This is a genomic window from Stenotrophomonas sp. 21LCFQ19 (assembly GCF_056861425.1).
The window spans coordinates 144,337-191,088 of sequence record NZ_JBSPUF010000010.1 but is presented as its reverse complement, the minus strand read 5'-3'; the positions used below and the strand labels follow the sequence as shown (position 1 = coordinate 191,088).

Annotated in this window: 40 protein-coding genes; 12 read left to right on the top strand and 28 right to left on the bottom strand. The window is 64.1% G+C overall.

The features are described from left to right. The first annotated feature begins 84 nt into the window (after window positions 1-84). Both pdxY and AC13FW_RS12945 read left to right on the top strand, forming a co-directional pair. On the top strand, window positions 85-993 hold the full coding sequence (gene pdxY / locus AC13FW_RS12950; RefSeq protein WP_482989319.1) for a pyridoxal kinase: 909 nt from the start codon (window positions 85-87) through the stop codon (window positions 991-993). Continuing rightward, entirely contained in the window at window positions 990-2,105 is a 1,116-nt protein-coding gene (locus tag AC13FW_RS12945; RefSeq protein ID WP_482989318.1) for a prephenate dehydrogenase, read from the top strand. The genes pdxY and AC13FW_RS12945 overlap by 4 nt, the downstream gene beginning before the upstream one ends. Before the next feature lie 520 nt (window positions 2,106-2,625). Here AC13FW_RS12945 and AC13FW_RS12940 read toward each other — a convergent pair. From AC13FW_RS12940 to AC13FW_RS12920, 5 genes are all read right to left on the bottom strand, one after another. Then, window positions 2,626-2,841, bottom strand: coding sequence for a hypothetical protein (locus tag AC13FW_RS12940; protein ID WP_482989317.1), 216 nt, complete (start codon window positions 2,839-2,841; stop codon window positions 2,626-2,628). A gap of 99 nt (window positions 2,842-2,940) precedes the next feature. Next, complete coding sequence (locus tag AC13FW_RS12935) at window positions 2,941-4,710, bottom strand: ABC transporter transmembrane domain-containing protein (RefSeq protein ID WP_482989316.1); 1,770 nt, start codon at window positions 4,708-4,710, stop codon at window positions 2,941-2,943. Then, the gene (locus AC13FW_RS12930; RefSeq protein WP_296246224.1) at window positions 4,703-5,299 is read right to left on the bottom strand and encodes an IMPACT family protein; all 597 of its coding nucleotides are present in this window, start codon (window positions 5,297-5,299) and stop codon (window positions 4,703-4,705) included. Before AC13FW_RS12930 ends, AC13FW_RS12935 begins: the two co-directional genes overlap by 8 nt. Window positions 5,300-5,345: 46 nt before the next feature. Continuing rightward, a complete protein-coding gene (locus AC13FW_RS12925) occupies window positions 5,346-6,401 on the bottom strand; it encodes a hypothetical protein (RefSeq protein ID WP_482989315.1) in 1,056 nt (351 codons plus the stop codon). Beyond that, window positions 6,398-6,955, bottom strand: coding sequence for an RNA polymerase sigma factor (locus tag AC13FW_RS12920; RefSeq protein ID WP_481513849.1), 558 nt, complete (start codon window positions 6,953-6,955; stop codon window positions 6,398-6,400). Before AC13FW_RS12920 ends, AC13FW_RS12925 begins: the two co-directional genes overlap by 4 nt. A 181-nt stretch (window positions 6,956-7,136) precedes the next feature. Between AC13FW_RS12920 and AC13FW_RS12915 the strand changes: the two genes are divergently transcribed. After that, entirely contained in the window at window positions 7,137-10,034 is a 2,898-nt protein-coding gene (locus AC13FW_RS12915; RefSeq protein WP_482989314.1) for a bifunctional diguanylate cyclase/phosphodiesterase, read from the top strand. 334 nt (window positions 10,035-10,368) lie between these two features. On the opposite strand, the gene AC13FW_RS12910 is transcribed toward AC13FW_RS12915, so the two are convergent. The 7 genes from AC13FW_RS12910 to purB all read right to left on the bottom strand — a co-directional run bounded on the left by AC13FW_RS12910 (window position 10,369) and on the right by purB (window position 21,020). Beyond that, window positions 10,369-10,962 (bottom strand): LOG family protein, encoded by a 594-nt coding sequence (locus AC13FW_RS12910; RefSeq protein ID WP_282272078.1) that lies wholly within the window; start codon window positions 10,960-10,962, stop codon window positions 10,369-10,371. 125 nt (window positions 10,963-11,087) lie between these two features. Next, the gene (lpdA, locus tag AC13FW_RS12905) at window positions 11,088-12,512 is read right to left on the bottom strand and encodes a dihydrolipoyl dehydrogenase (RefSeq protein WP_482989313.1); all 1,425 of its coding nucleotides are present in this window, start codon (window positions 12,510-12,512) and stop codon (window positions 11,088-11,090) included. A gap of 129 nt (window positions 12,513-12,641) precedes the next feature. Beyond that, window positions 12,642-13,838 (bottom strand): dihydrolipoyllysine-residue succinyltransferase, encoded by a 1,197-nt coding sequence (gene sucB, locus AC13FW_RS12900; RefSeq protein ID WP_482989312.1) that lies wholly within the window; start codon window positions 13,836-13,838, stop codon window positions 12,642-12,644. A 42-nt stretch (window positions 13,839-13,880) separates the two neighbouring features. Then, entirely contained in the window at window positions 13,881-16,712 is a 2,832-nt protein-coding gene (locus AC13FW_RS12895; RefSeq protein ID WP_482989311.1) for a 2-oxoglutarate dehydrogenase E1 component, read from the bottom strand. Between the two features lie 174 nt (window positions 16,713-16,886). Beyond that, entirely contained in the window at window positions 16,887-17,792 is a 906-nt protein-coding gene (locus AC13FW_RS12890; protein WP_482989310.1) for a GNAT family N-acetyltransferase, read from the bottom strand. Beyond that, window positions 17,789-19,282 carry a ribosomal protein uL16 3-hydroxylase gene (locus AC13FW_RS12885; RefSeq protein ID WP_482989309.1) on the bottom strand — a complete coding sequence of 498 codons (1,494 nt, stop codon included), beginning with the start codon at window positions 19,280-19,282 and terminating at the stop codon, window positions 17,789-17,791. The genes AC13FW_RS12890 and AC13FW_RS12885 overlap by 4 nt, the downstream gene beginning before the upstream one ends. A 355-nt stretch (window positions 19,283-19,637) precedes the next feature. After that, window positions 19,638-21,020 carry an adenylosuccinate lyase gene (purB, locus tag AC13FW_RS12880; RefSeq protein ID WP_482989308.1) on the bottom strand — a complete coding sequence of 461 codons (1,383 nt, stop codon included), beginning with the start codon at window positions 21,018-21,020 and terminating at the stop codon, window positions 19,638-19,640. Between the two features lie 204 nt (window positions 21,021-21,224). Between purB and AC13FW_RS12875 the strand changes: the two genes are divergently transcribed. Next, complete coding sequence (locus AC13FW_RS12875; protein WP_482989307.1) at window positions 21,225-22,634, top strand: class II fumarate hydratase; 1,410 nt, start codon at window positions 21,225-21,227, stop codon at window positions 22,632-22,634. Window positions 22,635-22,834: 200 nt separating this feature from the next. On the opposite strand, the gene AC13FW_RS12870 is transcribed toward AC13FW_RS12875, so the two are convergent. The 7 genes from AC13FW_RS12870 to AC13FW_RS12840 all read right to left on the bottom strand — a co-directional run bounded on the left by AC13FW_RS12870 (window position 22,835) and on the right by AC13FW_RS12840 (window position 27,250). Continuing rightward, window positions 22,835-23,263, bottom strand: a complete 429-nt coding sequence (locus tag AC13FW_RS12870; RefSeq protein ID WP_482989306.1) for a hypothetical protein — start codon at window positions 23,261-23,263, stop codon at window positions 22,835-22,837. A 69-nt stretch (window positions 23,264-23,332) separates the two neighbouring features. After that, entirely contained in the window at window positions 23,333-23,923 is a 591-nt protein-coding gene (locus AC13FW_RS12865) for a DUF2884 family protein (RefSeq protein ID WP_296246200.1), read from the bottom strand. Between the two features lie 29 nt (window positions 23,924-23,952). Then, a complete protein-coding gene (locus AC13FW_RS12860; RefSeq protein ID WP_482989305.1) occupies window positions 23,953-24,777 on the bottom strand; it encodes a DUF4097 family beta strand repeat-containing protein in 825 nt (274 codons plus the stop codon). Window positions 24,778-24,798: 21 nt separating this feature from the next. Next, the gene (locus AC13FW_RS12855) at window positions 24,799-25,779 is read right to left on the bottom strand and encodes an ABC transporter permease (protein ID WP_482989304.1); all 981 of its coding nucleotides are present in this window, start codon (window positions 25,777-25,779) and stop codon (window positions 24,799-24,801) included. After that, window positions 25,776-26,645 (bottom strand): ABC transporter ATP-binding protein, encoded by an 870-nt coding sequence (locus AC13FW_RS12850; RefSeq protein WP_482989303.1) that lies wholly within the window; start codon window positions 26,643-26,645, stop codon window positions 25,776-25,778. Before AC13FW_RS12850 ends, AC13FW_RS12855 begins: the two co-directional genes overlap by 4 nt. After that, window positions 26,642-27,004 carry a GntR family transcriptional regulator gene (locus tag AC13FW_RS12845; protein ID WP_282269510.1) on the bottom strand — a complete coding sequence of 121 codons (363 nt, stop codon included), beginning with the start codon at window positions 27,002-27,004 and terminating at the stop codon, window positions 26,642-26,644. The genes AC13FW_RS12850 and AC13FW_RS12845 overlap by 4 nt, the downstream gene beginning before the upstream one ends. 3 nt (window positions 27,005-27,007) lie before the next feature. Beyond that, window positions 27,008-27,250, bottom strand: coding sequence for a hypothetical protein (locus AC13FW_RS12840; RefSeq protein WP_282269508.1), 243 nt, complete (start codon window positions 27,248-27,250; stop codon window positions 27,008-27,010). A gap of 134 nt (window positions 27,251-27,384) precedes the next feature. On the opposite strand from AC13FW_RS12840, the gene AC13FW_RS12835 reads away from it, so the two are divergent. The 6 genes from AC13FW_RS12835 (at window position 27,385) to AC13FW_RS12810 (ending at window position 33,403) form a co-directional block, all read left to right on the top strand. Continuing rightward, window positions 27,385-27,945 (top strand): glutathione peroxidase, encoded by a 561-nt coding sequence (locus AC13FW_RS12835; protein ID WP_482989323.1) that lies wholly within the window; start codon window positions 27,385-27,387, stop codon window positions 27,943-27,945. Window positions 27,946-28,030: 85 nt separating this feature from the next. Continuing rightward, window positions 28,031-29,011 (top strand): FKBP-type peptidyl-prolyl cis-trans isomerase N-terminal domain-containing protein, encoded by a 981-nt coding sequence (locus AC13FW_RS12830; protein WP_296246189.1) that lies wholly within the window; start codon window positions 28,031-28,033, stop codon window positions 29,009-29,011. A 26-nt stretch (window positions 29,012-29,037) separates the two neighbouring features. Then, the gene (locus AC13FW_RS12825; RefSeq protein ID WP_482989302.1) at window positions 29,038-30,387 is read left to right on the top strand and encodes a UDP-glucose dehydrogenase family protein; all 1,350 of its coding nucleotides are present in this window, start codon (window positions 29,038-29,040) and stop codon (window positions 30,385-30,387) included. Beyond that, the gene (locus tag AC13FW_RS12820) at window positions 30,380-30,619 is read left to right on the top strand and encodes a SlyX family protein (protein ID WP_282269502.1); all 240 of its coding nucleotides are present in this window, start codon (window positions 30,380-30,382) and stop codon (window positions 30,617-30,619) included. The genes AC13FW_RS12825 and AC13FW_RS12820 overlap by 8 nt, the downstream gene beginning before the upstream one ends. Before the next feature lie 8 nt (window positions 30,620-30,627). After that, the gene (locus tag AC13FW_RS12815) at window positions 30,628-31,275 is read left to right on the top strand and encodes a DUF2058 domain-containing protein (protein WP_482989301.1); all 648 of its coding nucleotides are present in this window, start codon (window positions 30,628-30,630) and stop codon (window positions 31,273-31,275) included. 61 nt (window positions 31,276-31,336) lie between these two features. Then, window positions 31,337-33,403, top strand: a complete 2,067-nt coding sequence (locus AC13FW_RS12810) for an acyltransferase family protein (RefSeq protein ID WP_482989300.1) — start codon at window positions 31,337-31,339, stop codon at window positions 33,401-33,403. Between the two features lie 150 nt (window positions 33,404-33,553). Here the strand turns inward: AC13FW_RS12810 and AC13FW_RS12805 are convergent, their stop codons facing one another. The 4 genes from AC13FW_RS12805 to AC13FW_RS12790 form a co-directional block, all read right to left on the bottom strand. Beyond that, entirely contained in the window at window positions 33,554-34,096 is a 543-nt protein-coding gene (locus tag AC13FW_RS12805) for an NMCC_0638 family (lipo)protein (protein WP_482989299.1), read from the bottom strand. Window positions 34,097-34,159: 63 nt separating this feature from the next. Further along, entirely contained in the window at window positions 34,160-35,344 is a 1,185-nt protein-coding gene (locus AC13FW_RS12800) for an MFS transporter (RefSeq protein ID WP_482989298.1), read from the bottom strand. Window positions 35,345-35,762: 418 nt separating this feature from the next. Next, window positions 35,763-37,214 carry an amidohydrolase family protein gene (locus AC13FW_RS12795; RefSeq protein ID WP_482989297.1) on the bottom strand — a complete coding sequence of 484 codons (1,452 nt, stop codon included), beginning with the start codon at window positions 37,212-37,214 and terminating at the stop codon, window positions 35,763-35,765. A 52-nt stretch (window positions 37,215-37,266) separates the two neighbouring features. Further along, window positions 37,267-37,938, bottom strand: a complete 672-nt coding sequence (locus AC13FW_RS12790; protein ID WP_303746627.1) for an ankyrin repeat domain-containing protein — start codon at window positions 37,936-37,938, stop codon at window positions 37,267-37,269. A gap of 91 nt (window positions 37,939-38,029) precedes the next feature. On the opposite strand from AC13FW_RS12790, the gene AC13FW_RS12785 reads away from it, so the two are divergent. Next, on the top strand, window positions 38,030-38,929 hold the full coding sequence (locus tag AC13FW_RS12785) for a LysR substrate-binding domain-containing protein (RefSeq protein ID WP_482989296.1): 900 nt from the start codon (window positions 38,030-38,032) through the stop codon (window positions 38,927-38,929). A 46-nt stretch (window positions 38,930-38,975) separates the two neighbouring features. On the opposite strand, the gene AC13FW_RS12780 is transcribed toward AC13FW_RS12785, so the two are convergent. From AC13FW_RS12780 to AC13FW_RS12760, 5 genes are all read right to left on the bottom strand, one after another. Next, entirely contained in the window at window positions 38,976-39,659 is a 684-nt protein-coding gene (locus tag AC13FW_RS12780) for a hypothetical protein (protein WP_296246169.1), read from the bottom strand. Window positions 39,660-39,730: 71 nt separating this feature from the next. Beyond that, window positions 39,731-42,550: a methionine synthase gene (gene metH / locus AC13FW_RS12775; RefSeq protein ID WP_482989295.1), complete on the bottom strand. Its 2,820-nt coding sequence runs from the start codon at window positions 42,548-42,550 to the stop codon at window positions 39,731-39,733. Continuing rightward, entirely contained in the window at window positions 42,550-43,152 is a 603-nt protein-coding gene (locus AC13FW_RS12770; RefSeq protein WP_482989294.1) for a short chain dehydrogenase, read from the bottom strand. The genes metH and AC13FW_RS12770 overlap by 1 nt, the downstream gene beginning before the upstream one ends. A 10-nt stretch (window positions 43,153-43,162) precedes the next feature. Beyond that, complete coding sequence (locus AC13FW_RS12765) at window positions 43,163-44,242, bottom strand: homocysteine S-methyltransferase family protein (RefSeq protein WP_482989293.1); 1,080 nt, start codon at window positions 44,240-44,242, stop codon at window positions 43,163-43,165. A 21-nt stretch (window positions 44,243-44,263) separates the two neighbouring features. Next, window positions 44,264-45,193, bottom strand: coding sequence for an ArsR/SmtB family transcription factor (locus tag AC13FW_RS12760; RefSeq protein WP_296246162.1), 930 nt, complete (start codon window positions 45,191-45,193; stop codon window positions 44,264-44,266). Window positions 45,194-45,320: 127 nt separating this feature from the next. Between AC13FW_RS12760 and AC13FW_RS12755 the strand changes: the two genes are divergently transcribed. Further along, complete coding sequence (locus tag AC13FW_RS12755; RefSeq protein WP_482989292.1) at window positions 45,321-46,469, top strand: acyl-CoA dehydrogenase family protein; 1,149 nt, start codon at window positions 45,321-45,323, stop codon at window positions 46,467-46,469. Window positions 46,470-46,752 lie beyond the last annotated feature (283 nt).

Below are 46,752 nucleotides of genomic sequence, written 5' to 3'. Positions count from 1 at the left end.
CACTACCTCGTTATGCCATCTGCTATTGGTTGCGCGCGCAAGCGTATGCAGTCGCGCCTTGTCCTGCGGACGTAGAATAGGGCGATGAACGAAGTCGACCATAGCCATCTCGTGCACGGTCGTCGGCAACGCCCGGACGGGCCGTCGCCGGTGGACGTGATTTCCGTGCAATCCCAATTGGTCTACGGCCATGCCGGCAACAGCGCGGCCGTACCGCCGTTGCGTGCCCTGGGCCTGCGCGTCGCCGAAATTCCCACCACGCTGCTCAGTAACGCACCGTTCTACGCGACGCTGCGCGGCCGCGTGCTGCCTGCAGACTGGTTTGCGGAGCTGCTGCAGGGCGCAACCGAGCGTGGCTTGCCGCAGCGGGCCGGAGCCCTGGTATCCGGCTACTTCGGCAGCGTCGCCAACGGCGCCGCCTTTGCCGATTGGCTGGACGTAGTGCTGCCGCAGTCGCCGCAGCTGCGTTACTGCCTGGACCCGGTGATCGGCGACACCCATACCGGGCCCTACGTTGAGCCGGGGCTGGAAAAGATCTTCATCGAGCGCCTGCTGCCAAATGCCTGGTTGGTCACGCCGAACGCCTTCGAGCTGGGCCGATTGACCGGCATGCCCGCACTGGAACAGGACGATGCCATCGCTGCATCGCGCAAGCTGCTGGAGCGCGGGCCGGAATGGGTGATCGCGCATTCGGTGTCCGGTGATCCGGGCGAACTGGTGACCTTGGCTATCGGCCGCGAACAGATATGGCGCTGGACCTCACCGCATCTGCCGGTGGATGTGGCCGGCACCGGTGACGTGTTGATGTCGCTGCTGGTCGCCTTCCTGCTCAAGGGTCATAGCTTCGAGGACGGCGTGAGCCGCGCTATAGCTGGTGTGCACGCGGCGCTGGAGGCGACGCTGGCCACTGGCGTGGAAGAGTTCGACGTGTTGGCGGCTGCACCAGCTGCCTTGGGGACCCCGTACCGCTTCCGCGCCGAGCGTCTGGCGTGAGTCTGCGTCCGGTCATCGGCATCGTCGGCAGCGGCGGTGCCTTTGGACGTTGGCTGCGTGGCTTCTTCGAATCGCGCATGGGTTTGCAGGTGATCGGCCACGATCCTGTCGATGCGGACTCGCAGACCCCGGAGCAGTTGCTGGGACAGGCCGATGTGCTGCTGTTCTCGGCGCCGATCCGGCACACGCCCGCATTGATCCGCGACTACATCCGCCAATCGGCCGGACGTGAGCGCGGCAAACTGTGGCTGGACGTTACCTCGATCAAGGCTGAGCCGGTGGCGGCGATGCTGGAGTCGCAGGCGTCGGTCGCTGGCCTGCACCCGATGACCGCACCACCCAAGGCGCCGACCTTGAAGGGCAGGGTCATGGTGGTCTGCGAAGCGCGGCTGGATGCGCAGTGGCAGGCGTGGCTGGATGAACTGTGCATCGCCCTGCAGGCCGAATGCGTGCGCGGCACTGCCGAGCACCACGACCGGGTGATGGCGCTGGTGCAGGCGATGGTGCATGCCACGCATCTGGCCCAGGCCGGCGTGCTGCGCGAATACGCACCGATGCTGGGCACGCTGAGCGAATTGATGCCGTATCGCTCGGCTGCTTTTGAACTGGATGCAGCGGTGATCTCGCGCATCCTGTCGTTGAACCCGGCGATCTACGAAGACATCCAGTTCGGCAATCCGCATGCCGGTGAAGTACTGGATCACCTGTTGCAGCAGCTGCAGCAGCTGCGTGGTCTGGTCGGGCAGGGCGACGATGCCGCGCGAGCGCAGTTCCGTAGCCAATACCTCGCCGAGAACAAGGCCGCGGTGGATGAGCAGACTTTGCGCGATGGCAATTACAGCTTCGAGCGGGTCGGTTACCTGCTGGCGGACCTGACTGACCAGCGTGCGATGAGCGTGCATCTGCCGGAGGACCGCGCCGGATCGCTGCGCGAGTTGCTGCATGTGTTCGAACGCCATGGCATCAGCCTGGCCTCGATTCATTCCTCGCGTACACCGAGTGGTGAAGTGCATTTCCGGATGGGCTTCGTGCAGGCGTATGCACCCGAAGTGATTTCAGCCGCCAGCGACGAGATCAATAGCAGTGGCATAGGCCGGGTGCTGGAGCGGTAAGCGCGTCGGTTGTGGGAGCGGCGTGAGCCGCGCAGCTTGCGAGCTAACAGCTGCAACAGCGTAAGGACACCCCTCTCCGACTACGCAAAAGGGGAGGGGGACGAGCTGTGGGAGCGGCGTGAGCCGCGAAGCTCACAACATCAGCCGAAGCCGATAGCGCATTGCAGTTGCCAAGGTGGCGTAGTTGTCGAGGACCACCAGCCTCGCGGCTGACGCCGCTCCCACAAAAGCCAAGGCAATCAAAGCAACCCTCGCCAGTGCTCCCCTTTGCTGCGCAAAAGGGAGGGGCTCAACCTCATCGGCGTCTCACCAGCTGCGACTTAATCCACAGTGACGTGTGTGCAAGCATGTGGATAATCGCTGACATCCCTTGCGGCACAAGGTTGTCAAGATGGTTGGTGAAAATTTGACCAGTCGCGGACTGCATCCGCAAAGCGTATTCATAATTTCCCGGCCGGCTGGCAGCGGACTGTCCCCAGTGCGCGCCGGCAGTGATCACGGCGCGCTGTAGAAGCAGGAATCAGGCCCGGTAGGGCTGGTTCATCGACAGGCTGACTTCGCCGTCGGCACTGAACAGGTTGCTGCCGCGACGCAGCAAGGGCCGGCCATCGGCAAGCTCGTAACGCGGTGGACGGTTTGTGCTGCTGGCTTGAGTGTTGCTGGGCTCATCAAGAAACTCGATGACGATGCAGCTCTCGCCATCGCGTGTGGTTGCTGGAAACTGTCTGAACGCCATGGTTCGCCTCCAAAGCTGGGAAGGTGGTCGCAGTGCATCGATGCGACCACCCTGCGAGCTTGCCGCCGGCGTTGTTAGCGATGCGTTACCGCAGCGTTCTCAATCTATGAATTGCAGCCGTGCCAGCTCGGCATACAAGCCATCCTGTGCCAACAGTTCAGCATGCGTGCCCTGGGCGACGATGCGGCCGTGGTCCATCACCACGATGCGGTCCGCCTTCAATACCGTTGCCAGCCGATGGGCGATGACCAGCGTGGTGCGGCCTGCCATCAGGCGCTCAAGCGCCTGTTGCACGGCACGTTCACTTTGCGCATCCAGTGCGCTGGTCGCTTCGTCCAGCAGCAGCACCGGTGCGTCCTTGAGCAGGGCGCGGGCAATGGCCACGCGCTGCTGCTGGCCGCCGGACAGGCGCGCGCCACGTTCGCCCAGGTCGCTGGCATAGCCTTCCGGCAACTGCATCAGGAAATCGTCGGCCTCGGCCGAGCGCGCGGCGGCGCGAACTTCCTCGTCGCTGGCTTCGAGCCGGCCATAGCGGATGTTGTCGGCAGCGCTGGCGGCAAACAGGGCAGGCTGTTGCGGCACCAGGGCAATGCTCTGGCGCAGCTGTGCCGGGTCCAGCTCGCGCAGGTCGACGCCGTCCAGACGCAGATCACCGCTGTCCGGATCATGGAAGCGCAGCAGCAGCGACAGCACGGTGCTTTTGCCGGCGCCGGACGGGCCGACCAGGGCCACGGTTTCGCCCGGCGACACCGTCAGGCTGAAATCATCCAGTGCCGGCTGATCCGGGCGTTGCGGGTAATGGAACGACACATGCTCGAAGCGGATTTCGCCGCGAACCGGCGAGGGCAGCGATTGCGGCTTTGCGGGAGCGGTGATCTGCGGACTCTCCGCCAGCAGCTCACCAATGCGGCCCATGCCGCCGGAGGCGCGCTGCAGTTCGTTCCAGACTTCGGCCAAAGCGCCGACTGAGCCGCCGCCGATCAAGGCGTACAGCACGAACTGGCCAAGCGTACCTGCCGTCATGCGACCGTCGACGACGTCGTGCGCGCCCGACCACAGCACCGCAACGATGGCGCCGAACACCAGCACGATTGCGATGGCGGTGACGAAGGACTGGGTGCGGATGCGGCGCTTCGCGGTGGCCACGGAGATGTCCAGCGCGGCCTCGAAGCGGCCACGCTCGTAGGGTTCGCGGGCATGCGCCTGCACCGTACGCACCGCGCCGAGCGTTTCCGAGGCCAGCGCATTGGCGTCGGCGACGCGGTCCTGGCTGGCGCGGGAGATTTTCTGCAACTGGCGCGCGCCCAACACGATCGGCAGTACCGCCAGCGGGATACCGATCAGCGAGTACACCGCCAGGTGTGGGCTGGTGACGAACAGCATCACCATCGCGCCGATCACGGTAACGCTGCTGCGCAGTGCCACCGACATGGTCGAGCCGATCACGCTGCGCAGCAGTTCGCTGTCGGCGGTCAGCCGCGATACCAGCTCGCCGCTGCGGGTGCGGTCGTGGAAGCCGGCATCCAGCCCGATCAGGTGCGCATAGAGTTTTCCGCGCAGGTCGGCGACGACTTTTTCGCCCAGCAGGGAGACGAAGAAAAAGCGTGCGGCGGTGGCCAAGGCAAGCACCACCGCGACGATGAACAGCAGCAGGAAGGCACGGTTGATCTCGCCGCCACCGGAGAAGCCGTGGTCGATCATCTGCTTGACCGCCATCGGCAGGCTCAAGGTCGCCGTCGAGGACACTGCCAGTGCGACCAGCCACGCGGTGAACAGGCCGGCGTGACGGCGCACGAATGGCCACAGGGTTTTCAGGCTGCCGAGCTTCTGCAGCTTGCGTTGCGGCGGTGTGGAAGGGGCTTCAGTCATTGTCGACAGGTTCGCTCAGGCGTAGGCGGTCGCGGGTGGCGTCGCGCAGGCGCAGTGCCAGCGCTTCGATCTGGTCTGCCGGCAGGCGCACATGCAGGCGCAGGCCTTCGGGCAGGAAGTGTTCTTCAAGCTTCTCGGCGCCGGCGGTGCCGAGCAGGGTGTGCACGATGCCCATGTCTTCGAAGCCGCATTGCAGGATGCGCTCGGTCATCGGCACCAAGGGGCTGCGCTGGGCCAGCCGCAGGCATTCGGCGGCGGTACCGCCGTAGGCACGGACCAGGCCGCCAGCACCGAGCTTGATGCCGCCGTACCAGCGCGTCACCACTACAGCGATGCGGTCGTAACCCTGACCATCTATCGCTGCGAGAATCGGGCGTCCCGCGGTACCTGCCGGCTCGCCGTCGTCACTGGAGCGATAGTCATTGCCGTGCCGGTAGGCCCAGCAGTTGTGGGTGGCGTCGACATCCGACACCGACTGGATGAATGCCAGCGCTGCGGCGGCATCGCTGATCGGCGCTGCCTGCGCGAGGAAGCGGCTGTGTTTGATCTCCAGCTCGTGGCTGGCGGGTGCGGCGAGAGTGTCGAGCATTGCCGTCATTCTAGTGGCAGCGCGGCAAAGCGGTAGCCGATGCAGCTCAATCCTTGAGCAGCGGGCGCAGATCGCGCGGAATGCGCGCTTCCGGGTAGTCGTGTGCAAAGCGCCGCAGGCTGGCCTTTGCACCGTCCAGGTCACCGGCTTCGTGGCGTTCGCGGATGCGCTTTATCCATTGGTGACGCGACAGCGTGGCGTCGGCCTCGATGTCGGGTGTGCTGTCGGCGGCGATCGCTTCCGCACGTTGGCGACGTGCCTCGGCTGCCTTGCTGACTGTCTTGGCGCCAGCATGTGGAATCGGGGTGGAGCCGGTGGATGTCAGCCGGGGCGGTGCAGCACGTGCGGGAGTGGGTGCCGTTTCGCTCAGATAGAAACCGTCCTGCCCGGCGTCGGCGGAGCCGGCCTGTTCGGCTTGAACCGGTGTAGCCATCGGTGCCGGAGCCATCATGGGCGCTGGAGGGGCAGGCGGGGCGGGCGGGACAATGACCGGTGCGGCGGAGAAGGCGCGCGGCGATTGCCCTGCATTGCTGGTAGCGGGCTGCTCGATGGCGCTGGCCTTGTCCTTGTGCGCAGCATCTGGCTGTGCGGCGCCAGCGCTGGACGCCTTCGCGTTGACGATGGATCGGGCCTGCGGCACAGCAGCTGCGGCGGCATCCTCGGCAACCTGGGTCGGGGCTGCGGGTGCCGCAGCGACCTCGGCGGCTGCGATGTCAGTGGTCATTGGCGCTGCCGCGGGCGCGGACATCTCGGCGTGTTGCATCGCCGGTTGCGGCGGTGTCAGCGGGCGCAATTGCCAGGCCAGGCCAACCACCAATACCAGTGACGCGGCCACGGCCAGTGAAGACACCAGACCGCGCCGGCGACCCCAGCCGCGGCGCTGCGATGCGGATGGCTGTCTGGCGGATGCCGTGGTGCGTTGCCGGGTCTGGGTGTCTGCTTGGTTTTGTCCTGACTGAGGCTGCGTCTCCGTCTTGGCGCGGGCCAAGTCCATGATCCGGGCGTCCAGCTGTGCGCTGGGGGGGGCTGTGCCGGCGCCGGGACGGCCCAGCAGCCTGGCCAGCTCGCGCTCTTCAGGGGTCAGCATGTCTGGAGTGTTCATTCGCTCAACCTCGCGCGCAGCTTGTCCATCGCATAGCGCAGCCGCGACTTGACGGTTTCCCGGCCAACGCCGGTGATCTGCCCGATCTCCTCCAGGCTGAGTTCCTGTTCCAGTCGCAGGATCACGACTTCCTGTTGTTCCGGCGGCAACTCGGCCAAGGCCTGGCGCAGTTGCAGGCGCTGGGCCTGTTCGTCAGCCAGCAGCTCCGGTGTGCAGTTGTCGGCCAGGCGCGCGGTTCGCTCGTCGGCGTCTTCCGGTGCTGCCGGGCGATGGCGGGCGGCCCGCCAATGATCGTTGAGTCGGTTGTGGGCGATGCGGAACAGCCAGGTGGCGAAGGCGGCGTCGGGTTTCCAGCCAGCGCGGGCATTGATCATCTTCTGCCAGACGTCCTGGAACAGTTCCTCGGCCAAGGGCCGGTCACGCAGCTGGCCCAGCAGATAGTGGAACAGCCGCGCGCGATGCCGGGCATAGAGCTCGGAGAACGCATCGCTGTCGCCGTCGGCATAGGCCAACATCAGCACTTCGTCGGTAGGGGTTTGGACAGCGGTATCCACCCGCCAAGCGTAGTGGTTGGGCTTGGTTCTGCCTAGCTCGATGAGCTGTCGGAAAGTCGCTCATTCATAATCGTGAAAGACAATCTTTTTTTTGCGACACACTGCTCTTGACCGCTGCTGAAGGTATGCTGGGGAATCAGGGGGGAGTTCCGGGCGACCGGAACCCAGAGAGAACGGATACATGTCGTATAGCGAGCTTGACGCGAAGGCCGAAACCCAGCGCGCCGATACAATTTCGCCGGTCACCAACGTGGTAGGGACATTGCAGAGCTTGTTGCCTCCCGTCAGCACGGTTGCGCTGGCGTGGCGCGATGGTTCGCTTGGCGAGGGTAGCTGCAGTTCCCCGGTTTCGGGCGATGGCCTGCGCCAGCTCGCTCGTGATTGCCTGGCGGGCAACAAGGAGGGCCTTCCTGCCTCCGTACACCTGCTGGAATGGAGTCACGATGGCGACGCGGATTATGTGCTGCTGATCGATCCCGAACAGGCGCTGCCGGCGGCGCGCCGTGAAGCATGGGAGGGCACGGCGCGGGTGTTGATCTGCTCGGCCATGGAGCTGATGCGCCAGCGCATCCAGATTGAAGAACTGCAGCGCTCCAAGCAACTGCAGAAAGCCTTGTTCGAAATTGCCGATCTGGCCGGCGCCGACCTGGCAATGACCGAGATGATGGCGCATTTCCATCGCATCCTCGGTTCGCTGATGTATGCGGAGAACTGCTACATCGTCGAGTGTGACGAAAACCAGCAGAGCCTGGAATTCCTGTATTTCGTTGATACCCATGACAGCTATCTGCCTGATCCCGGGCGTCGCTACAGCTACGAGGAAATGCCGGCCAGTTTGACCTTTGCGGTGTTGCGCAATGGCCGCGCACTGAGCGGGCCGTCGCGTGAGCTGGCCAAGTACCTGGAACAGCCGTACGAGGTGTCGGAGGGCGAGGAGAGCACCGACTGGCTGGGTGTGCCGATGTGGCGGGACAACCGGGTCTGCGGTGCGATCGTGGTGCAGAGTTATGTCGCCGATGCCTGCTATGGCGAGGAAGAGCTGGCACTGCTGAACTTTGTCGCCAAGCACATCCTTACCGCGATGGATCGTCATCAGGCGCACGCGCAGCTGGAACAGCGGGTCTGGCAGCGCACGCAGGATCTGGAGCGTATCAACGACCACCTGCAGGGCGAGATCATCGAGCGCCGACGCGCGGAACTGCTGCAGGCGGCGTTGTTCAACATCTCCGAGCTGGCGATGAGCAAGGCCACCGGCGATTTCTACGCACAGGTACATGAGATCATCGGCCGGTTGCTGGATGCCAGTAATTTCTACGTGGCGATGGTGACCCCCGATGCGACCGGCATCGAGTTCGTCTATTCCGTCGATCGCTACAACCGTGAACGCGCGACCCGGATTTTCAGTGACGGCTTGACCGAGTACGCGCTGCAACGCCGCGAGCCGGTATTGCTGACGCGGGCGGGTATCGACCAGTTGATCGTGGCTGGCACCTTGAAGGAATTCGGGGCCAAGTCGCAATGCTGGTTGGGCGTGCCCTTGTTCAGTGATGAGGAAGTGGTAGGCGTCATCGCGGTGCAGAGCTACAACCCGGAGGTCGTATTCACCGCCGATGATCAACGCCTGTTGGTATTTGTTGCACGCGCGATCGGCAACAGCCTTGCCCGCCAGCGCGATCAACAGCGCCTGGTGCAGGCCCATGCCGACCTGGAGCTGCGGGTCACCGAGCGTACCCGTGAGCTCGGCGAGGTGAACCAGAAGCTGCTGGGGCAGATTGGCGAACGCATGCGTGCCGAGCAGCGCCTGACCCACCTTGCGATGCATGACGTGCTGACCGGGTTGCCGAATCGCCTGCACCTGCAGGATCGACTGGAACGTGCGATCGAGAACGCGGAGCTGGGCATCGCCCCGAACTTCGCCCTGCTGTTCCTGGACCTGGATCGCTTCAAGTGGGTCAACGACAGTATTGGCCATGCCGCCGGCGACCAGATGCTGGTTGAGGTCGCGCGCCGACTGGTGGGGCTGGTCCGTGGTGATGACGTGGTGGCGCGGCTGGGTGGCGACGAATTCGCGCTGCTAGTGCACTCTGATCGCGGTTCGAACGCGGCGATGGACCTGGGGCGCCGTCTGCTCAGGGCGCTGGAAGCGCCGATGTGGGTGGACGGGCGCGAGTTGTTCCCCTCCGGCAGTATCGGAATCGCGGTATGGGATGCGCGCTATACCTCTGGCGCGGACCTGCTGCGCGACGCGGATGCGGCCATGTACCGGGCCAAGCTCAAGGGCCAGGACCGTTGCGTGATGTTCGACGGTGCGATGCACGACGAGGCCATGCGCAGCCTGGAGCTGGAGGCGGACCTGCGAAGGGCGATCAAGAAACGTGATTTCCTGCCGTATTACCAGCCCATCGTGTCCTTGCTTGATGGCAAGGTGGTCGGTCACGAAGCGCTGTTGCGCTGGCAACACGAGCGGCGCGGTGTGCTGGTACCGGGGGAGTTTCTATCGTTGGGCGAAGAGAGCGGCCTGATCGAGCAGGTGGATTGGCAGATCTACGAGCAGGTCATGCAGGACATGGCGGCGTCGGTGGTGGGCTACATTTCGGTGAACGTGTCGCCGCGGCATTTCCGTTCGGCTGAGTTCGCACCGCGTTTGCTGGGAATGCTGGATGCTGCGGGCGCTGATCCGGAGCGGCTGCGGGTGGAGATCACCGAGATGGCCCTGCTCGACGACGAGCCGCGCACCCTGCGCGCTTTGCACCAGCTGCGTGAGCGCGGCGTGGTGGTGCAGCTGGATGACTTCGGTACCGGCTATTCGGCGCTGTCCTATCTGCATCGCTTCCCGATCAGCGCGCTGAAGGTGGACCGCAGCTTTGTTGCCGGCCTGCACGATGAAAGTGGCAACAGCACCCTTACCCTGGTGGAAGGCGTGCTGTCGCTTGCGCGCACGCTGGGCATCGAGACGATAGGCGAGGGCATCGAGAACGAGCGGCAGCTGCAGACGCTGAAGGAACTGGGCTGCAACTTCGGCCAGGGTTACCTGTTGGGTTACCCGGCCGCGCGCGAACAGACCCTGCAGCACGCCTAAGCACACTGCTGTTGTAGGAGCGGCGTTAGCCGCGAAGCCACCTATGCCTCCGCGCCGCATAGGCTGCAATTGCAGGATGCACGCAGGGGTTTGTTGTTGCCTGCTTCAATGGCCTTTGGCCTGTGCAGGATACGAACTTCGCGGCTGACGCCGCTCCCACAAAGCCCCAACCGAATGCGGGGGCGGCGTCAGCCGCGACGCTGGGAATGCTTCTGCTACGTATCGATTGCGATTGCAGGAATTGCGTTGACTGTTGTCCGGGCGCAGGCTGGCGATCTGTGTGGACCGCCAGCCTCTCGGCTCACGCCGCTGCTGCAAAAAGACCGCCGATGCCTCAACGCAGCGCGTTGCGCTTCTTCTCGTCGAACCACTTGTCGGCCTGGGCCGGCGAGTAATTGCGCATCCACTCCAGCATCTGCGTGGCGTCGTCGCCGTACCACAGGTCTTCGCGCTGCTCCGGGTGCAGGAAGCGCTCGCTGACCATGGTATCGATCATGCCGATCAGCGGCTGGTAGAAGCCGTCGATGTCGAGGAAGGCGCAGGGCTTGTGGCCGATGCCGAGCTGGCGCCAGGTCAGCATCTCGAAGATCTCCTCGGCGGTGCCGAAGCCGCCGGGCAGGGCGACGAAGGCATCGGACAGGTCGAACATGCGCGACTTGCGCTCATGCATCGAGCCGACGATCTCCAGCGAGGTCACGCCCTTGTGCGCCACTTCCATGTCCACCAGATGCTGCGGGATCACGCCGGTGACTTCGCCACCAGCAGCGAGCACACCGTCTGCCACCGCGCCCATCAGGCCGGTACGGCCGCCGCCATAGACCAGACGCAGGCCTTCGTTGGCGATGCGCGTGCCCAGTTCGGTGGCGCGTTCGACGTAGATGGGCTTGGCGCCGGGGTTGGAGCCGCAATAGACGCAGATGGACTTCATGTGTTGTTCCTGATGGATGGGAAGAGGTGGTCGTTCTGCCGCCGATGAATGCGCACGCAGACCGTGGACTACAAAAGCAAGAAGGCTCCGCCTTGGCGGAGCCTTCAGGTCACAGGCCGTGGAGCTTAGTTGGCCTTGTGGATGGCGCGCTTGGTCACTGCCATCGCCGCATCGTGCACTGCTTCGGACAGCGACGGGTGGGCGTGGCAGATGCGGGCCAGGTCATCGGACGAGCCGCTGAACTCCATGGTCAGCACACCTTCGTGCACCAGCTCGGAGACATTGGCGCCGACCAGGTGCATGCCCAGCACGCGGTCGGTTTCGGCGTGAGCCAGCACCTTGACGAAGCCAGCCGGCTCCACCATGGCGACGGCGCGGCCGTTGGCGGCGAACGGGAAGCTGCCGGCCTTGTACGGGATGCCCTCGGCCTTGAGCTGGGCTTCGGTCTTGCCGACCCATGCCAGTTCCGGCTCGGTGTAGATGACCCACGGGATGGTGTCGAAGTTGACGTGGCCCGGCAGGCCAGCGATCAGCTCAGCCACGGCGACGCCTTCTTCAAAGCCCTTGTGGGCCAGCATCGGGCCGCGCACGCAGTCACCCACCGCCCAGACGCCATCGACGCCGGTGTGGCAATGGTCGTCGACCACGATCTGGCCGCGCTCGTTGATCTGTACGCCGGTGCCTTCGGCCAACAGGCCCTTGCTGGCAGCGCGACGGCCAACGGCCACCAGCAGCTTGTCGACGGTCAGGCTCTTCTCGCCTTCGGCATCGGTGTAGCTGACGATGACTTCTTCGCCCTTGATCTCGGTCTTGGAGACCTTGGCGTTGAGCAGGATGTTCAGGCCCTGCTTCTTGAATTCCTTGGCGGCAACCTTGGCGACTTCCGCATCGGCAGCAGCCAGGAAGTCCGGCAGTGCTTCCAGGATGGTGACGTCCGAACCCAGGCGCTTCCACACGCTGCCCAGTTCCAGGCCGATCACACCGGCGCCGATCACGGCCAGGCGCTTCGGCACTTCGGTGAAGTCCAGCGCGCCGACGTTGTCGACGATGTGCTTGCCGTCAAACTTGGCGAACGGCAGTTCGATCGAATCCGAACCGGCGGCGATGATGACGTTGGTGCCCTTGAGCTCGACTTCCGAACCGTCGTGCTGCTTGACCTTGACCACGTTGCCGGCCTGCAGCTGGCCGAAGCCGTAGTAGGTGGCGACCTTGTTGGCCTTGAACAACTGGGCGATGCCGCCGGTGAACTGCTTCACGATGGCGTCCTTGCGGCCGACCATCTTGTTCACGTCGATCTTGGCGTCGTTGAAGCTGATGCCGTGCTGATCGAAGATGTGGCCCATGTTCCAGTACTGGCGCGAGGAGTCCAGCAGCGCCTTGGACGGGATGCAGCCCACGCGCAGGCAGGTGCCGCCAAGGGCCGGCTTGCCGTCCTTGCCCAGCGCTGCGTCGATGCAGGCGGTCTTCAGGCCCAGCTGTGCGGCGCGGATGGCAGCGTGGTAGCCGGCCGGACCAGCACCGATGACGACGACGTCGAATTGTTCAGCCATTTGAGATTCCTTGGTACCAATCCCTTCTCCCTGCGGGAGAAGGTGGCGCGTAGCGCCGGATGAGGGTGCGGGAGGGCCGAGGCCCTCACCCCAACCCCTCTCCCGGGGGGAGAGGGGCTTCGAGCGGAATTACAGACCGAACAGCATGCGGCCCGGGTTTTCCAGCTGGTTCTTGATGTCCACCAGGAACTGCACCGAATCCTTGCCGTCGATGATGCGGTGGTCATAGGACATGGCCAGGTACATCATCGGGGCGATCACGATCTGGCCGTTTTCGGCGATCGGACGGTCCTTGATGGCGTGCATGCCGAGGATGGCGCTCTGCGGCGGGTTGACGATCGGGGTCGACATCAGCGAGCCGAAGGTGCCGCCGTTGGTCACGGTGAAGGTGCCGCCCTGCAGTTCTTCCAGCGACAGCTTGCCGTCACGGGCCTTCTTGGCGTAGTCGGCAATGGCCTTCTCGATGTCGGCGAACGACATGCGCTCGACGTTGCGCAGCACCGGGGTGACCAGACCCTTGTCGGTGGACACGGCGATCGAGATGTCCGAGTAGCCGTGATAGATGATGTCGTCACCATCGATCGAGGCATTGACCAGCGGGAAGCGCTGCAGCGCGTTGGCGGCAGCCTTCACGAAGAAGCTCATGAAGCCAAGCTTGATGCCGTGGGCCTTGACGAACTCTTCCTGCAGTTCCTTGCGCGCAGCCGAGACCTTGGACAGGTTGACTTCGTTGAAGGTCGTCAGCATGGCGGTCGAGTTCTTCGACTGCATCAGACGCTCGGCGATGCGCTTGCGCATGCGGGTCATCGGCACGCGTTCTTCCGGACGTGCACCGCCGGCCTTGCCGACGCCGCCGTTGCGGGCGAAGTTGACGATGTCTTCCTTGGTCACGGCGCCATGACGGCCGGTGCCGGACACGTCAGCCGGGTTCACGCCTTCGGTGATGGCCGAGAAGCGAGCGCCCGGGGGCAGGGCGTCGGCAGCCGACTTGGCAGCCGGGGCCGGTGCAGCGGCAGCAGCCGGAGCGGCGGCCGGGGCAGCAGCCTTCGGTGCCTCGGCAGCAGCGGCCGGGGCGGCAGCGGCAACCGCGCCTTCCTCGATGATCGCCAGGATCTGGCTCGAGGTGACGGTGTCGCCTTCCTGGAACTTGATTTCCTTCAGCACGCCATCAACCGGCGCCGGTACTTCCAACACGACCTTGTCGGTTTCCAGGTCGAGCAGGTTCTCATCACGCTTGACGGCCTCGCCAGCCTTCTTGTGCCAGGTGGCGATGGTGGCGTCGGAGACGGATTCGGGCAGTACCGGTACTTTGACTTCGGTGGCCATTTGGCTGATTTCCTGGTTTCGTTTTCTTGTGGAAAAGGGGGCTTATTCGGCGTAGTTGTCGTCGATCTTGTTGACCAGCGCGTCGGCGAGCAGCTGTGCGAGTTCGCGCAGGTGATCGGACATGTGGCCAACAGCAGGCGACGGAGAACGCGGGCGACCGGCATAGTGCAGGGCCTGGCCATCGGCCACGCATGCCTGCAGGTGGTGCTTGATCTGGTACCACGCACCCTGGTTCATCGGCTCTTCCTGGCACCACACGACGTCGGTTGCCTTGCCGTACTTCTTCAGTTCGGCAGCCAGCGCCGGGCGCGGGAACGGGTAGAGCTGTTCCACGCGAACCAGTGCAACGTCATTCTGGCCGCGCTTGGTCACGTCTTCCAGCAGGTCGTAGTAGACCTTGCCCGAGCAGACGACCACGCGCTTGACCTTCTTGGCGTCCGCGGTGGCGTCGCCGATCAGGTGCTGGAACTCGCCGTTGGCCATGTCGTCCAGGCTGGACACGGCCAGCTTGTGACGCAGCAGCGACTTGGGCGACATGACGACCAGCGGCTTGCGGGTGTCCATGCGCATCTGGCGACGCAGCATGTGGAATGCCTGCGCCGGGGTCGACGGCACGCAGACCAGCATGTTCTCCAGTGCGCACAGCTGCAGGAAGCGCTCAAGACGCGCCGAGCTGTGCTCCGGGCCCTGGCCTTCATAGCCGTGCGGCAGCAGCAGGGTCAGGCCGGAGATGCGGCCCCACTTTGCTTCGCCGGAGGCGATGAACTGGTCGATCACGACCTGGGCACCGTTGGCGAAGTCGCCGAACTGGCCTTCCCAGATGCACAGGGTGTTCGGGTCGGTGGTGGAGAAGCCGTATTCAAATGCCATCACCGCTTCTTCGCTGAGCAGCGAATCGATGATGGTGGCCTGTTCCGGCGACTCGACCAGCTGACGCAGCGGCAGGTAGTAGTTGTCGGTCTTCTGGTCGTGCAGGATCGCGTGGCGGTGGGTGAAGGTGCCGCGGCCCACGTCTTGGCCGACCAGGCGCAGTCCATTGCCTTCGTCCAGCAGCGTTGCGTAGGCCAGGTTCTCGGCAAAGCCCCAGTCGCCCAGGATTTCACCAGCGGCCATCTTGCGACGGTCGTCGTACACCTTGGCGACACGCGAATGCACTTCCACGCCTTCCGGAATGGTGTTGATCATGGTGGCCAGCTGGGTCAGCTTGCCCATGTCGACCTTGGTGCTGACCGGGTCGGACAGCTTGCCCGACAGGTACTTCGGCCAGTTGACGAACATCTTGCTGGTGGCCGGGGTCTTTTCGACCGTGGCCAGCTCGGTGGTGACTTCACCGGAATCGAGCTTGTTGCGGTAGGTGTCGACCATTTCCTTGCCGGCACCGGCAGCGATCACGCCTGCGGCTTCCAGCTGCTCAGCGTAGAGCTCGCGGGTGGTCTTGTGCTTGCGGATCACCTGGTACATCAGCGGCTGGGTGATCGCCGGTTCGTCGGCTTCGTTATGGCCCCAGCGGCGGTAGCAGACCAGGTCGATCACGACGTCCTTGTTGAACTGCTGGCGGAAGTCATAGGCCAGCTTGGCCGCGAACACCACGGCTTCGGGATCGTCGCCGTTCACGTGCAGGACCGGTGCCGCGACCATCTTGGCGATGTCGGTGCAGTACAGGGTCGAGCGCGAGTCGTCGCGGTTGGAGGTGGTGAAGCCCACCTGGTTGTTGATGACGATGTGCACGGTGCCGCCAACCGCGAAACCGCGGGCCTGCGACATCTGGAACAGCTCCATCACCACGCCCTGGCCGGCGAATGCAGCGTCGCCGTGGATCAGGACCGGCATCACCTGCTTGCGCGCGGTGTCGTTGCGGCGTTCCTGGCGCGAGCGCACCGAGCCGACAACCACCGGATCGGCGATTTCCAGGTGCGACGGGTTGAACGCCAGGGCCAGGTGCACCGGGCCGCCATCGCTGGCGACGTCGGCCGAGAAGCCCATGTGGTACTTCACGTCACCGGCAACGGCGCGGTCGTCGTGCTCGAACTTGCCTTCGAATTCGTCGAACAGCTTGCGCGGGTTCTTGCCGAGGGTGTTGACCAGCACGTTCAGGCGGCCGCGGTGGGCCATGCCGATGATCACGTCCTTGACGCCTTCCTTGCCGGCGTCGCGGATGATGGTGTCCATCATCGGGATCAGCGAGTCGCCGCCTTCCAGCGAGAAGCGCTTCTGGCCGACGTACTTGGTGTGCAGGTAACGCTCGAGGCCTTCGGCCGCGGTCAGGCGCTCCAAGGTGCGACGCTTGGTGTCGGCATCCAGGTTGTAGTTGCCACCGGCAGCCTCAAGGCGCTGGTAAAGCCACTGGCGCTGTTCGACTTCGGCGATATACATGAACTCTGCGCCGATCGAGCCGGTATACGTCGCCTTCAGGCGCGCAAACAGGTCACGCAGCTTCATCCGCGGCTGGCCGCCGACACCACCGGTGCTGAACTCGTCGTTGAGGTCGGCATCGCTGAGGTGGTGGAAGGGCAGGCCCAGGTCCGGCGGGTTGACCGGCGGGGTCAGGCCCAGCGGATCAAGATTGGCGCCGAGGTGGCCGCGTGAACGGTAGGCGGTGATCAGACGGCCGACATTGCGCTCGCGCTCGTCGCCGGAACCGGCGTTGGCGCCGACCTTGCCAGCGTTCTTCGCGGCTTCGGTGATGTGTGCGATGGCGGCAGAGTGCGGCACATCGCCAGCTTCGCGGCCTTTGAAGCCGTCAAAGTAGGACTTCCACTTGGGGTCCACACTGTCCGGGGAGACGAGGTACTGTTCGTACAGGTCCTCGACATAGGAGGCGTTGCCGCCGGCGAGCTGCGATGATTGCGCAAACTGCTTCAGTAGATTGTCCACGATGGAGAGTCGGATTCACTTGTGGGGTAGTTCTGGGAACCGGCGGACCTGCTACAGCGTCCCGCGCGGGCGTGTTCTAACCACGAAATTATACCCCTCACTGGACAGGAAGGGGCACCTACACTGTCCCGCGCATTAATACCTGACTGCGGCTTGTCCTGTCCCGGTCAATGCTCAGACACCTAGTACGCGAAGCCCGTTGCAATCACGTGAACGCTCCCAGATACGCTTGAACAGCGCTTCCTGCTGCTGCGCGCGGGCGGGGCTGTCCAGCGACAGCTCGCCTTCGACGCGGGCGCCCATTGGACGAAAGTAGCAGTCGCCCCGATCGTTGCTGATAGCGGCCGAGCTGACCTCGCAGTCCATCGGGTCTACCGGCTCACGTAGCTTGAACACACTGGGCAGGCGCTGCACCAGGGCGATGAAGGCTGCGGGCAGGGCTGGCAGGTCGGCTTCGTGCAGCAGCACCAGTACCTGCTTGTCGTGGCGGGCGGTCGCAAAGCCGCGCAGCGCATCCAGGACCAGCGCTTGGCCGAGCAGGGCGTCGTTGCCGCGCAGCTGCAGGTGCAGGTGGCGACGTGCGCCGTGGATGACCGCGGCCATGGCAGCGCGGGCCTGGTCCGGGTCCTGTACCCGCATTGCCCCGTCCAGGCGCCGGCGCATGGTCTGGTGACCGATGCCGGCTTCTTCAAATTCAACACCTTCCGGCAGAAACCCGTTACTGGCATAGAAGTCGCGGGCATGCAGCTGGGCATGCAGGCTGACTTCGCCCCAGCCGCGCTTGCGGGCGGCGCTCAATAGCGCATTCAGCAAGGTTTGGCCGACGCCCTTGCCGCGCCAGGCGGCGAGCACGGCCATGCGGCCGATGCGCTGATCCGGGGTCAAGCGGGCGGCGCCGATGGCTTGGCCGTGTTCATCCAAGGCCAGCGCGTGGTCGCTGAGCGGGTCCAGCTCGTCTATTTCCAGCTCGGCCGGGACGTTCTGCTCACTGACGAATACGGTATGACGCACGCCGTGCAGCAGTGCCTGCTGCACGGCGTAGTCGGCGATCTCTACATGGAAGATCGCGGTTTGACTCATGCCGACGGGGTTTCCGCGTCGTCTTCGTCTTCTTCCTCGCCGTCGTCACAGATGACCACGACCTCGACGCCCTCATCATTGACCAGCACGGTCTCGATGCTGGCGCTGGACGGCTCGCCTTCACCGGCTTCGCTGTATTCGATCACTTCGATCTCGACTTCCGGAGCATCGGCCTCGTCGTCGAAGTCTTCGTCGTCGAAATCTTCCTCGACCTGGTCTTCTTCGGCCACCTCGTCCATGGCTTCCAACGCGTCCTGCTCGGCGAGCATGGCGGCAATGGTTTCCACGTCCAGCAGCTGGTAATGGCCGCCGACAATCAGTTCCATCAACGCATCACGGCCCTTGTTGCCGAGCTTGTTGAACAGCGTGATGTCGATCTGCTCCGCGCCAGCAAGGGTCTGCGCGTCCTTGATTGACAGCTGGAAGGCCAGGCCCGAGCAATACAGCGAGGCACCACGGGTGGCGCGACGCCAGGCCAGGCGGGCCCAGGGGTGGCGCTCGAGCACGCCGCCATTTTCCAGCTCGACGACCACTTCTTCCGGCGATGGCGGCGCCTGCGAGGGCAGGATGTCGCCGGCGGCGCGGTAGGTGGTGATGAAACGGCCGAACCAGTTGCCGAGGCGATCCGGGTCGTTCATGCGCAGCGCATTGAGCGCGGCGACCACGCGCTTCATGGCGGCCTCGTCGATCTCGTTCGGGTCTTCCGGCAGCTTCAGGTCCGGGTCCTGGAAGCGGATGGATTCGTCGGCGTCGGCGACCAGGTCGTCCAGATAATCGCTGATCAGCTCGGCCGAGGACGGCGCGCGCATGCCGAACGAGAAGGTCAGGCAGGGGTTCACGGCAACGCCGTTGTGCGGCACGTTCGGCGGCAGGTACAGCATGTCACCCGGGCCCAGCACCCAATCGTGGGTCGCCTTGAACTTCTTCAGCAGCTTCAGTTCAACGTCGGGACGGAACTCAAGTGACGGGCGCTTGCCCTTGGTCGATTCGCTGGCGTCGATCTGCCAGCGGCGCTGGCCATGGGCCTGCAGCAGGAACACGTCGTATTGGTCGACATGGGCACCAACCGAACCGCCGGTGGCGGCAAAGCTGATCATCACGTCGTCCATGCGCCAGCGCGGCAGGAAGTTGAAATAGGAGGTCAGCGCGCGCACTTCCGGGTCCCACTTGTCCACGTCCTGCACCAGCAGGGTCCAGTCGTGGTCGGGCATGCCGGGGAAGTCTTCTTCCTGGAACGGGCCGGTACGCAGGGTCCAGCCGTCGGTGGCGCGGTCATGGCTGACGATGCGCGCCAGCGCGCCTTCTTCACAGGCCAGGCCGGCCAGGTCTTCTGGCATTACCGGGGTCTCGAAGTCCGGGAAGGCGGCGCGGATCAACAGCGGGCGCTTCTGCCAGTAATCGCGCAGGAAGGTGGCCGGGCTCATGCCCAGCGGCAGGCCGGGCTTGGCCTGGACTTCGATCGGATAGGTCTTTTGCTTGCGTGCAGCCATGGGGGAAATCCTTTGCAACGGAGGTCGAACAGGGGCGCGCCGGGCGCGCAGACCTCCATTGTCCCCTTGTTCGCGGCAATGCGCACCGTAGGCGACTGATCTGGATCAAATTCAGCGAAAAGAATGCACCCGTAGTGCCGAGCCATGCTCGGCAAGAGGCTTCACCGGGAAAGCTTCTGCCGAGCGTGGCTCGGCACTACATCCAGAAGCTTGCCCTCATCCCAACCCCCGCTGCGCGCCCCGGCCCTTGCGCTGGCGCAAGGGCGTTCGAGCAGCAGCGAACCAATGGTTCGCAGCCTGCTGCTCTCACCCCGTGAACGGGAGAATGGCTTTAAGCACTCAGCATTTCTGCTGCTCAGATCGCCTTGGCCAACTCAGCCGCCAGACCCGCATACCCACCCGGGGTCAGCTCGCGCAGGCGCTGCTTGGCGTCGGCCGGCAGCTCCAGGGTCTCGATGAATTCGCGCATCGAATCGGCGGTGATGCCGTGGCCGCGGGTCAGGGCCTTGAGCTGCTCGTAGGGATTCGGCAGGCCGTGGCGGCGCATTACCGTCTGCACGGCTTCAGCCAGCACTTCCCAGGCAGCGTCCAGATCGGCGTCCAGGCGCTCCGGGTTCACGGTCAGCTTGCCCAGGCCCTTGGCCAGCGACTCCAGGCCCACCTGGCTGTGGCCGAAGGCGGTGCCGACGGCGCGCAGCACGGTGGAATCGGTCAGGTCGCGCTGCCAGCGACTGATCGGCAGCTTGGCACTGAAGTGCTCGAACAAGGCATTGCCGATACCGAAGTTGCCTTCGGCATTCTCGAAATCGATCGGATTGACCTTGTGCGGCATGGTCGAGGAGCCGACTTCGCCTTCCTTGAGCTTCTGCTTGAAGTAACCCAGCGAGATATAGCCCCAGATGTCGCGGGCCAGGTCGATCAGGATGGTGTTGGCGCGGCGCGCGGCGTCACCGATCTCGGCGACGTTGTCATGCGGCTCGATCTGGGTGGTGTAGGGGTTGAACACCAAGCCCAGCGAGGTCACGAAACGCTCAGCGAAGGCCGGCCAGTCGATGTTCGGGTAGGAGACGACGTGGGCGTTGTAGTTGCCGACGGCGCCGTTGATCTTGCCGGTCAGCTCGACCGCGCCGATCTGGCGGATCTGCCGTTCCAGACGGGCGACGACGTTGGCCAGCTCCTTGCCCAGGGTGGTCGGCGAGGCGGTCTGGCCGTGGGTGCGCGACAGCATCGGCTGTTCGGCCTGGGCGTGGGCGAGCTGGCGCAGCGAGGCGGCGATGCCGCTGTAACCGGGCACGATCACCTTGTCGCGGGCTTCAGCCAGCATCAGGCCGTAGGACAGGTTGTTGATGTCCTCGCTGGTGCAGGCGAAATGCACGAACTCCAGCGCCGGTGCCAGCTCCGCGTCGTCCTTGAGCTGCTCCTTGATGAAGTACTCCACGGCCTTGACGTCGTGGTTGGTGGTGCGCTCGATCTCCTTGACGCGGGCAGCATTCTCGACGGAAAAGCCGTCGGCGAGCGCGCGCAGCTTGGCCTTGCCGGCTGCCGAGAAGTCGGCCAGCTCGGTGATGCCCGGTTCGGCGCCCAGCGCCAGCAGCCATTCGATCTCGACCTTGACGCGGGCCTTGATCAGGCCGTACTCGGAGAAGATCGGGCGCAGGGCGTCGACCTTGCCGGCATAACGGCCATCAAGCGGGGACAGGGCGAGCAGGGCGGCTTCTTGGCGGGACGTATCCGTCATGGCGGCAGGCGTTGGGCAGTAGCGGGGGCGCATATTCTACGCTGCCGGGACAACGACCGCTGGCGGGCCATTGAATTCCGTCGGCCGCAGGTGCCATCGCCGCACATGACGGGTATGGTGTGCGCAGCCGCCAGCCAGGGAAGCCTGCCCATTGCCAGCCGCAGCAGCTTCCTTTTACCCCAACGAAGATGTGCGGAGTTGATGATGAGCAAGGTTTCCAAGAGTGGTTTCCGGACCGAACACGACAGCATGGGCGAGCTGCAGGTGCCCGCCGAGGCCCTGTGGGGCGCGCAGACGCAGCGTGCGGTCGAGAATTTCCCGATTTCCGGGCAGCGCATGCCACGCGCCTTCATTCGTGCGCTGGGCCTGATCAAGGGCGCCGCGGCCGAGGTCAACACCGGCCTGGGGCTGCTGCCCAAGGGTATTGGCAAGGCGATCCAGTCGGCGGCCACCGAAGTGGCCATCGGTGCGCATGACAGCCAGTTCCCGATCGATGTCTACCAGACCGGCTCGGGCACTTCGTCGAACATGAATGCCAACGAGGTCATCGCCACGCTGGCCAACCACGGTGGCAAGGCCGGCAAGACCGCGGTGCATCCCAACGATCACGTCAATCTGGGGCAGAGCTCCAATGACGTGATCCCGACCGCCATCCGCGTCTCGGCCCAGCTCGAGGTGGTGGAATCGCTGCTGCCGGCGCTGAAGCACCTGCGCAAGACCATCGACAAGCGCGCCCGCACCCTGGGCAAGATCGTCAAGACCGGTCGCACCCACCTGATGGACGCGATGCCGCTGACCTTCGCCCAGGAATTCGGCGCATGGTCGGCCCAGCTGGCCTCGGCCGAAGGGCGCATCGAGGATGCCTTGAAGCGCCTGCGCCGCTTGCCGCTGGGCGGCACCGCGATCGGCACCGGCATCAACGCCGATCCGCGCTTTGGCGGCAAGGTGGCGCGGGCGTTGTCGCTCAGCACCGGGGTCAAGTTCGAGAGTGCGGCCAACAAGTTTGAAGGACTGGCTGCGCAGGACGACGCGGTGGAACTGTCAGGCCAGCTCAATGCGCTGGCAGTGGCCTTGATCAAGATCGCCAATGACCTGCGCTGGATGAACTCCGGTCCGCTGGCCGGCCTGGGCGAAGTGGAGCTGCCGGCCTTGCAGCCGGGCAGCTCGATCATGCCGGGCAAGGTCAATCCGGTGATCCCGGAGGCAACGGTGATGGTGGCTGCGCAGGTGATTGGCCACCATGCGGCGATCACCGTGGCCGGGCAGACCGGCAACTTCCAGTTGAACGTGGCGCTGCCGCTGATCGCGGCCAACCTGCTGGATTCGATCCAGTTGCTGTCCAATGTGATGAACCTGCTGGCCGACAAGGTCTTCGTGGGCCTGGTGGTCAAGCAGGAGCGGGTGCGTGAGGCCTTGGCCCGCAATCCCATCCTGGTCACTGCGCTGAACCCGATCATCGGCTACGAGAAGGCCGCGGCGATTGCCAAGCGCGCCTACAAGGAGCAGCGTCCGGTGCTGGAAGTGGCGCTGGAGGACAGCGGTTTGTCCGAGGCCGAGCTGAAACGCCTGCTCGATCCGGCGGCGCTGACCCTGGGTGGCATCCACGACCATTGATGGGTTTGCCCCCTCCCTTTCGCGTAGCGAAGGGGAGGGCTGGGGAGGGGTTGGCTTTCGGACCTTCGGGTGGTGTTGGCGTCGCGGTTTACGCGGCTCCTGCGGGAGAGGTTGCTGGGCAGGCCCCTGCCGAGCATGGCTCGGCACTACATTGACCTTGCAGGTGCAGCCATTGCCGACCATGGGTCGGCACTACAGGCTCAGCGCACAGCGCGCAGGTTGGCTAGGGCTTCGTCGTACTTCTCGAACTCGGGAATGTGCTTGGCCAGGTCCGGCGGGAACGGCGACTGGCCTTCGGGGACCTGCAGCGGCAGCGTGCGCTCCTGTGCGGATGCCGGATCGGCGTCCACCAAAGTGTTCTGGCGCAGGATCTGCAGCTTGACGAAGCTGGTCTGCAGCATTGCCTGCTGCTCGGCGTTCAAGGGGATGACGATGTCATCAACGCGCAGGCGGCCATCCGGCAGGATGTCGAGGTTGGGGTAGGGCGCGCGGCGGATGGCGATGCGCTCGAGGGTGACCTCGGCCTTGGGCTTGCTGCGCTCGCTGCGGTGCTCGGCGTACTTCTCGCGGTCACAGCCGGTGGCCAGGGTGGCGAAGGCAACGAGGATCAGCAACAACAGTCTATTCATGGCATCGGGGCAGCAACGGCGGGGGCGGTCATTCTACCGCCCCCGCCAGAGTGCAGGTCAGGCTCCCCATCAGGGGATCTGGACGTTGCCGTTGCCGTTGCGGCAATCGTCGATGTCGCTCTGGTCCATCTTTGCGTACGGCTTGAACTCGGGCACCGCCGCAGCCAGTTGCTGCTGGGTGGCCATCAGTGCAGGCAGCTGGTCGCAGATCTTGGCGGCGCTGGCCTTGATCTTGTCCGCCTCGGCATTGATGCGTGCTTCGATCTGCTCGGAGTTGCCAGAGAAGATGCCCTTGATCGCTTCGCCCGCAGCCTGCGCACCGAGGTTGGCCCCCTGCACGCCGATGTCGATGCCAGCCTCGGCAATGCCGATCACCTGCGTGCGGTAGCGCAGGGTAATCGCGCGTTGGCTGTCATTGAGCGGGATGGAGGTGCTGTTGATCAGCAGGTCGCCGGTCGGGGTGACCTCCACCTTGGCGCCATCGGAGCCGATGCTGATGTTGCCCTCCGCCATTTCCTTGCGGGCTTTGTCGGTGGCTTCGCGGACCTTGGCGCCGATGGTGGTGTCGGTCGCAGGTGCATTGGCTGCTGGCTTCTCGCCGCAGGCGGCCAAGGGGAGTGTCAGCGCCAAGGCGAGCAGGGATGCGTTGAGGATCTTCATGGTCTGCGTTCCGTTGCGATAAGAAGGAATTAGCGTTTTTTCGGCAGCTCGACGCTGCCGCTGATGCCGGAATGATTCACCGAGCCACTGCCGAGACTATCCACCTTGAGGCTGGCGGCGCCACGGACATCCAGGTCGCCCGAACCCAGTGAGCCCAACTGCACGGCGCCGCGGCTATCGCGAATGTCGACGTCACCGGAGCCGATGCTTTCGATGCTTACGGCACCCTGTACACCGCGCAGCTCGACGTCACCGGAGCCGACAGTGCCGATCCGGGCGTCGCCGCGGACGCCGTCGATCCTGGCATCGCCCGATCCAACAGAGAGCACGTGAAGCGAGCCGATGTTGTGGAACTCGACATCGCCTGAACCCACTGCCGCCGTTGCCAGGCCCTTGATGTCACGCGCACTGACATCGCCAGAGCCCACGTCGGCGCTCATGCTCTTGGCGCCGACCAGCGAGGCATCACCGGAACCGACCTTGAGCTGTACCAGGATGTCGTCCGGCAGGCTGCCGGTCAGGTCCAGGTAGGCGTAGGTGTGGCCCATGTTGATGTTCAGCCCCTGGTTGCGGCGTTCCAGCGTCACCACCAGCTTGTCGCCAACCTTGCGCTGGCTCAGCGTGAGCTGGTCCAGCAGTTCCTGACTGGAAGCACAGCCGCGTCCGCTGACGGCCGCTTTTGCGCCCGGGCTGGCCTGCAGGCGCAGGTCATGGCTGTTCACTTCAAACATCACGGTCTTGCTGCTTCCCAGGTCCAGGTTCAGCGACTGGGGTGCGGTAAACGCGCAGGGCTGGCTGGCGAAGGCTGCGCCCGGCGCAGCCAGCAATGCGGCCAGTACAAACGTCTTGTGCATGAACATTCTCCTGATCAGAACTCAGATGTCGTCGCGACGGCGGCGCAGGTAGATGGCGGCGACGATCAAGGCGATACCGACCACGGCGCCGATCCAGATATCCGGGTTGGAGAGTACCTTGCCCAGGCTATGGTGCTGCAGCAACCACTGCACCAGGTCGGCCGGGGTCTGCAGGTCTTCGCCACGGATGTTGGTGTCGGTCAGGCCGCGCGGCAGCCAGGAAGACGGGAACACGCTGAGCAGGCCGCGGTAGGCAACGGTGTACCAGATCCAGCCCAGCGGCAGCTTCACGCCCGGCATCGCGCCGAGGATGCTGATCATGGTGCAGGCCAGTAGCGGGATCAGCACCGCCCACAGGAACGGCTTGGTCCGCACCAGCGCCGAGCAGAACATCAGCCAGCCGACGGTTGGCAACGCCCAGAGCAGGCTGACCGGAAGCGTGCTCAGGATCAGACCCAGGATGCGGAACGGGTGCGAGTGGGTGGCAATCGCCCAGGGGCTGGTGGCGCCGGCACCGGCTGCGCCCAACATGGCCACTACCCATAGCACCAGGCCGACAGCCAGGCCGATGGCCATCGCGATCAGCGGTGCCAATACCAGTGCCCACAGGGCCTTGGACAGCACGGTCTGGGTGTCCGAGACCGGCAATGACTTCCAGAACAGCACGCTGCGGTCGCGGCGATCGTCGTAGAGGCTGCCAAGTGCGTAGAAGAACACCACGAAGGCCAGGATCAACGATGCCAGGAAGATGCCTGCCAGCAGCAGCCCATCGCCGAATGCGCCCATGACCTTGAGGTATTCGCTGACATCGCCGGTGTGGTTGATGCCATCGGAATTGCGGGCGGCGAACACGCCAATCAGCGCGCCGATGATGGCGAACAGGATGGCGATGCCGCCGGTGATGACCTGGGCCCAGACGAAGCCGCCCCGGTTTTCCCAGTACTCACGCTTGAGCAGCCATTTGAACTTGCCGAGCGGGGTGATGTGGTGAGCGGCGTTCATGCGTAGGTTCCCTTCATGGTGGCCACGAACAGGTCGGCCAGGCCGGGGGTGCGGATTTCGCCCATGGCGGCGAGTTGGTTGCGGTTGGCGCCATCAAAGAGCAGCACGGTCTTGCCGAATGGCAGGGCGCGTTCTTCGATCGGACCCAGTGCACGCGCTGCCTGCAGTGTGTCGGCCGAGGCCAATAGCTCGGTGTAGCGCTCGGCCAGTGCCTCCATGTCGGAGGACAGCACGATCGAACCGTCGCGGATGAACAGCACGTCGGTCAGGATGTGCTCGATCTCTTCCACCTGGTGGGTGGTGATGATGATGGTCTTCTGCTCGTCGAAGTAATCCTCCAGCAGGCGCTGGTAGAACTCCTTGCGGTACATGATGTCCAGGCCCAGGGTGGGCTCGTCCAGCACCAGGATCCTGGCGTCGATGGCCATCACCAGGGCGAGGTGCAGCTGTACCACCATGCCCTTGGACATCTCGCGCACGCGCTGTTTGGGGCTGAGCTTGGTGTTGGCCAGGAAGCGCTCGCAGCGGGCGCGGTCAAAACGCGGGTGCACGCCGGCAACGAAGTCGATGGCTTCCTTGACCCGCAACCAGCGTGGCAGCACCGCCACGTCGGCGATGAAGCAGACATCATTCATCAGGTCGTCGCGCTGGCTGCGCGGGTCCATGCCCAGTACCTGCAGGTCGCCGTCAAACGAGGTCAGGCCGAGCAGGGCCTTGAGCGCCGTGGTCTTGCCGGCGCCGTTGGGGCCGATCAGGCCGACGATGCGGCCCGGTTCGATGGTGAAGCTGGTGTTGTCCAGCGCTGGCTTCTGCTTGTAGGCCTTGCGCAGGCCCTTGGCGGAAACGACGGCTTCGACGGCGTTCATAGAGTGGTCCCCGGTGGCAGCAAATCTTCCATGGTCAGGCCCAGGCGCTGGATGCGCTCCAGCACGGCCGGCCATTCGTCATTGAGAAAACGATCACGCTCGTTGCCGCGCAGCTTCTGGGCGGCCTCCTCGGTCATGAACATACCAAGGCCACGGCGTTTCTCGACCAGGTTCTCGTCGGCCAACTCCTGATAGGCGCGCGAGACGGTGATCGGATTCAATTGGTACTCGGCCGCTACCTGGCGAACCGAGGGCAGGGCATCGCCCGGCTTCAGGATTCCGTCCAGCATCATCGCTATCACGCGATCCTTCAGCTGGCGGTAAATGGGAGCGCCATCGCTCCACTGGATATCGCTCATGGGTCAGCTCCGCGAATTCAGCTGTGCGAAAGAAAAATAAGGCATCGAAAGACTGGTCCGCATACGCCGGGCCGGTCGTTTCGTTTTGGGGCTTTCGTCGGCATCCTGCCCATCACCGCCCACCTGGGCTGCATAATCCCTGGCATCGGCAAGGCCGTTGCCGAGGGAGGTTGAGCAGCCCAGCAACAGCAAGGTGCCTGTGACCATCAGTGCGTGGAGAGCGTGTCTGCCGTGCTTGGTGTTCATGGGGCCCCTGTGTAGGGTGGCTGGTGTTGTATGCAACTATAACACCGACACGCCAACATGCAACTGCTTGCGACCAAACTAATGGCTTATGCCGTTCCAAACTTGTTTGTAGTGTTCAGGAGAAGCCAGTGAGCATTCGTAATTTGTTGATATCTATTGCTTTTATTGCTGGCGGGGGTGTGGCACTGGATGCCGCTGCCGGTCCGTTGCTTGACCGCAACTACCGTTCGCTGGCCGGAAAAGAAGAGGTAAACCTGAATCGCGCGTATGGCGGCAAGGTGCTACTGGTAGTGAATACCGCCTCCAAGTGCGGGTTTACCCCGCAATACGAGGGGCTGGAGGCATTGCAGCAGGAACTGTCGCCACGTGGTTTTGCCGTATTGGGCTTTCCATCCAATGATTTCAAAGGCCAGGAGCCTGGCAGTGAGGAACAGATCCAGGAGTTCTGCACGCTTACCTATGGGGTGAAATTCCCGATGTTCCAGAAGGTTCATGTGATCGGGCCGGAAACGACGCCGCTGTATCAGGATCTGACGCGCATCAGTGGCGTGGCGCCGGCCTGGAACTTTCACAAATATCTGATATCACGCGATGGTCGGGTCCTGGCACAGTTCCCCAGCCGGGTGAAACCGGATGACCCGGAGCTGCGGGCAGCGATTGATCGCGCGCTGGACGCACCCGCGCCACGGCGCTGATGTGCCTCGACATCTGCGGTGCGCGTGCGACAATGTCGCCCCTCGCGCCGCCGGTGGCGTTTGTTCACTTCCAGGAATGCAGCGAATGAAGATGGGAAAGCGTGGCGCGGTTGCGTCGCTTCTGATTTTGGCGATGGCGGCCCCCGGGGTCGTTTTTTCGCAACAACCTGCCGCTGCGGCGGCGACCAAGGAGAAGTCTGTTTTGACCTCGGATCGTGAAAAGATTGGCTACGCCATCGGTCTCGACGTGGCGAGCTCGTTTGAGCCGGTTGCCTCGGAAGTAGACGTGGCCGCATTGCGCCGTGCCGTTGAGAACGCCTTTGCTGGCGGCCAGCCGCTGCTGTCGCAGGAAGATGCACAGAAGACCGACCAGGCACTGCGCACCGTGATGATGGCGCGTTCGGGCCAGCAGGTTCCGGGCATGGCCCCGGGCAGTGCACCGCCGTCGGTTGACCGCGAAAAGGTTGGCCTGATGCTGGGCAGCTTCGCCGTCGGCCCGTCGCTGGCACGCATCAAGGATGAGATTGATCTGGATTCGGTGTTCCAGGCGGTCAGCACCGTGTTCGCCAAGGGCACCCCGCTGATGACCCACGAGCAGGCGCAGGGCGTGCTGCAGGCATTCAGCGCCACCAAGGAAGCTGAAATGAAGGCCGCGGCCGGCAAGGCTGCCCAGACAAACCGTGAAGAAGGCAATGCTTTCCTCGCCAAGAACAAGACCCAGCCGGGCGTGGTGACCACCGCTTCGGGCCTGCAGTACCAGGTGATCCGCGCCGGCAGCGGCGAGCGCCCGATGGCCACCAGCCGCGTGCGCGTCAACTACGAAGGCAAGCTGCTCAGCGGCGAAGTGTTCGACAGCAGCTACCAGCGCGGTCAGCCGGTTGATTTTGGTCTGGACCAGGTCATCAAGGGCTGGACCGAAGGCGTGGCGCTGATGCCGGTTGGTTCCAAGTACCGCTTCTGGATTCCGGGTGAACTGGCCTATGGCGAAGCCGGCACCCCGGGCGGTCCGATCGGCCCGAACGCGACGTTGAGCTTCGACGTCGAGTTGCTGGGCGTCATGCCGTAAGGCTGAGTTACGGAGTAGACGCAACCATGCGTGTAGCTATTTTCGGAACCGGCTATGTGGGTCTCGTGACCGGGACCTGCTTGGCGGAAGTAGGGCACGATGTGGTCTGCGTCGATATCGACCAGGCCAAGGTCGATGGTCTGGAGCGCGGCATCATCCCGATCTACGAACCTGGCCTGGAGCCGATGGTGAAGGCCAATCACGCCTCCGGGCGTCTGGCCTTCACCACGGAAGCGGCGAAGGCGATCGACCACGGTGAGGTGATCTTCATCGCGGTCGGTACGCCGCCGGACGAAGACGGCAGTGCTGATCTGCAGTACGTGTTGGCGGTTGCCCGCACCATCGGCCGCCATCTGGCGCGGCCGACGGTGGTGGTGAATAAATCGACGGTGCCGGTTGGCACTGCGGACAAGGTTCACGCTGCCATCGCAGAAGAGCTGGCCGCGCGCGGCCAGGAGATTGCCTTCGATGTGGTCTCCAATCCCGAGTTCCTGAAAGAAGGTGATGCGGTCGCAGACTGCATGCGCCCGGATCGCATCGTCATTGGTGCCAACAACGATCAGGCGGTGACGGTACTTCGGCGACTGTATGCGCCGTTCAACCGCAACCGTGATCGCGTTGTGGAAATGGACGTGCGTTCGGCCGAGCTGACCAAGTACGCCGCCAACGCGATGTTGGCGACCAAGATCAGCTTCATGAATGAAATCGCCAATATCGCCGAGCGCGTTGGTGCCGATATCGAGCAGGTGCGCCAGGGCATAGGCTCTGATCCGCGCATCGGCTGGCACTTCATTTATCCAGGTGCTGGCTACGGAGGCTCCTGTTTTCCCAAGGACGTGCAGGCGCTGGCGCGAACCGCCGCACAGCACGGTCACCAGCCGCAGCTGCTCAATGCGGTGGAGGCGGTGAATGCCGCCCAGAAAGGCCATCTCTTCGAGCTGATCCAGCGTCACTACGATCGCGGTGAAGACGAAGGCGTGCGTGGCAAGACCTTTGCGGTATGGGGGCTGGCATTCAAGCCGAACACGGACGACATGCGCGAGGCACCGAGCCGGCGCGTATTGGCACAGCTGTGGGAAGCCGGCGCCAAGGTGCAGGTGTTCGATCCGGAAGCCATGGACGAAGCCCGCCGCGTTTTTGGCGAGCGTGATGACCTGGTTTTCTGCGATTCCGCATTTGCCGCGCTACATGACGCAGACGCTCTGGTGGTGATCACAGAGTGGAAGCAGTTCCGCAGCCCGGACTTTGCGCGCATGCGTGAAGCGCTGGGTGATGCGGTGGTATTTGATGGCCGTAACCTCTACGACCCGGCTGAAATCGAAGCCGCAGGCCTGGCGTATTACGGCATTGGTCGAGGACGTTCCGTACATGCATGAATCAACTCCCGAGCAGCGCGAACAAGCGCTGGAAGCACGCCTGGTTGAACTGGAGATGCGTGTTTCCTTCCAGGAGCAGGCGTTGGCGGAGATGAGCGAGGCTTTGGCTGATGCCCGCATGCAGGGCTCGCGCAACGCTGATCTGCTGCGCCACCTACTTGATGACCTGGGCAAGGTGCGCACGGCGTTGTATGCCGACGCCGCCGATGAACCACCGCCCCCGCACTACTGATATTTCCCATGAGTGACAATATTCGTGACCAGCTGCTAGGGCTGGGTTTCAAACCTGCTCCCAAGCCGGAGCGCAAGCCGGAAGTGCGTCGTGACGGCCGCCCGCAGGGCAAGCCGGGGCAGGGCCGGCCACAGGCTGGCAACAAACCCGTGCACGCTGGCAAGCCTTCCCATCCGGGCAAGCCCGGGCAAGGTCGGCCGCAGCAGGGGCCACGCAAGCCGCGCTCGCAGGAAGACATCGATCTGGCCAAGGCCTATGCGATCCGTGCGCAGAAGGAAAAGGACGAACGCATCCAGGCCGAACAGGCCAAGCAGGAAGAAGCACGCCTGCGCCGTGAGGCGCGCGCCAAGCTCGATGAGCTGATCAAGGACAAGAGTCTGAACGATCCGAACGCCGACATTGCCCGTCATTTCCCGTATGGCGGCAAGATCAAGCGCGTCTACGTCAACGCTGATCAACTCAAGGCGCTCAACGCCGGTGAACTCGGCGTGCTGCAGCAGAACGGCCGCTACCTGTTGGTGACAGCCGAGGTGTTGGCACAGGCCGAGGGGATCTTTGCCCAGGCAGTGGCGCTGAAGGTCGATCCGAATGCTCCGGCGGATGCTGATCCCTACGCGGACCCGCAGTACCAGGTGCCGGACGATCTGGTCTGGTAAGCGATTCGATATGATGCAGACAACGGGCGCCAGCGGCGCCCGTTTTCTTGAGGGGAATGCAATGCAGGGACATCCGAAGCAGGAAGGCTATTACCCCCACGTTGACGGCCTGCGTGCCATTGCCGTGCTCGCGGTCATCTTCTACCACCTCAATCCGAGCTGGTTGCCGGGCGGTTTTACCGGCGTGGATGTCTTCTTCGTGATCTCCGGCTATGTGGTCAGTGCCTCTGTGGCGCGCTCTTCCAGCTTCGGGGGCTGGAAGGGAGTGCTGGGTTTCTATGCGCGGCGCATGCGCCGGATCATGCCGGCGCTGGTCGTGTGCCTGCTGGTCACCGGCCTGCTGAGCACCTTGTTCATTCCCGAGTCCTGGCTCAGCGAAACCAGTGGCAAGACCGGGCGCATGGCCTTTGTGGGGCTGAGCAACTGGGTATTGGCCGGCACGGGCAACGATTACTTCTCGCCACGTAGTGAGTTCAATCCTTACACCCATACCTGGTCACTCGGCGTGGAGGAACAGTTCTATCTGCTGTTCCCCCTGTTGTTCATGGCTTGGTCCAAAGGCGGCCGGGGCCGGGGCTTGTCGATGCTGTTGTTTGGCCTTGCCACGGCTGGTTCGCTGCTGTTTGCGATCAGCCGCGCGCTGCAGGGCGGGCAGGAGATCGCGTCCTTCTACCAGACCACCACGCGGTTCTGGCAGTTGGGCGCGGGTGTACTGCTGTTCCAGATGCTCGACATGCGTAGGCATGTGACCGCAGAGTCGCGCCTGACGACGGGGCCTTGGTCAATGCTGTTGCAGTTGGGCAGTGCCAGCATGCTGGCTTATGGGTTGTGGGCTGCGCGTCCCGGCCACTCGCCGTGGATCGATGGTTTATGGCCGGTGCTGGGCACGCTGGGTTTGCTGGCGTTGCTGCATCGCTCCGCTGCCAGCTGGGTCGGCAGCGGTCTGTCGGCGCAACCGATGCTGGTGATAGGGCGGATGTCATATTCGCTTTATCTATGGCATTGGCCGGTATTCGTGCTGTTCCGTTGGACGGTTGGCTTGGACTCGTTGCTCACCGGGGCACTGGCTTTGGTTTGCACCGCGGAGTTGGCTTGGCTGTCATGGCGCTGGGTCGAGCAGCCGTTGCGCTTTGGCAGGCGCTGGCGTGGCTCGGACCTGCGTTGGGTGACGGCCGGCGTGGTGTTGGTGTTGCTGGGTATGGCTGTGCAAAAGCAGTTGGAGCGCGCTGCCAAGCATATTTCCCTGAGCACAGTCAGTCGCCATCCGCTGGACTGGTACCCGTATGCGAAGAGTTTGAAGAAGGAATTCCCTGATTGCGAACTGGTGGTGTCGCGCCTGTCGATCACGGGTGATCACGTGCAGCAGTTCGAGCGTGGCAAGTGTGCTGCTGGGAAAGGCGCTGAGTGGCGTCTGTTCGTGGCGGGTGACTCGCATGCATTGGCATATGGCGAAATGCTCCGCCGCGTGGTTTTACTCGACGGTGGGCAGGCCCGCCTGTACGCAAGTACAGGCTGTGCGCTGGTCGGATTGCAAGGTCGGCAACAAGCCGATCCGGGCTGCGATGCCTACGTACACAACACGCTGGCTGATGTTGCCGCCCAGGCGCGTGCCGGCGATGTGCTGTTCCTGCCCGGTCTGCGGGTGCCAAGGCTGGTTGAGCAATATGGCCTGTTCGATCAGCAGCAGGCGTATGCATCGGTACTGAGTGAGGCATCAGCCGCGCAACGTGCTGCCGACGTGCAGGCTGCGATCGTCGAGCTGAAGCCACTGGCGGATCGCGGCGTGCGGATCGTGCTGGAAGCGCCGAAGCCGGTGCTGGCTGCCCCGCCGTTCCGCTGCTCGGATGCGTTCAACCGCAGCAATCCAATCTGCGTGAATGGCATGGCGGTTGCGCGTGAGCGAATGGAAGCACTGCGGGCACCCGCATTGACCAGCTTGCAGCAGGTGGCGCAGGCGCTGCCTGGCGCAAGTGTCTGGGACCCGTTGCCGGTACTGTGCCCAGGGACGACCTGCCAGCCAGAGCAAGCGGGGAGGCCGCTCTATTTCGACGGTGACCATTTGAGCGGTTACGGCAATCGCGTGTTGCTGCCCTCATTCCGCAGCCATCAGGCGGCGGAAATACGTTGAGTTGGACGTGTTCTGCGTGCGGTAGGGAGGCTGGGATCGCTGCCTTGGCCCGGAATCGGGGCTGAAGGTTCGGTGTGTTCCTCGACCTGGTGCGATCGCGCAGCGTGCACGCGGCGCGAGGTTGTGTGATCGCGGATCAGTTGCCCGAGCTCAACGCGGTGCTGCAAGGTAACGGGCACTGGCATTGCCGCGTAAACCCGTTCCGGGTTCGGGATTGAGTGACAGGCGTATCTGGATGGCGCGGTCTTCGCCGTCGCCGTGCCAGGTGTAGGTGTGGACCGTCCAGCCCCTTTCGTCGATCGAGGTGAGTTCCGCTGTCGAGGCATAGCCTGCAGGGGCCATCCGACCAAGGTCACCGAACTCCTTGGCGAGCCCCTTGGCATCGCCGCTGAAGATGGTTATCCGGCAGGTTCCATCATCGGCCCAGGAGAAGCCGTAAGGGATGCCTTCGTGGTTGACATACCAGGCCTTGCCGGGTTTGTGGCCGAGGAACTCGCTTGCCTCCGCATCCTGCACGCGGTCGCCGCGGTTGCTCATCACCTCGGCAAAGGTATCGGGCTTGTCGAGCAGATCGAGGCAGACGCCGGCGAACATGCCGATCGGCGCGAGCGAGTCGTCGCTGGCGTGGGCAGTACTGCTTGCAAGCAGCGGTATCGCCGCCAGCAAGGTGTACAGGCTGGAACCGTATTTCATGACAGAGCCCCCTGTGCCGTGAGATGGCGCAGTTATAGCAGGGGTTTGGCCTGCCTGCAGGATTCAGCGCATGCGCCGGGCCTGGCGCGAAGGCGGCAGCCAGTACCAGGCGATCAGGGTGCCGAGCAGGGCGAAACAGCCGCCGACGATGAAGGCGAGCCTGCCGTCGCCGAACTGCCAGAGCTGGCCCGCGATCAGGGCGCCGAGCACACCGCCGAGTCCCGACGAGAAGCCATAGAACAGCCCTTGGCCGTGTCCATTGAGGTTGCCCGGGAAGTAGCGTGCCAGCAGCTGCATGGCCGAGGCGAAGAACGCGGCGAAGCCCAGACAATGAGTCGTTTGTGCGACCAGCATCACCGGCAGGTTCTCTGGCCACAGCGCGGTGGCCCACCAGCGCAACACGGCGCTGCCCATGGAGATGATCAGCAACCAGCTGGCATCCCAGCGACGGAAGAAGCGCGCGATCAGGAAGAACACCGCCACTTCGAACACCACGCCGACGGTCCACATCAGCCCAAGCAGCGAGGTGCTGTAGCCGTGCTGGTCCATGTAGAGCGAGAAGAAGGTGTAGTAGGGGCCGAACGACAGCTGTTCGAGGAAGGCGGCGATGAAGAAGGCCAGGACCGGCTTCTGCCGCACGATGCTCCAGAAGCCTGCTTCGTGCTGGCTGCGCGCGGTGATATTGCGCGCATAACGGTTGAGGAAGGCCGAACCGGTCAGCAGCGCGAACAGTGGCAGCATCAGCCATGGCAGCTTGCCGGCACCGTGTTTCTCGATCAGCCAGCCGAACAGGGTGACGACGATGATGAAGCCCAGCGAGCCCCAGACCCGGATCATGCCGTAGCGATGGCTGTCCGCACCCAGGTGGGTGAGGGTGATCGATTCGAACTGCGGCATCACCGCGTTGTAGAAGAAACAGAACGCGATCATTACCGCGTACAGCGTCCAGGGCGGCGCGGGCACCAGGAAACCGGCAAAGCAGGCGATGGTCAATACACAGCCCACGCGCAGCCAGCGGATCGGGTGCGGCGAGACGGCCGCCAGCGAGGTCCAGGTGCTGGGAGCGATCACCCGCGTGGCGTACCACAGGCTCATCATCACGCTGATGGCGGTGACGGTCATGCCGCGCGACTGCAGGTACAGGCTCCAATACGGCGTGAACGCGCCCAGCGCGGCGTAGTAGAAGAAATAGAAGCTCGACAGGCGTGCGGTCGGCACGGTCTGCGCTGGCAGGGCAACGGACGTCATGGGAAGGCGCTGGACGCGCTGGGCAGGCAAGGGGGCGGCGGCATGTGCCGCGGCCCCTATTGTGCCTTTTGCGGGCTTTGGATTGTAGGAGCGGCGTAAGCCGCGAAGCTGGTGTTGTTGCAGTGCTTGAGGCCTGTGCTGGCTGACAATGCGCTTGTTTCGCGGCTTCCGCCGCTCCCACAAAAACGGTGCAGGTCTGTGCGTCCTGCAGTTAGCCCGGGTTGGCGCAGCGCATCCGGGAGACAGGTTGGGTATCCGTTTGTAGGAGCGGCGCCAGTCGCGAAGCTGGCGCTGCTGCAGTTCTCGAGATACCTGCCAGCTGACAAATCATTTGCTTCGCGGCTTGCGCCGCTCCTGCAAACAGCCGGGCTACCGAGCTGTTTGAGTGGCTTTGCCGGTCTATGGCCGCGAACAGAGGTCAGGGCTTGGCCTTGGCATTCCATTCGGCGACCTGCGCCTTGGTTTCGGCCAGCATCGCGTCCAGTGCGGCACGGTCGTAGACCTTGCCGCGCATCACCACGGTATTGATCGCGCGGGTGGCTGCGATGTCCTGCAGCGGATTGCGGTCCAGCAACACCAGGTCCGCCGCCTTGCCTTCGGCGACCGCGCCGTAGCGATCGAGTTTCCCGAACCAGGCCGGGCCGGCACGGGTGGCCGACTGCAGCACCTGCGCCGGCGTCAGCCCTTCGCGCACATACAGTGCCAGCTCGTTGTGCAGGCCGATACCGGGGAAATTGTAGGAGTTCAGAAAGCCCGCATCGGTGCCGGCCATGATGCGCACGCCGGCTTCCTGCAGCATCGGCAGCACCGCTGCCACCTGGGCATAGTGGGCGTGGCGGGCTTCGATCTGTGCGGGTGTGGCCTTGGCTGCACGCTCGACGCGCCACGTGTAGGTATCGCGCAGTCCTGGGCCGATGTAAGCCAGGTAGGGGTCGTTGTCACGCGGTTCGACGTCGAGGAAGTCGATGATGCGGCCGCCGTCCAGTGTCGGGGTCACGGCGACGCCGAGTTCGGCAAAGCGGCGATACGCCGCCATCGCGGTGGTGCGGTCGAAGCCGGCATGCAGCCTGCGGTTGGCCTCGGCGCGGTCGATGTTGCCGGCGGCGAAATCGGCAGCGATTGCAGCCTCATCCTTGACCCCGGCCTTGAAGGCATAGTCCAGGTGCTCGATCGAACTCATGCCGGCCTCGATGGCCTGGCCTACGGTCAAGGCCATCGGGACATGACCGGAACTGCGCATGCCGCGCGCCTTGGCCTGGCTGACGGCGTACAGGAACAGCTCCGGCTTCAGCGTACTGTCGGTGATCTTGACGAAGTCGACCTGGTCGCGCTGCTCGCGGTCCAGTGCCGCATCCACACCGGCCTTGTCACCGGCCTCGATCGTGCCTTTCCACACCGGCGCCAGACCTTCGATCTTGGCACCGGAGGTGAACAGCTGCGGTCCGAACAACTGGCCGCTGGCGATCTGCCCGCGCCACGACAACACCTGCTCGGCCAGATCACCCGATGCATCACGCACGGTGGTGATGCCATGTGCAACGTACAGCGGCAGCAGGGCCTTGTTCTCGTCGATCAGCGCGGGACCGCCGCCGAAGTGGACGTGCATGTCCCACAGCCCGGGAATGAGATACCGACCGCGGCCGTCGATGGCGGTGTTCGCGTGCCATTGCGTTCCGATGTGTGCATCGTCACCGACGGCGACGATGTTGCCGCCGCGGATGGCCACGGCCTGGTCCGCTATCGCGCGGCCGTGTTCGACATCGATCACGGTTGCATGGCGGATCACCACGTCTGCTTGGGATTGGGCTGCGATCGCAGGGGATGTGGTTGCCGCGAGGGTGGTCAGCAGCAGGCCGAGCGTGGTCTTCATCGGTGGTTCCAGTGGTAGGCGGTTGCCGGGTAGTGCGAGTTCGTAGAGTGCTTCAACGGGCACCTGCCGCGCGCAGCAGCTGCTCAATAACGGTTTGCCGGCGTTGGCGTGCATGTGCCAGGGGCGTCACACCCTGCTCATCGGCAAGATTGACGTCCGCTCCGGCGGCAATGAGCAATTGGGTGATCTGCGCGTAGCGTTGGCTGCCGTCACCAAGGATGACGGTCTCCAGCAGCGCGGTCCAACCAAGGTTGTTGATGTGGTCGACGTCAACGCCGGCCTCTATCAGCAGCTGCACCGTGCTGACATGGCCGCGTTCGGCAGCGGGTATCAACGCGGTGCCGCCGTAACGGTTGGTACTGCGCAGGTCGGCGCCGTGCGCCAGGGTCATCTGCAGGATCTCGGTCTGCCCGCTGGCGCCGGCGTAGAGATAGGGGCTGTCCTGCATGCGGTCCTTGGCGTTGACATCAGCGCCAGCGGCGATCAATACGCGTGCGGCTTCGGCCTGCCGCGCACGGATGGCGAGCAGCAAGGGCGTGCGTCCATTGGCATCGCGGCTGTCGATGCCGCTGCCCTGGCTGAGCAACAAGGCGATGCGCTGGCTGTCGCCGGCTTCAGCCGCTTGTTGCAGATGCTCCGCGTTGACCGTGCTGGTGCCGACGCCGCTGGAAGTGAGCAGCACGGCAGCCAATGCCGGGGCGGCGATCCAGTTCTCTACGCTCATTGCCTGCCTCTGTCCGGGTTGCTGTGTGCCTGCAGCGGGGAAGGGCGTTTGCCCAAACCTGCAGGCGATGCTACAAGTGCGGCGAGCCATCGTGAAATTAAATGTCGTGGTCGGGTCCAGTTCAAAAACAAATAGGGCTTACTTCGAGCTGGATCTGCTGCGGGCACTGGTGATGGTGGCCGATTGCGGCAGTTTCACTGCCGCCGCGGCGCGCCTGCATTCCACCCAGTCGACCATCAGCCAGAAAGTGAGGCGGTTGGAGGACCTTGCCGGGCACCGCCTGCTGGATCGCGGGGTGCGCGATGTGCGGCCGACGGACATCGGTGAGACCGTGCTGGGTTACGCCCGGCGCATGTTGTCGCTCAACGAGCAGCTGGCAGAAGCCTTGTCGGGCGATGGTGCCGCGGTGGTGATAAGGCTGGGGGTGCCGGAAGATTTCGCTGCAGGACGTACCACGCCGGTGCTGGCTGAATTCACCAAGGCCTACCCGCGGGTGAAGCTGGAGGTCAGCAGCGGCTTGAGTCGTGCCTTGGCCGAGGGTTACGACCGCGGCGAGCTCGACCTGATCCTGGTCAAGCAACGGCGTGGCAGCCGCGAGGGCGTGGCGTGCTGGCCGGAGCCGATGTGCTGGGTGGACAGTGCCAGCAGTCCCTCGTTCGGGATGGAGCCGGTGCAGCTGGTGGCGTTTCCGCCGCGTGGCATGTACCGCGAAGACATGATCGACGCGATTGAACGCCTGGGGCGGCGGTGGCGCATCAGCTTCACCAGTTCCAGCCTTGGCGGCATCCAGTCAGCGGTTGCCGATGGTTTGGGCATCAGCCTGTTGCCGGCGCGGGCGATGACAGCCGGGCACGTGGTGTTGGGGGTGGAGTCCGGCTTGCCGCGTATCGACAGCGTCGAGCTGGCGGTCCTGCACCGCCCGTCGGCGGACCCGGAAGCCAAGGCCTTGGCCGCGTTGCTGATCCAGATGCTTGAGCAGGAAATGGGTTGAGGTCTGTGGCAGCCAGATAGCTGGCGACTGCCAACCACCAACTACGTCAGAACAGGTCTTCGACCGGCGTATCCAGCAGCTCTTTGGCTCCATGGGTGAAGCGGCGCAGGCTGGAAATGCCCAGGTCGCGGATCAACGAGTGGGTGGTGTGGGGCAGGGCGGCGTCGTAGATGTCCTGCGGTGCGACGTTCTTGCCGTGAACGCCTGGCAGCAGATCGATGCCGGCCGCGGCATAGCAGTGCTGCACCATCGCCGAGCAGTAGAGGGCGCCTTCCTTGGACAGCAGGTTGCTGCGCCGACGCAGGCGGGTGCTGTGCATCGCAAACAAGGTGCCGACCAGTTCGCTCAGCGAATAGCTGGACAGCCCTGACAGCAGGTCCAGTGCGGCAATCTGTACCTTGTGGGTCTGGGCGGCATCCAGGCCGAAGTCGAGGATGGCCAGGTTCGGGAAGGCTTCGTCGTCGAAGTAACGATCGGCGCGGTTTTCCTGCGCGCCCAGCCGCAGCTGGCGATTGCGCAGGTCCAGGTCCGATTCCAACACCCACCAGTGTCCATCCAGCCGCTGCTCACTGAACAGGAATGCGTGCGACCACAGGCTGCGGTGACCGTCCTGGGTCAGCGGCGCCTGTGCCTTGCGGATCGCCTTGCCGACCCAGTCATCCGTGCCGCACAGGCCGATGCGGCCGGGAGCGGCGTGCTTGCGGATCAGCTCTGCATTGCGGCTTTGCATGGGGTCTTGGCTTGGGGGCAGCTGGCAGGATAGGCGCTGGCGGCGCGGTTGTCGCCACCAGCAGTTGCTGGTTACTCCGGATCGTAATCGAGGTTGGAGGCCAACCAGCGTTCCACCTGCGCCCGATCCACGCCCTTGCGCTTGGCGTAGTCGGTGACCTGTTCGCGGGACACCCGGCCAACCACGAAGTACTGGCTTTGCGGGTGGCTGAAGTAATAACCGGACACCGCCGCGGTAGGCAGCATGGCGAAGCTCTCGGTCAGCGACATGCCGATCCCTTGCGCGTCCAGCAGCTGGAAGATGGTCTGCTTTTCACTGTGTTCGGGGCAGGCCGGGTAACCGGGGGCTGGGCGGATGCCGCTGTACTTCTCGGCGATCAATGCCTCGTTGTCGAGGTGCTCGTCCTTGGCGTAGCCCCAGAATTCGGTGCGCACGCGCTGGTGCAGGCGCTCGGCCATGGCCTCGGCCAGGCGGTCGGCAAGGGCCTTGAGCAGGATGGCGTTGTAGTCGTCGTGGTCGGCCTCGAAGCGGGCAACGTGTTCCTCGATGCCGATGCCGGCGGTAACCGCGAACGCGCCAATCCAATCCTGCTTGCCGCTGTCTGCTGGTGCGATGAAGTCGGCCAGGCAGAAGTCGGGCCGCTCGGCAGGCTTGTCGACCTGTTGGCGGAGGAAGTGCAGGGTGTGTTGCTCAAGCCCCTCTCCCTCCGGGAGAGGGATTGGGGTGAGGGTGTGTGGAGTCAGAGATGTTTGGCATGCCGCACCCTCATCCGCCCTTCGGGCACCCCCGCCTTCGCGGGGGCAGGCCCTTTGTTCTCCCGACGGGAGAAGGGCTATCTGCACGTCGTCGCCATCACTATTCGCCGGCCAGATCCCAAACACAGCCCGTGCTGTCAGCCACTTCTCATCCACGATCCGCTTCAGCATCGCCTGCGCATCGGCGAACAGATCACTGGCCTGCGGACCAACAATCTCGTCCGTCAGGATCGCGGGGTACTTTCCAGCCAGTTCCCAGGCCTGGAAGAACGGCGTCCAGTCGATGACCGGCAGCAGGTCTTCCAGCGGATAGTTGTCGAACACATGCACACCCGGCTGGTTCGGCGTCGGTGGGGTGTACTGGCTCCAGTCGCACGTAAAACGCTGGCCGCGTGCATGTTCCAGCGAGACCAGACGCTTGGCATCACCGCGGTTGCGATGGCGCTGGCGGATGTCGGCGTAGTCGGCATCGTTGGCGGCGACGAAGCTGGCGCGCAGCTCGCGCGAGATCAGCGACTGGGCCACGCCGACGGCGCGCGAGGCATCTTTCACCCACACCGTCGGCGCACTGTAGAACGGGTCGATCTTCAACGCAGTGTGCGCGCGCGAGGTGGTTGCGCCGCCGATCATCAGCGGCATCTCGAAGCCCTGCCGCTGCATTTCCTTGGCGACATGGCTCATTTCCTCCAGCGAGGGCGTGATCAGCCCGGACAGGCCGATGATGTCGGCATTCTCGGCGCGGGCGGCGTCCAGGATCTTCTGCGCCGGCACCATCACGCCAAGGTCGACCACCTCGAAGTTGTTGCAGGCAAGCACCACGCCGACGATGTTCTTGCCGATGTCATGCACGTCGCCCTTGACCGTGGCCATGATGATCTTGCCGTTGGACTTGCCGACATCGCCGGTACGCGCCTTCTCTTCTTCGATGAAGGGCAGCAGGTAGGCCACGGCCTTCTTCATCACGCGCGCCGACTTCACCACCTGCGGCAGGAACATCTTGCCGGCGCCGAACAGGTCGCCGACCACGTTCATGCCATCCATCAAGGCGCCTTCGATCACGTCCAGTGGGCGCGCCGCCTGCTGGCGTGCTTCCTCGGTATCTTCCTCGACCCAGGCATCCAGGCCTTGCACCAGCGCGTGGGCCAGGCGGTCGCGCACCGGCCGTTCGCGCCAGGCCAGGTCCTCGACCTTCTTCTCGCCTTTCTTGCCCTTGTAGCGTTCGGCGATTTCCAGCAGCCGCTCGGTGCCGTCGCGGCGGCGGTTGAGGATCACGTCCTCGACGCGCTCGCGCAGTTCCGGGTCGAGCTGGTCATAGATCGGCATCGCACCGGCGTTGACGATACCCATGTCCATGCCGGCCTTGATGGCGTGGTACAGGAACACCGAGTGGATCGCTTGCCGCACCGTTTCGTTGCCACGGAACGAGAACGAGACGTTCGAGACGCCGCCGGACACATGGCAATGGGGCAGCGTGCGCTTGATGATGCGGGTGGCTTCGATGAAGTCCACCGCGTAGTTGTCGTGTTCCTCGATGCCGGTGGCCACGGCAAAGATGTTCGGGTCGAAGATGATGTCTTCCGGCGGGAAGCCGACCTGCTCGGTCAGGATGCGATAGGCGCGGGTGCAGATCTCCACCTTGCGCTCGCAGGTATCAGCCTGGCCCACTTCATCGAAGGCCATCACCACCGCAGCGGCACCGTAGCGGCGCACCAGCTGCGCATGCTCGATGAACAGTTCCTCGCCTTCCTTCAGGGAGATCGAGTTGACCACGCTCTTGCCCTGCAGGCACTTGAGGCCGGCCTCGATCACGCTCCATTTGGAGGAATCGACCATCACCGGGATACGGGCGATATCCGGCTCGGACATGATCAGGTTGAGGAAGCGCGCCATCGCTTTCTCCGAGTCGATCAGGCCTTCGTCCATGTTGACGTCGAGGATCTGCGCGCCGCTGGCCACCTGCTGGCGGGCAACGTCGACGGCTTCCTCGTAGCGCTCTTCCTTGACCAGTTTGCGGAACTGCGCGCTGCCGGTGACGTTGGTGCGCTCGCCGACGTTGACGAACAGCAGGTCAGGGGTGATGACCAGCGGCTCAAGACCGGATAGCCGGGTGTAGCGGGGTGCTGTGTCGTTGCTCATTACCAGACCTTGAAAACCTGTCCATTGGCGATGCCGTCGATGCTGCGCTGGTAGGCCAGCGCGGCGCGGGCGGCGGAGACCGGTTCAAAGCCGGGGAAGAAGTCGCCATATGCATCCAGCGCCTCGCTCAGCACGCTGGGACTCACCGCGTTGATGCGCAGGCTGCGTGGCAGTTCGAGGGCGGCAGCGCGCACGAAACCTTCGATGGCAGCATTGATGCTGGTGGCGCTGGCGCCCTGCGCGATCGGCTGTTCGGTGAGGATGCCGGTGGTCAAGGTGATGCTGCCGCCATCGCGCAGATGGTGTTGGCCAAGCAAGGCCAGCCGCACCTGGCCTAGAAGCTTGTCGTGCAATCCCTGCGTGAACTGCGCCGGCCTCATCTCCGTCACCGGCCCGAAGTGGACGCTACCGGTAGTGGCGACTATCGCGTCGAGTGGGCCAACCGCCTGCAGCAGCGCGGTCACGCTGTCATCGCTAGCCAGATCAACGCGGTGCAGCGGATCCGAGCGCGAAGCAGTGATGACCTGATGCCGTTGCCGCAGATGCTGCGCAACCGCCGAACCCAGGGTGCCAGTGGCACCAACCAGCAGGATTTTCTTCATCGTGAGTTCCTCAGGCGGCCTTGTCCGCCGCCACCGGCAGCACACGTGGCGGCAGCCCCGTAACGGCTTCGGCAATGGCACGGATGTGATCGGGCGACGTACCGCAACAGCCGCCGACCAGGTTGAGCAGGCCGGACTGGGCGAACTCCTTCAGCGTGGTCGCCATTTCCTCGGGCGTTTCGTCGTACTCGCCAAAGGCGTTGGGCAGGCCGGCATTCGGATGCGCGCTGACGTAACCGCTGGATACCTGCGATAGCGTTTCCACGTGCGGGCGCATGTCGGTGGCACCCAAGGCGCAGTTGAAGCCGATCGAGAGCGGCTGGCTGTGCGAGACCGAAGCGTAGAAGGCCTCGGCGGTCTGCCCGGACAAGGTGCGGCCGGAGGCATCGGTGATGGTGCCGGAGATCATGACCGGCAGGCGTCCACCGCGCGCATCGAATACTTCCTCGATGGCGAACAAGGCGGCTTTGGCGTTGAGCGTGTCGAAGATGGTTTCCACCATCAGCGTGTCGGCGCCACCATCGATCAGGCCATCGATGGCCTCGCGGTAAGTCGCGCGCAGCTCATCGAAGCTGGTGTTGCGGAAGCCAGGATCATTCACGTCCGGGCTGATCGACGCGGTGCGGCTGGTCGGGCCAAGCACGCCGATCACGAAGCGTGGCTTGTCCGGGTTTGTGGCTTCGACCGCGTCGCAGCACTGGCGGGCGATCTGGGCGCCTGACTTGTTCAACTCGTAGACCAGATGTTCAAGGTGGTAGTCGGCCTGGCTGACCGAGGTTGCGTTGAAGGTGTTGGTTTCCAGCAGGTCCGCGCCGGCATCCAGATAGGCGCTGTGGATGCCGGCGATCACGTCCGGTCTGGTCAGCAGGAGCAGGTCGTTGTTGCCCTTGAGGTCATGCCCGCAGCCGGCACCATGTGCGTGCTGGCTGTCAAAGCCGCCGCTGAAGCGTGCTCCCCGGTAGTCGTCTTCTTCAAGACGATGGCGCTGGATCATCGTGCCCATCGCACCATCGATGATCAGGATGCGCTTGGCCAAGGCGCCGAGCAGCTTGTCGACGCGATCGGGGTGGAGCCAGGGGAGGGCTTGCATAGGGCGGGCCGGGTTGTGGGGTCAGGGTTGGTGCGCGATCAGGGAAATCACTTCGAAATGCGGCGGACGCTTCTCGCGGGTGACGGTCTCCAGGCTGGAGACTTCCAGCCCGGCCTTCTCGACGAACTTGCGCAGTTCCTTGCCGGTGAAGCCAAGGTTGACGTGGCCATAGGCTTCGACCGCAACCTTGTGCTCGTGGCGTGCCAGGCTGCACAGCATCAGCCGGCCTTGCGGGCGCAGCACGCGGGCGCATTCGGCCACGGCCTTGGCCGGGTGGCTGGAGTAGGTGAGGGCATGCATCAATACGACCAGATCGAAGCTGCCATCGGCGAATGGCAGCTTGTGCATGTCACCTTCCAGCACTTCCACATTCGGCAGCTTGCGCAGGCGTTCGCTGGCGGCGGCAACCACGCGTGCACTGGTATCAATGCAGACATAGCGCTGTGCGTGCGGGGCCAACAGCTCGGCCAGTACGCCGTCGCCGGAGGCGATGTCGAGCACGTCGCCGGTTTCCAGCAAGGGCAGGGCGCTGCGCGCCATCGCTTCCCAGGTGCGGCCCGGTGAGTAGTGGCGTTCCATGTCGCCAGCGACGCTGTCGGCCCAGTTCTGGTCGGCGGCGCGCATGGCCAGTACGGCCGGTACGCGTTCGGCATCCTGGCGCAGCAAGGGGTCGTCGCTGCCGGTGCTCAGTGCATGCCACAATGCGCGCTGTGCCGGGTCCAGTGCGGCCTCGTCAAAGCGGTAGTACGCCGAGACGCCTGCACGACGGTCACGCACCAGGCCGGCTTCCTTGAGCCGGGCCAGATGGGTGGAGACGCGTGGCTGCGCCAGCGTGGTGATGGCCGACAGCTCGGCCACCGTCAATTCTTCCTGTTCCAGCAACGTCAGCAGACGCACGCGCGTCGCATCGGCGAACACTTTCAGACGGGTTGACCAGTCTTCCAGATCCATAAATATCTACCTATCGCGATATAGAGATATTTTGGCCATGTTGCCAGTTTCGGTCAAGGCGATGCATAGGCTGAATGCGGTGGCGATGGTTACAATCGCAACTTGATCAGGCCCTGGGAGGGGTGTTGTGGATTTCAGTTATTCCGACGAGCAGCTGATGCTGCAGGACGTCGCGCGTCGTATCGCCAAAGAAAAGATCGCCCCCAGCGCCGAGCACTTCGACGCCACCGGCGAGTACCCGCTGGAAAACATCCGCCTGCTGGGTGAGAACGGCTTGATGGGCATCGAGGTGCCGGTTGAATACGGCGGCTCGGGCATGGACCCGGTTTCCAGCGTGCTGGCCATCGTCGAGGTATCGGCGGCAGACGCGGCGCATGCCACGATCATGTCGGTCAACAATTCGCTGTTCTGCAACGCGGTGCTGGGCCATGGCACCGAAGCACAGAAGCAGACCTATGTGCGGGCGATTGCCGAAGGCCGCGAGATCGGCGCGTTCGCGCTGACCGAATCGCAGTCCGGCTCCGACGCGACTGCCATGCGCTGCCGTGCGGTCAAGCAGGCGGACGGTTCGTTCGTGATCAACGGCCAGAAGAGCTGGATCACTTCCGGCCCAGTCGCGCGTTACATCGTGTTGTTTGCGATGACCGATCCGGAACAGCGCTCGCGCGGCATCACCGCTTTCATGATCGACACCAGCAAGCCAGGCTTCGGTCGCGGCAAGACCGAGCCCAAGCTCGGCGTGCGTGCATCGGCGACCTGCGAGATCGAGTTCCAGGACTACGTCGCTGCAGCGGAAGATGTGATCGGCAAGGAGGGCGAGGGCTTCAAGATCGCGATGAGCCTGCTGGATTCGGGGCGCATCGGCATTGCTTCGCAGGCGGTGGGTATCGCCCGCGCGGCCTATGAAGCCTCGCTTGCCTATGTGAAGGAGCGCAAGTCGTTCGGCGCGCCGATCGGCAGCTTCCAGATGATCCAGGCCAAGATCGCCGACATGAAGTGCAAGCTCGACGCAGCCATGCTGCTGACCTTGCGTGCAGCCTGGACCAAGTCGCAGGGCAAGCGTTTCTCGACCGAAGCGGCCGTGGCCAAGCTGACCGCGTCGGAAGCAGCGATGTGGATCGCCCACCAGGCCGTGCAGATCCACGGCGGCATGGGTTATTCCAAGGAAATGCCGCTGGAACGTTATTTCCGCGATGCCAAGATCACCGAGATCTACGAAGGCACCTCGGAAATCCAGCGCCTGGTCATCGCCCGCAACGAAACCGGCGTGCGCTAAACCTGTAGTGCCGAGCCATGCTCGGCAGAGGCTTTTCTGGCAATTTGGCTCGTGTAGGAGCGGCGTAAGCTGCGAAGCCTAAAGTGCTGGGTGGCCAATCAAGCCCGCAATCTGATGGGATGCGGGCTTCGTGGCTTACACCGCTCCCACAAGCTGCAATAACAAACCCCGGCTTTGCCGGGGTTTTTTGTGGATTTGGGGCAGGCGGACGGTGGTGCCGAGCCATGCTCGGCCGAGGGGGTTGCGGCGAACCCCCCCCCCCGCCAAGCGCAGCCCAACAAAA

Bases quoted from the DNA above. Each gene is read 5' to 3' on its own strand.
- sucB (WP_482989312.1), bottom strand. From the start codon at position 13,838: ATGGCCACCGAAGTCAAAGTACCGGTACTGCCCGAATCCGTCTCCGAC.
- AC13FW_RS12875 (WP_482989307.1), top strand. From the start codon at position 21,225: ATGAGCAAGGTTTCCAAGAGTGGTTTCCGGACCGAACACGACAGCATG.
- AC13FW_RS12865 (WP_296246200.1), bottom strand. From the start codon at position 23,923: ATGAAGATCCTCAACGCATCCCTGCTCGCCTTGGCGCTGACACTCCCC.
- AC13FW_RS12840 (WP_282269508.1), bottom strand. From the start codon at position 27,250: ATGAACACCAAGCACGGCAGACACGCTCTCCACGCACTGATGGTCACA.
- AC13FW_RS12850 (WP_482989303.1), bottom strand. From the start codon at position 26,645: ATGAACGCCGTCGAAGCCGTCGTTTCCGCCAAGGGCCTGCGCAAGGCC.
- AC13FW_RS12760 (WP_296246162.1), bottom strand. From the start codon at position 45,193: ATGGATCTGGAAGACTGGTCAACCCGTCTGAAAGTGTTCGCCGATGCG.
- AC13FW_RS12930 (WP_296246224.1), bottom strand. From the start codon at position 5,299: ATGCTCGACACTCTCGCCGCACCCGCCAGCCACGAGCTGGAGATCAAA.
- AC13FW_RS12780 (WP_296246169.1), bottom strand. From the start codon at position 39,659: ATGCAAAGCCGCAATGCAGAGCTGATCCGCAAGCACGCCGCTCCCGGC.
- lpdA (WP_482989313.1), bottom strand. From the start codon at position 12,512: ATGGCTGAACAATTCGACGTCGTCGTCATCGGTGCTGGTCCGGCCGGC.
- AC13FW_RS12810 (WP_482989300.1), top strand. From the start codon at position 31,337: ATGCAGGGACATCCGAAGCAGGAAGGCTATTACCCCCACGTTGACGGC.
- pdxY (WP_482989319.1), top strand. From the start codon at position 85: ATGAACGAAGTCGACCATAGCCATCTCGTGCACGGTCGTCGGCAACGC.
- AC13FW_RS12805 (WP_482989299.1), bottom strand. From the start codon at position 34,096: ATGAAATACGGTTCCAGCCTGTACACCTTGCTGGCGGCGATACCGCTG.
- AC13FW_RS12825 (WP_482989302.1), top strand. From the start codon at position 29,038: ATGCGTGTAGCTATTTTCGGAACCGGCTATGTGGGTCTCGTGACCGGG.
- AC13FW_RS12860 (WP_482989305.1), bottom strand. From the start codon at position 24,777: ATGCACAAGACGTTTGTACTGGCCGCATTGCTGGCTGCGCCGGGCGCA.
- AC13FW_RS12815 (WP_482989301.1), top strand. From the start codon at position 30,628: ATGAGTGACAATATTCGTGACCAGCTGCTAGGGCTGGGTTTCAAACCT.
- AC13FW_RS12820 (WP_282269502.1), top strand. From the start codon at position 30,380: ATGCATGAATCAACTCCCGAGCAGCGCGAACAAGCGCTGGAAGCACGC.
- AC13FW_RS12915 (WP_482989314.1), top strand. From the start codon at position 7,137: ATGTCGTATAGCGAGCTTGACGCGAAGGCCGAAACCCAGCGCGCCGAT.
- AC13FW_RS12925 (WP_482989315.1), bottom strand. From the start codon at position 6,401: ATGAACACTCCAGACATGCTGACCCCTGAAGAGCGCGAGCTGGCCAGG.
- AC13FW_RS12910 (WP_282272078.1), bottom strand. From the start codon at position 10,962: ATGAAGTCCATCTGCGTCTATTGCGGCTCCAACCCCGGCGCCAAGCCC.
- AC13FW_RS12890 (WP_482989310.1), bottom strand. From the start codon at position 17,792: ATGAGTCAAACCGCGATCTTCCATGTAGAGATCGCCGACTACGCCGTG.
- metH (WP_482989295.1), bottom strand. From the start codon at position 42,550: ATGAGCAACGACACAGCACCCCGCTACACCCGGCTATCCGGTCTTGAG.
- AC13FW_RS12795 (WP_482989297.1), bottom strand. From the start codon at position 37,214: ATGAAGACCACGCTCGGCCTGCTGCTGACCACCCTCGCGGCAACCACA.
- AC13FW_RS12765 (WP_482989293.1), bottom strand. From the start codon at position 44,242: ATGCAAGCCCTCCCCTGGCTCCACCCCGATCGCGTCGACAAGCTGCTC.
- AC13FW_RS12830 (WP_296246189.1), top strand. From the start codon at position 28,031: ATGAAGATGGGAAAGCGTGGCGCGGTTGCGTCGCTTCTGATTTTGGCG.
- AC13FW_RS12870 (WP_482989306.1), bottom strand. From the start codon at position 23,263: ATGAATAGACTGTTGTTGCTGATCCTCGTTGCCTTCGCCACCCTGGCC.
- AC13FW_RS12935 (WP_482989316.1), bottom strand. From the start codon at position 4,710: ATGACTGAAGCCCCTTCCACACCGCCGCAACGCAAGCTGCAGAAGCTC.
- AC13FW_RS12790 (WP_303746627.1), bottom strand. From the start codon at position 37,938: ATGAGCGTAGAGAACTGGATCGCCGCCCCGGCATTGGCTGCCGTGCTG.
- AC13FW_RS12940 (WP_482989317.1), bottom strand. From the start codon at position 2,841: ATGGCGTTCAGACAGTTTCCAGCAACCACACGCGATGGCGAGAGCTGC.
- AC13FW_RS12885 (WP_482989309.1), bottom strand. From the start codon at position 19,282: ATGGCTGCACGCAAGCAAAAGACCTATCCGATCGAAGTCCAGGCCAAG.
- purB (WP_482989308.1), bottom strand. From the start codon at position 21,020: ATGACGGATACGTCCCGCCAAGAAGCCGCCCTGCTCGCCCTGTCCCCG.
- AC13FW_RS12845 (WP_282269510.1), bottom strand. From the start codon at position 27,004: ATGAGCGATATCCAGTGGAGCGATGGCGCTCCCATTTACCGCCAGCTG.
- AC13FW_RS12770 (WP_482989294.1), bottom strand. From the start codon at position 43,152: ATGAAGAAAATCCTGCTGGTTGGTGCCACTGGCACCCTGGGTTCGGCG.
- AC13FW_RS12855 (WP_482989304.1), bottom strand. From the start codon at position 25,779: ATGAACGCCGCTCACCACATCACCCCGCTCGGCAAGTTCAAATGGCTG.
- AC13FW_RS12800 (WP_482989298.1), bottom strand. From the start codon at position 35,344: ATGACGTCCGTTGCCCTGCCAGCGCAGACCGTGCCGACCGCACGCCTG.